General features: G+C 61.0%; 45 protein-coding genes and 1 riboswitch (1 of these 46 running past the window's edge). Of the genes, 10 read left to right on the plus strand and 35 right to left on the minus strand.

Annotated elements, in window-relative coordinates:
* The first annotated feature begins 314 nt into the window (after positions 1–314).
* The gene (locus tag ACODTO_RS11325; protein WP_489106435.1) at positions 315–2,075 is read left to right on the plus strand and encodes a molecular chaperone; all 1,761 of its coding nucleotides are present in this window, start codon (positions 315–317) and stop codon (positions 2,073–2,075) included.
* Positions 2,076–2,148: 73 nt separating this feature from the next.
* On the opposite strand, the gene serB is transcribed toward ACODTO_RS11325, so the two are convergent.
* Positions 2,149–3,363 (minus strand): phosphoserine phosphatase SerB, encoded by a 1,215-nt coding sequence (gene serB / locus ACODTO_RS11330; protein ID WP_041022088.1) that lies wholly within the window; start codon positions 3,361–3,363, stop codon positions 2,149–2,151.
* Positions 3,364–3,496: 133 nt separating this feature from the next.
* On the opposite strand from serB, the gene ACODTO_RS11335 reads away from it, so the two are divergent.
* Positions 3,497–5,011 (plus strand): AhpA/YtjB family protein, encoded by a 1,515-nt coding sequence (locus ACODTO_RS11335; RefSeq protein ID WP_041022087.1) that lies wholly within the window; start codon positions 3,497–3,499, stop codon positions 5,009–5,011.
* A gap of 253 nt (positions 5,012–5,264) precedes the next feature.
* Here ACODTO_RS11335 and ACODTO_RS11340 read toward each other — a convergent pair whose 3' ends face one another.
* The 9 genes from ACODTO_RS11340 to ACODTO_RS11380 all read right to left on the minus strand — a co-directional run bounded on the left by ACODTO_RS11340 (position 5,265) and on the right by ACODTO_RS11380 (position 15,777).
* Positions 5,265–5,975 carry a PqiC family protein gene (locus tag ACODTO_RS11340; RefSeq protein ID WP_139646786.1) on the minus strand — a complete coding sequence of 237 codons (711 nt, stop codon included), beginning with the start codon at positions 5,973–5,975 and terminating at the stop codon, positions 5,265–5,267.
* Positions 5,976–6,154: 179 nt separating this feature from the next.
* On the minus strand, positions 6,155–8,419 hold the full coding sequence (gene parC, locus ACODTO_RS11345; RefSeq protein WP_041022085.1) for a DNA topoisomerase IV subunit A: 2,265 nt from the start codon (positions 8,417–8,419) through the stop codon (positions 6,155–6,157).
* 84 nt (positions 8,420–8,503) lie between these two features.
* Complete coding sequence (locus tag ACODTO_RS11350) at positions 8,504–9,490, minus strand: esterase-like activity of phytase family protein (RefSeq protein WP_139646788.1); 987 nt, start codon at positions 9,488–9,490, stop codon at positions 8,504–8,506.
* Positions 9,490–11,394, minus strand: a complete 1,905-nt coding sequence (gene parE, locus ACODTO_RS11355) for a DNA topoisomerase IV subunit B (protein WP_139646790.1) — start codon at positions 11,392–11,394, stop codon at positions 9,490–9,492. Before parE ends, ACODTO_RS11350 begins: the two co-directional genes overlap by 1 nt.
* 42 nt (positions 11,395–11,436) lie before the next feature.
* A complete protein-coding gene (locus ACODTO_RS11360; protein ID WP_047700387.1) occupies positions 11,437–12,045 on the minus strand; it encodes a YqiA/YcfP family alpha/beta fold hydrolase in 609 nt (202 codons plus the stop codon).
* A gap of 501 nt (positions 12,046–12,546) precedes the next feature.
* Entirely contained in the window at positions 12,547–12,903 is a 357-nt protein-coding gene (locus tag ACODTO_RS11365; RefSeq protein WP_489106436.1) for a DUF6124 family protein, read from the minus strand.
* A gap of 886 nt (positions 12,904–13,789) precedes the next feature.
* Positions 13,790–14,605, minus strand: a complete 816-nt coding sequence (gene cpdA / locus ACODTO_RS11370; protein WP_139646792.1) for a 3',5'-cyclic-AMP phosphodiesterase — start codon at positions 14,603–14,605, stop codon at positions 13,790–13,792.
* 111 nt (positions 14,606–14,716) lie between these two features.
* The gene (locus ACODTO_RS11375) at positions 14,717–15,169 is read right to left on the minus strand and encodes a DUF1249 domain-containing protein (protein ID WP_024781420.1); all 453 of its coding nucleotides are present in this window, start codon (positions 15,167–15,169) and stop codon (positions 14,717–14,719) included.
* A complete protein-coding gene (locus tag ACODTO_RS11380; RefSeq protein WP_175384636.1) occupies positions 15,160–15,777 on the minus strand; it encodes an NUDIX domain-containing protein in 618 nt (205 codons plus the stop codon). Before ACODTO_RS11380 ends, ACODTO_RS11375 begins: the two co-directional genes overlap by 10 nt.
* A gap of 213 nt (positions 15,778–15,990) precedes the next feature.
* On the opposite strand from ACODTO_RS11380, the gene ACODTO_RS11385 reads away from it, so the two are divergent.
* Positions 15,991–16,737: a DUF3298 domain-containing protein gene (locus ACODTO_RS11385; protein WP_489106437.1), complete on the plus strand. Its 747-nt coding sequence runs from the start codon at positions 15,991–15,993 to the stop codon at positions 16,735–16,737.
* Here the strand turns inward: ACODTO_RS11385 and cytX are convergent.
* Positions 16,706–17,998: a putative hydroxymethylpyrimidine transporter CytX gene (gene cytX, locus ACODTO_RS11390; protein WP_489106438.1), complete on the minus strand. Its 1,293-nt coding sequence runs from the start codon at positions 17,996–17,998 to the stop codon at positions 16,706–16,708. The genes ACODTO_RS11385 and cytX overlap by 32 nt on opposite strands.
* A gap of 169 nt (positions 17,999–18,167) precedes the next feature.
* The gene (gene thiC, locus ACODTO_RS11395; protein WP_024781424.1) at positions 18,168–20,057 is read right to left on the minus strand and encodes a phosphomethylpyrimidine synthase ThiC; all 1,890 of its coding nucleotides are present in this window, start codon (positions 20,055–20,057) and stop codon (positions 18,168–18,170) included.
* Between the two features lie 161 nt (positions 20,058–20,218).
* Positions 20,219–20,324, minus strand: a riboswitch (TPP riboswitch).
* A gap of 154 nt (positions 20,325–20,478) precedes the next feature.
* Here thiC and ACODTO_RS11400 point away from each other — a divergent pair.
* Positions 20,479–21,918, plus strand: coding sequence for a TolC family outer membrane protein (locus ACODTO_RS11400; RefSeq protein WP_139646800.1), 1,440 nt, complete (start codon positions 20,479–20,481; stop codon positions 21,916–21,918).
* Positions 21,919–22,099: 181 nt separating this feature from the next.
* On the opposite strand, the gene waaA is transcribed toward ACODTO_RS11400, so the two are convergent.
* Positions 22,100–23,380 carry a lipid IV(A) 3-deoxy-D-manno-octulosonic acid transferase gene (gene waaA / locus ACODTO_RS11405; protein ID WP_464710244.1) on the minus strand — a complete coding sequence of 427 codons (1,281 nt, stop codon included), beginning with the start codon at positions 23,378–23,380 and terminating at the stop codon, positions 22,100–22,102.
* A 22-nt stretch (positions 23,381–23,402) separates the two neighbouring features.
* The gene (locus ACODTO_RS11410; RefSeq protein ID WP_139646804.1) at positions 23,403–24,293 is read right to left on the minus strand and encodes a LysR family transcriptional regulator; all 891 of its coding nucleotides are present in this window, start codon (positions 24,291–24,293) and stop codon (positions 23,403–23,405) included.
* A gap of 103 nt (positions 24,294–24,396) precedes the next feature.
* On the opposite strand from ACODTO_RS11410, the gene ACODTO_RS11415 reads away from it, so the two are divergent.
* The 4 genes from ACODTO_RS11415 (at position 24,397) to ACODTO_RS11430 (ending at position 27,989) form a co-directional block, all read left to right on the plus strand.
* Positions 24,397–24,729, plus strand: a complete 333-nt coding sequence (locus tag ACODTO_RS11415) for a DMT family transporter (RefSeq protein ID WP_139646806.1) — start codon at positions 24,397–24,399, stop codon at positions 24,727–24,729.
* 276 nt (positions 24,730–25,005) lie between these two features.
* Positions 25,006–26,181, plus strand: a complete 1,176-nt coding sequence (locus ACODTO_RS11420; RefSeq protein WP_489106439.1) for an NAD(P)/FAD-dependent oxidoreductase — start codon at positions 25,006–25,008, stop codon at positions 26,179–26,181.
* Positions 26,178–26,990: an aldo/keto reductase gene (locus ACODTO_RS11425; protein ID WP_139646810.1), complete on the plus strand. Its 813-nt coding sequence runs from the start codon at positions 26,178–26,180 to the stop codon at positions 26,988–26,990. The genes ACODTO_RS11420 and ACODTO_RS11425 overlap by 4 nt, the downstream gene beginning before the upstream one ends.
* A gap of 33 nt (positions 26,991–27,023) precedes the next feature.
* Entirely contained in the window at positions 27,024–27,989 is a 966-nt protein-coding gene (locus ACODTO_RS11430) for a metal ABC transporter ATPase (RefSeq protein WP_139646812.1), read from the plus strand.
* Positions 27,990–27,991: 2 nt separating this feature from the next.
* Here the strand turns inward: ACODTO_RS11430 and ACODTO_RS11435 are convergent, their stop codons facing one another.
* The 6 genes from ACODTO_RS11435 to msbA all read right to left on the minus strand — a co-directional run bounded on the left by ACODTO_RS11435 (position 27,992) and on the right by msbA (position 34,737).
* Positions 27,992–28,798, minus strand: a complete 807-nt coding sequence (locus tag ACODTO_RS11435) for a hypothetical protein (RefSeq protein ID WP_139646814.1) — start codon at positions 28,796–28,798, stop codon at positions 27,992–27,994.
* A 73-nt stretch (positions 28,799–28,871) separates the two neighbouring features.
* Entirely contained in the window at positions 28,872–29,573 is a 702-nt protein-coding gene (locus ACODTO_RS11440) for a hypothetical protein (RefSeq protein ID WP_139646816.1), read from the minus strand.
* Between the two features lie 5 nt (positions 29,574–29,578).
* Positions 29,579–30,553, minus strand: a complete 975-nt coding sequence (locus ACODTO_RS11445; RefSeq protein ID WP_139646818.1) for a glycosyltransferase — start codon at positions 30,551–30,553, stop codon at positions 29,579–29,581.
* A gap of 105 nt (positions 30,554–30,658) precedes the next feature.
* Positions 30,659–32,080, minus strand: a complete 1,422-nt coding sequence (gene hldE, locus ACODTO_RS11450; protein WP_139646820.1) for a bifunctional D-glycero-beta-D-manno-heptose-7-phosphate kinase/D-glycero-beta-D-manno-heptose 1-phosphate adenylyltransferase HldE — start codon at positions 32,078–32,080, stop codon at positions 30,659–30,661.
* A gap of 100 nt (positions 32,081–32,180) precedes the next feature.
* Positions 32,181–32,768 carry an adenylyl-sulfate kinase gene (cysC, locus tag ACODTO_RS11455; protein WP_139646821.1) on the minus strand — a complete coding sequence of 196 codons (588 nt, stop codon included), beginning with the start codon at positions 32,766–32,768 and terminating at the stop codon, positions 32,181–32,183.
* 166 nt (positions 32,769–32,934) lie between these two features.
* Positions 32,935–34,737, minus strand: a complete 1,803-nt coding sequence (gene msbA / locus ACODTO_RS11460) for a lipid A export permease/ATP-binding protein MsbA (RefSeq protein ID WP_139646822.1) — start codon at positions 34,735–34,737, stop codon at positions 32,935–32,937.
* A gap of 154 nt (positions 34,738–34,891) precedes the next feature.
* Between msbA and ACODTO_RS11465 the strand changes: the two genes are divergently transcribed.
* Positions 34,892–36,748: a bifunctional O-antigen ligase/aminoglycoside phosphotransferase family protein gene (locus tag ACODTO_RS11465; RefSeq protein ID WP_175384629.1), complete on the plus strand. Its 1,857-nt coding sequence runs from the start codon at positions 34,892–34,894 to the stop codon at positions 36,746–36,748.
* Between the two features lie 60 nt (positions 36,749–36,808).
* Here ACODTO_RS11465 and ACODTO_RS11470 read toward each other — a convergent pair whose 3' ends face one another.
* The 15 genes from ACODTO_RS11470 to glnE form a co-directional block, all read right to left on the minus strand.
* Positions 36,809–37,693: a glycosyltransferase gene (locus ACODTO_RS11470; protein WP_489106440.1), complete on the minus strand. Its 885-nt coding sequence runs from the start codon at positions 37,691–37,693 to the stop codon at positions 36,809–36,811.
* Complete coding sequence (locus ACODTO_RS11475; protein ID WP_139646924.1) at positions 37,690–38,844, minus strand: glycosyltransferase; 1,155 nt, start codon at positions 38,842–38,844, stop codon at positions 37,690–37,692. The genes ACODTO_RS11470 and ACODTO_RS11475 overlap by 4 nt, the downstream gene beginning before the upstream one ends.
* Positions 38,841–39,725: a DUF6625 family protein gene (locus ACODTO_RS11480; protein WP_489106441.1), complete on the minus strand. Its 885-nt coding sequence runs from the start codon at positions 39,723–39,725 to the stop codon at positions 38,841–38,843. Before ACODTO_RS11480 ends, ACODTO_RS11475 begins: the two co-directional genes overlap by 4 nt.
* Positions 39,726–39,771: 46 nt before the next feature.
* Positions 39,772–41,205 carry a PIG-L deacetylase family protein gene (locus tag ACODTO_RS11485; protein WP_489106442.1) on the minus strand — a complete coding sequence of 478 codons (1,434 nt, stop codon included), beginning with the start codon at positions 41,203–41,205 and terminating at the stop codon, positions 39,772–39,774.
* Positions 41,206–41,213: 8 nt separating this feature from the next.
* On the minus strand, positions 41,214–42,110 hold the full coding sequence (locus ACODTO_RS11490) for an antimicrobial resistance protein Mig-14 (protein ID WP_139646832.1): 897 nt from the start codon (positions 42,108–42,110) through the stop codon (positions 41,214–41,216).
* Positions 42,110–43,240: a glycosyltransferase gene (locus ACODTO_RS11495; protein WP_489106443.1), complete on the minus strand. Its 1,131-nt coding sequence runs from the start codon at positions 43,238–43,240 to the stop codon at positions 42,110–42,112. The genes ACODTO_RS11490 and ACODTO_RS11495 overlap by 1 nt, the downstream gene beginning before the upstream one ends.
* A complete protein-coding gene (locus ACODTO_RS11500) occupies positions 43,224–44,981 on the minus strand; it encodes a carbamoyltransferase family protein (RefSeq protein WP_489106444.1) in 1,758 nt (585 codons plus the stop codon). The genes ACODTO_RS11495 and ACODTO_RS11500 overlap by 17 nt, the downstream gene beginning before the upstream one ends.
* A 913-nt stretch (positions 44,982–45,894) precedes the next feature.
* Complete coding sequence (locus ACODTO_RS11505) at positions 45,895–47,337, minus strand: lipopolysaccharide kinase InaA family protein (RefSeq protein WP_489106445.1); 1,443 nt, start codon at positions 47,335–47,337, stop codon at positions 45,895–45,897.
* A complete protein-coding gene (locus tag ACODTO_RS11510; protein WP_489106446.1) occupies positions 47,337–48,089 on the minus strand; it encodes a lipopolysaccharide kinase InaA family protein in 753 nt (250 codons plus the stop codon). The genes ACODTO_RS11505 and ACODTO_RS11510 overlap by 1 nt, the downstream gene beginning before the upstream one ends.
* Entirely contained in the window at positions 48,086–48,820 is a 735-nt protein-coding gene (locus tag ACODTO_RS11515; protein WP_139646842.1) for a lipopolysaccharide kinase InaA family protein, read from the minus strand. The genes ACODTO_RS11510 and ACODTO_RS11515 overlap by 4 nt, the downstream gene beginning before the upstream one ends.
* Complete coding sequence (gene rfaP / locus ACODTO_RS11520; RefSeq protein WP_139646844.1) at positions 48,820–49,626, minus strand: lipopolysaccharide core heptose(I) kinase RfaP; 807 nt, start codon at positions 49,624–49,626, stop codon at positions 48,820–48,822. The genes ACODTO_RS11515 and rfaP overlap by 1 nt, the downstream gene beginning before the upstream one ends.
* Positions 49,626–50,747: a glycosyltransferase family 4 protein gene (locus ACODTO_RS11525; protein WP_175361804.1), complete on the minus strand. Its 1,122-nt coding sequence runs from the start codon at positions 50,745–50,747 to the stop codon at positions 49,626–49,628. The genes rfaP and ACODTO_RS11525 overlap by 1 nt, the downstream gene beginning before the upstream one ends.
* A complete protein-coding gene (gene waaC, locus ACODTO_RS11530) occupies positions 50,747–51,805 on the minus strand; it encodes a lipopolysaccharide heptosyltransferase I (RefSeq protein ID WP_489106447.1) in 1,059 nt (352 codons plus the stop codon). Before waaC ends, ACODTO_RS11525 begins: the two co-directional genes overlap by 1 nt.
* Before the next feature lies 1 nt (position 51,806).
* Positions 51,807–52,841 (minus strand): lipopolysaccharide heptosyltransferase II, encoded by a 1,035-nt coding sequence (waaF, locus tag ACODTO_RS11535; protein ID WP_175384624.1) that lies wholly within the window; start codon positions 52,839–52,841, stop codon positions 51,807–51,809.
* A 206-nt stretch (positions 52,842–53,047) separates the two neighbouring features.
* A complete protein-coding gene (gene glnE / locus ACODTO_RS11540; RefSeq protein WP_489106448.1) occupies positions 53,048–55,987 on the minus strand; it encodes a bifunctional [glutamate--ammonia ligase]-adenylyl-L-tyrosine phosphorylase/[glutamate--ammonia-ligase] adenylyltransferase in 2,940 nt (979 codons plus the stop codon).
* A 383-nt stretch (positions 55,988–56,370) separates the two neighbouring features.
* Between glnE and aceE the strand changes: the two genes are divergently transcribed.
* A protein-coding gene (gene aceE, locus ACODTO_RS11545; protein ID WP_047700433.1) for a pyruvate dehydrogenase (acetyl-transferring), homodimeric type crosses the window boundary here: on the plus strand, positions 56,371–57,671 show its start. The gene runs 1,345 nt beyond the window's last position; the window shows 1,301 of its 2,646 coding nt (coding positions 1–1,301); its start codon is at positions 56,371–56,373; the stop codon falls past the right edge of the window.

The raw sequence follows: 57,671 nt of genomic DNA on the forward strand, positions 1-57,671 counted from the left end.
TCAGCCTTGATCCCCTGTGGGAGCGGGCCTGCTCGTGATAGCGTCAGGTCAGTCACTTCCATACCGACTGATCCGCCATCATCGCGAGCAGGCTCGCTCCCACAATTGTTTCGTGGCGCTTGCGGGTCGTCTGTTCAGCCTTGATCCCCTGTGGGAGCGAGCCTGCTCGCGATAGCGTCAGGCCAGTCACCTCTGTAATAACTGATCCACCGCCCTCGCGAGTAAGCCCGCTCCTACAGATCGGGCACTTCTTTCGGCCACACCTGCTAGAGTTGGAAACATCCTTTTCATTTCCAGCCGGAGCCGTCCACGGCATGAATGAGACCAGCCCTCTCCCACTGTTGCGCGTTTCCACTCCGACGCAATCACGCCTGTCGTTCTGCGAGGCTACGCCACGGGATCTCAAGCGCTGGATTGCCAACTTGCCCAAGGCCAACATCGGCGAAACGGCTCGCCTGTTGTACCAGGCCATCGGCGAACTCAACCTGCTGCTCACCCCCAGCGAGAATCGCCTGCAACTGCTCGAACTGCTGCGACCCGAGGTGTATTACGTCTGCAAGCACCTGGAGCGGCACTTCCTGCAACAGGCCATCGTGCTCGATGAGCGCTCGCGCAAGATCGTCAACCTGTGCCAGGCGCTGCAAAGTCACCTGGCAATGGGCTACAAGCAGATCGTGGCGCGCATCGCACCGAAGTTCACCAAGGACCAGGCCCGCCTGCTGAGCACCGCACTGCAACGGGCGATACATGCCCTCAACGGTCCGCTGCTGCGCGCCACCGAGTTGTACAGCCCGGTGCCGGAAGGTCTATGGCTCGATCTGCACCAGTTGTACCGGATCGCCTGCCAGTACCGGTTGCAACACCAGAGTATCAGCGACGACTTGGTCAGCCAGGTCCAGCAACTGAGCGCCGAGCAAACCTACGTCGCGGCCCTGCTGCTGGGCGCAGCACGCAGCAACCAGCTGCGTCAGGGGCAGATCGCACGACTGGCCGAAGTGCTGGAAGCCTGGAGCCAGCGGATCAAGCTGGACCCGCCCAGCACCGCCGCCAGCCTGTTCGCCGTTGCGCCGGAGCTGGATGTCGGGCCGCGCTACCGTTCCAAGTTCAGGGCCGAGCAACAACCGGGCCTGCTGGGTGTCGACCTCGAACCGCTGGTGCGCGCGATCACCACTCATCTGGAGCGGCCTGCCGAGCACACCCTGCCGGTACCTGGCGGCATGAGCACCGATACTTTGCAGCATCTGCAAGCCGCCTGGGGTGAAGCCGTCGAACGCAGCTTCCAGCGCACCGAAGGCAATGGCACGTTGACCATTTGCGTAGGCATGAGTGCATTGCACTACTACCTAGGCGGCGAACGCTCCTTCAGCGAAATCCTGAAGGCCCCCGTCACCCGCAAGGCCCGCTTCGAAGCCTCGACCAGCAAGACCAACGATACCTGGAAGCAAGCCTTCGATGCCGCACCCACGGGGGACAGCGACATGCTGCCCTACGAAGAGATCGAATACCCGGTCAACCCGGCCGACGAAGAGGGTGGAGGGTCGGATAACCAGCATCACTTTCCCACCTACGAACTGCCAATCGTCAATCACAGCCCCGGCGGTTACTGCCTGGGCTGGCCGAAAGATGTACCGGAACAACTTCAGGCCGGGGAAATGATCGGCATTCGGGACACCAATGATCAAGCCTGGAGTGTCGCGGTGGTACGCTGGATCCGCCAGGTTCGCGGCGGCGCCATGCAGATGGGCATCGAGCTGGTCGCCCCCTATGCCCAGCCTTGCGGCGTGCAATTGCTCCGGGAGAAGAACGAATCCAGCCATTACCTGCGAGGGTTATTGTTGCCGGAGATCAGCGCCATCGAACTTCCCGCGACCATGATCGCCCCGCGCCTACCGTTCCAGGAAGGTCAGCAGGTCCTGATCAACACCAACGGCCGGGAACTCAGGGCGGGCCTGGACAGGCGGGTGACCAGCACCCACAGCTTCAACCAGTTTGCCTATCATCAGGAGGATGCCGGCCCCACCGGGGGTGGCGGTGATCAGGAAGGGGATTTCGATTCGTTGTGGAAGTCGCTTTAACAGACAACCAAGCAACCCTGTGGCGAGGGGATTTATCCCCTCACCACAAAAGAAAGAAGTCACAGGCCCTGGTTCAGAGCTGCCCGTCGCGATCCCTGAAACCGAGCAGGTACAACACCCCATCCAGCCCCAGGGTGGAGATCGCCTGCCTGGCCGATTGCTTGACCAGCGGCTTGGCCCGGAATGCCACGCCCAGGCCCGCTATCGCCAGCATCGGCAGGTCGTTGGCACCGTCACCCACGGCGATGGTCTGCTCCAGGCGCAGGCCTTCTTTTTCGGCCAGTTCCCGTAGCAAGTCCGCTTTGCGCTGGGCATCGACGATAGGTTCGACGGCCACGCCGGTGACCTTGCCGTCCACCACTTCCAGCTCGTTGGCGAACACGTAGTCGATGCCGAGCTTGGCCTGCAACTGCTTGGCGAAGTAGGTAAAGCCACCGGACAGGATCGCCGTCTTGTAGCCCAGGCGCTTGAGTTCGGCGAACAAAGTTTCGGCACCTTCCGTCAGACGCAGGGAGGCGCCGATGGCGTCCAGCACGCTGACGTCCAGGCCTTGCAGCAACGCCAGGCGCTCCTTGAAACTGGCGCGGAAATCCAGCTCGCCGGCCATGGCCCGCTCGGTGATGGCCGACACCTTGTCGCCCACGCCGGCAGCCTTGGCCAACTCATCAATGACTTCGGCTTCGATCAAGGTCGAATCCATGTCGAACACCGCCAGGCGCCGGTTACGCCGGAACAGCGAGTCTTCCTGGAATGCGATGTCGACGTTCAGTTCCTGGGCCACGCTCAGGAACTCGGCACGCAACGCCTGGGGATCAGCCGGCTCGCCGCGCACGGAAAACTCGATGCAACCCTTGCCCTTGTCCGCCGGGGTGTCCAGCGGCATGCGCCCGGACAAGCGGTCGATATGATCGATGTTCAGGCCGTATTGGGCGGTGATCGAACTGACGCGCTGCAACTGCTCGGCGGTGACCTTGCGGGTCAACAGGGTAACGATGTGACGCTTCTTGCCCTGGCCAGCCACCCAGTGCTGGTAGTCCGCTTCGGACACCGGCGTGAAACGGACCTGTTGATCAAGCTTGTAAGCGGTGAACAGGATGTCTTTGAGCACCGACTTGCTCTGTTCGGCGTCCGGGATTTCAACCAGGATGCCAAACGACAGCGTGTCGTGGATCACCGCCTGACCGATGTCGAGAATGTTCACACCACCCTGGGCCAGAACGCCGGTAATGGCCGCAGTCAGACCCGGACGGTCGCTGCCAGTGATGTTTATCAGGACGATTTCGCGCAAGGCGCACCCCCGCAGGTGGAAAAAAACCGCATTCTACCCACTTTCAGTGACCATCGGGCACCGCCAGTGCTTTGCCGGTCATGGGGCTGTCGCTATACTGCGCGTCAATTTCACGGACAAAGAGCCGAGCTCAGTGAACCGGCCCACGCCAGTCAAAACCGACAACTTCTTCCTGCTGATCTTCCGTGCACTGCGCCATCGTCGCGTGCCGATTGCATTGCGCATTGCCAGCCATAACGTGATCCTGGTCGCCCTGGCCCTGGTCATCTATGCCTGTGTAATGGGCCTGCAATTCAAGCAGGCGATGCACGAGCAGGCCGATGCCCTGGGGGAAAGCCTGACCACCCAGACCGCCACGTCCGCCACCGAGCTGCTGGTGTCCAACGACATCCTCAGCCTCAACGTGCTGCTCAACAACCTGACCAAGAACAAGCTGGTGGCCCACGCCGCCATCTACAGCGTGGACAACCGCATCCTCGCCGAGGCCGGCCAGCGTCCCAAGCCGGGCCTGCTGGGCGAGTCCGGCGGCATGTACCAGAGCAAGATCACCTTCCAGGACGTGACCGCCGGACAACTGCGCATCAGCCTGGACATGGACCAGTTCCAGCAACCGATGACCATCAGCCTGCAAAGCATGGGCATCCTCAGCGCGATACTGCTGGCACTGGCGCTGGCCTTGAGCCTGCGCCTGGGGCGGCACCTCTCCACGCCACTCCTGCAGCTACGGGTCTGGCTGCGAGACATCGACGAACACACCCCGGCCACCCAGCGCCAGGACGAAATCGGCGATCTGGCTCGGCAGCTGCACGCCAGCTTCGCGCCGGAACCTGCGCCCGTGCCGGAGCCCGAGGACATCGACTACGTCGACGATGAGGCCGAACCGGAGTTCGAGGTGCGCAACCTGCGCGATCCCGGTTTCGACGAAAGCCAGCCGATGCCGACGTCCAGGCCCGCGCCTCGCCATGTGGTACGGGCGGTTGAAGACGAAGAAGATGACGACGCCTTCGCCGACCTGCGGGACGAGTCGATTGCCGGGCAACCGCAACCGCTCGCCAGGCCTGCCGCCTCGAACCAGCCACAACACAGCGCCGTGCTGGCCGTGCAATTGGGCGCCCAGGACCAACTGCGTCGCCTGCCCCAGGCCCGCCTGAAGGAACTGCTCGAACGCTACCGCGATTGCCTCGACCAGGCCGCCTCGCTCTACCAGGGCGAGTTGCACACCCTGAACGACGGCAGCACCCTGATGCTGTTCCATACCGAAGACAGCGGCGACGATTATCTGACCAACGCCATTTGCTGCGGTGAACTGCTGCGGGCCCTGGGTCATCAATTACAGATCGAAGTCGCCGACAGCGGCATCACCCTGCAACTGCAATTGGGCCTGACCCTGGGCGACGGCCTGTTCGGCCTGAGCCAGATCGACCTGCTGCTGACCGAAACCGCCCAGGACGCCCTGGCCTTGTCGCAACACAGCCGCAACCTGCTGCTGGTGGAGCGCAAGATCAACGACGATGCCCTGATTCGCCAGCGCACCCGCATCCGCCCCATCGCCAGCCCCGAAGGCGCATGCTGCGTGGAGCGCTTGATGGAGCCGTACCCTTCGATGCTGGAGCGGCAGCTGGCGCGCATGCATGAGCGCCAGGCCTGAGTCCCGATCGCTGGAATGACTAAGCCCGCAGATGAGTGATTGTCTGCGGGCTTTTTTGTGGCCTTCGCTGGCCTCATCGCGAGCAGGCTCGCTCCCACAAGGACAGCGCTGAACCTGTGAGGGATATCTGTGGTTCTGGACCTGTGGGAGCGAGCCTGCTCGCGATGAGGCCAGCCCAGGCGCCAAAGTTCTATCCCGCAGAAACAACAAAGCCCGCATCAATGCGGGCTTTGTCTTGCATCCAGTCTGGTGATCAGAACCTGAACACTTCCATGTCGGTACGAATCGGCAAGGCCATCGGGATCTTTGGCGACTTCTCCGGTTCCACAGGCTTGGCCTGGGCAGGTGCCGACTTGCGCGGTGCGGCCTCGACCAGCGGAGGCTGGTTGGCCAATGGTTTGAGCGCGACAGACAGCTGCTCGGCCAAACGCTGCAGCAGAACGCCCTGAGCCTGGACCTGTGCAGCAGTACCGCCGGTATGTTGCTCCTGCAGATGAACGATGCGGTTCTCACGAACTTTGCCGCGACGGTCGATCAACCGCCATTGGGCATCGAGCACCGCCGGTTGCGCTTCGCCCGAATCCAGGCGGGTGATCGACAGCAGCACCTGGACATCCGGGGTGAAACCCTGGGTGGCCGGTGCCAATACCACGCGCTGGCTGTCCAGGTGCCCGGCCACTTGGCGCAGCAGCAACTGGTCGATGTCCGAGGAGAGGCTGCCGGCCCAGCGACCGTCAGTGGCAGCCTGCAGGCTACCGTCAGGTTGGCGTTGCAGCAGGGTTTCGCGTTGCAGGTAGTCGGCGATCGACACCGGGCCCAGCAATACAGCCATGCCTGTGCTTTGCGCAGGTTGGGCCGGGTTGCCACTGTCGAGCTGATACAGCGACACTGGTTGATGGACGCTGCAACCCGCCAGGCCAAGCAGGCCGGCGAGCCATAGAATAGGAAGGCGCAGAGCAGTCATCGTTCCATCCAGGTGGCGGCCACAAGGCTTACCACAGTGAAAAAGTACTCGGTCATTATGAAGAACGCTCGGCCACGCCGGCGCTTGAAAGGGCCTATCATCCGTGAATATGCGTTCCGACTCCAGCGCGAAAGCATCGATCTGCGGCTTTTAATCGCAGACCGAGCTGTCTAGCACGCTTAATTGAGGTTTTCGACGAGCAGTGCATCGACCCGCTGAAAACCCCTTGGAAGCTTGTTGCCCCGCCGACCACGTTCACCTTTGTAATGCTCAAGATCGTCTGCTTTGAGTGAGAGCGTACGCTTTCCAGCTTGCAGCACAAGCGTGGCACCCTCCGGCAACACTGCAATATCCGTGACATATTCCTCACGGCTGGCGACCCGTTCGCCGGAAATTCCGATGATCTTATTCCCTTTACCTTTACCTAATTGTGGCAGATCGCTGATTTTGAACACCAGCAGCCTCCCTTCGGTCGTCACCGAAGCCAGCCAGTTGTTATCGCGGTCGAAGACCGGGCGCGGCGCAATGACCTTGGCGTTGTTTGGCAGGCTCAACAGTGCCTTGCCCGCCTTGTTCTTGGCTTGCAGATCCTCACCCTTGACGACGAACCCGTAGCCGGCGTCCGACGCAATAACGTACAGCCCGTCATCATCAGGCATCAGCACGCACTCAAAAGTTGCACCCGGTGGTGGCGTCAGACGACCGGTCAGCGGTTCTCCCTGGCCGCGAGCCGATGGCAGGGTATGAGCCGCCACCGAATAACTGCGCCCGGTGGAGTCGATAAACACCGCAAACTGGTTCGAGCGCCCCGGTGCCAGAGCCTTGAAACCGTCCCCGGCCTTGTAGGAAAGCCCTGCTGCGTCGATGTCGTGACCCTTTGCAGAGCGCACCCAGCCTTTTTCCGACAGCACGACGGTCACTTTCTCGTTCGGCAGCAGATCGTGTTCGCTGAGTGCCTTGGCTTCGGCACGTTCCACGATTGGCGAACGACGGTCGTCGCCATAGGTTTCGGCGTCCTTGAGCAGCTCGGTGCGCACCAGCTTCTTGAGCTTGGCCTCGCTACCCAGCAAGGCGAGCAGCTTGGCCTGTTCCTTGAGCAATTCATCCTGCTCGGCACGCAATTTCATCTCTTCCAGCCGCGCCAATTGCCGCAGGCGGGTGTCGAGGATGTAGTCGGCCTGGATTTCACTCAAGGCAAAGCGCTCGATCAGGCTCGCCTTCGGATGCTCCTCGGTGCGGATGATGTGGATCACTTCGTCCAGGTTGAGGTAAGCAATCAGCAAACCGTCCAACAGGTGCAGGCGCCGCTCGACCTTGTCCAAGCGGAACTGCAGACGTCTGCGCACCGTTTTGACACGGAACTCCAGCCATTCCACCAGCAACGCCCGCAGGTTCTTCAACTGCGGCTTGCCGTCCAAGCCAATGATGTTGATGTTGACCCGGTAGCTAGACTCCAGATCGGTGCTGGCGAACAGGTGCTGCATCAAAGCGTCGTGGTCGACCCGGCTGTTGACTGGAATGATCACGATGCGGCATGGGTTCTCGTGGTCCGACTCGTCACGCAAGTCGGCCACTTGCGGCGCTTTCGACGGTTTTGCCTGCATCATCGCGGCAATCTGCTCCAGAACCTTGGCCCCGGAGACCTGGTGTGGCAGCGCGGTGACGATGATGTCGCCGTCTTCGATGTGATACACGGCGCGCATGCGCACCGAACCGCGGCCGCTCTCGTAGATTTTCAGCAAATCGGCGCGCGGGGTGATGATTTCCGCTTCGGTCGGATAGTCCGGGCCCTGGATGTGCTCGCAGAGCTGCTCCACCGTGGCTTTCGGCTCGTCCAGCAGACGCACGCACGCCGTGGCCACTTCCCGCAGGTTGTGGGGCGGTACGTCAGTGGCCATGCCCACGGCGATGCCGGTGGTACCATTGAGGAGGATATTCGGCAAACGTGCCGGCAAAACCAGAGGTTCATCGAGGGTGCCATCGAAGTTCGGCCCCCAGTCCGCCGTGCCCTGACCCAGCTCGCTGAGCAGCACCTCGGAATAACGCGACAGCCGCGCCTCGGTGTAACGCATGGCCGCGAACGACTTGGGATCGTCTGGCGCCCCCCAGTTACCCTGGCCATCCACCAAGGTGTAGCGGTAGCTGAACGGCTGGGCCATCAGCACCATGGCTTCGTAGCAGGCCGAATCGCCGTGGGGGTGGAACTTGCCGAGCACGTCACCGACGGTCCGCGCCGACTTCTTGTGCTTGGAATCGGCGTCCAGTCCCAACTCACTCATGGCATAGACGATCCGCCGCTGGACCGGCTTCAAGCCGTCGCCAATGTGCGGCAGGGCGCGGTCCATGATCACGTACATGGAGTAATTGAGGTAGGCATTTTCGGTGAAGTCAGCCAGCGATCGGCGCTCTACGCCGTCCAAGCTGTCTGCAAGAATGTCGCTCATGCGGGCCTCATCAGTTCGTTGTCTGGCGCAACGGCATGCTGCCATCGCGCTGGGTAGATTCAAATAGGTTCAGGGGTGGCCGGCTCATGGCGAGGCGCTCCAGCCACCATCGGGTGCAGCGAAGCGCCAGATAATCGGCCGTTCTTCGCCGTCGGCCCGCGGCCCGTCATTGTTGTCCAGGCCAACCCAGGCGCCCTTGGCGTCCACCACCAGGGCCTCGGCCAGCCCGTAGGCCTGGGAATAGCGACGATTGTCCTGCAAGGCCTCGGCGGCAAACGACCAACAGCGCTCGACTTCAGCGGTCTGGGGGTCGCGGCGGCAGATTTGAAAGGCGTTGCGCTCCAGGGTGAACAGCTTGCCGTCGAACAGGGACAGGTCGGCAAAATCCCGAGATACCGCCTTGGCATTGGGAAACTGCGCTGGCTGCATTTCCTGCCCGGCTTCGCTCAACAGCACACAATGACCGTCACAGTCCCACACCGTTTGCTGACGCTTGATCAACAGCACACCACGTCGCTCCCGTTCCGCCGCCAGCCACAGCCGGTCGCCGGCCGGGTTCACCGCCAGGCCTTCAAACAATGCATTGAAATGCAGCAACATACCGCTGGCACGGGCCTCGCGGATCATTGTCGGCGCAATCTTCAACCAGGACACTTCGCCCAGCGGCGGCACCTGCAGCACGGCGGCATGGGATTCGCTGACCACATAGCGATTGCCAGCGCTGTCGCAGCTGATGCCTTCGAAATCCAGCTCGCCACCGCGCAGGAACGACGCCGCCCAGGTACGCGACCTCAGCCCCCAGGGCAAACCGCTGTCCGGCGCCTGCGGCACGTCGATGATCAACGCCTGGGCAGGCCAGGCCCCATCACCGGAGGTGTCGAGGCGATAAATGCGGTCATCGTCGCGATCCGACACCGTCCACATCTCATCGCCGCAGAGGGCCAGCCCGGACAGATTGCCGCCGCGCATGCCGTCGACAGCGTGCTCGGACAGCAACTTCAATTCCGGTGCAGGCCCAGCGAACACGGCCCCCGCCCACAGCAACAGCGCCAGGGCGAAACCGTTGCGCATCAGGCCAACACCTCGGCCAGATCGCCCTTGGACTCGAGCCAGGACTTGCGATCGCCGGCACGTTTCTTCGCCAGCAGCATGTCCATCATTTCCGACGTCGCGGCGAAATCGTCCAGGGTCAGCTGTACCAGGCGACGGGTGTTCGGGTCCATGGTGGTTTCGCGCAGCTGCGGCGGGTTCATCTCGCCCAGACCCTTGAATCGGGTGACCTGTGGCTTGCCGCGCTTCTTCTCGGCCACCAACCGGTCAAGGATGCCGTCTCGCTCGGCCTCGTCCAAGGCGTAGTAGATTTCCTTGCCCAAATCGATGCGATACAGCGGCGGCATCGCGACGTAGACGTGACCGGCGTCCACCAGCGGACGGAAATGCTGGACGAACAAGGCGCACAGCAAGGTGGCGATGTGCAGGCCGTCGGAGTCGGCGTCAGCGAGGATGCAGATCTTGCCGTAACGCAACTGGCTCATGTCCTCCGCGCCCGGATCGACCCCGATGGCCACGGCGATGTTGTGCACTTCCTGGCTGGCCAGTACTTCGCTGCCGTCCACTTCCCAGGTGTTGAGGATCTTGCCCCGCAACGGCAGGATCGCCTGGAATTCCTTGTCTCGAGCCTGCTTGGCCGAGCCACCGGCAGAATCACCTTCCACCAGGAACAGCTCGGAACGCATAGGGTCCTGCCCCGCGCAATCGGCGAGCTTGCCCGGCAACGCCGGCCCCTGGGTGATGCGCTTGCGCTCGACCTTCTTGCTGGCCTTGAGACGACGGCCGGCGTTGCTGATCGCCAACTCCGCCAGGGCCAGACCGGTTTCCGGGTTGGCATTGAGCCACAGGCTGAACGCATCCTTGACCACACCGGACACAAACGCCGCCGCTTCACGGGACGACAAGCGCTCCTTGGTTTGCCCGGAGAACTGCGGCTCCTGCATCTTCATCGACAGCACGAAGGCAATGCGCTCCCACACGTCCTCCGGCGCCAGCTTCACTCCACGGGGCAGCAGGTTGCGGAATTCGCAGAACTCACGCATCGCATCGAGCAGGCCCTGGCGCAACCCGTTGACGTGGGTACCGCCCTGGGCCGTGGGAATCAGGTTGACGTAGCTTTCCTGGACGCTCTCGCCCCCCTCGGGCAACCACAACAGCGCCCAGTCGACCGCCTCTTTGTTGCCGGCCAGGCTGCCGCAGAACGGTTCGTCGGGCAGGCGCTCAAAACCACTGACCGCGTCCACCAGGTAAGAGCGCAGGCCATCTTCGTAATGCCACTCGACTTTCTCGCCGGTGGCCTTGTCCTCGAAGCTGACCGACAGCCCCGGGCACAACACGGCCTTGGCCTTGAGCACATGCTTGAGGCGGCTGACGGAAAATTTCGGTGAGTCGAAATACTTCGGATCCGGCGCGAAATACACGCTGGTGCCGGTGTTGCGCTTGCCGACGCTGCCGACCACTTCCAGCTCGGTGGCCTTATAGCCGTCGGCGAACGTCATCTGGTATTCGTTGCCGTCACGCTTGACCCGCACCCGAACCTGGGTCGACAAGGCGTTGACCACGGAAATACCCACCCCGTGCAGACCGCCGGAGAACTGGTAGTTCTTGTTGGAAAACTTACCGCCCGCGTGGAGCTTGGTGAGAATCAGCTCGACGCCCGACACCCCCTCTTCGGGGTGAATGTCCACCGGCATGCCACGGCCGTCATCGCTGACCTCCAGCGAATGGTCGGCGTGCAGGATGACCTGCACCGATTTGGCGTGCCCGGCCAAGGCTTCGTCGACACTGTTGTCGATGACTTCCTGGGCGAGGTGGTTCGGCCGACTGGTGTCGGTGTACATGCCGGGACGCTTGCGCACCGGGTCGAGGCCCGAGAGGACTTCGATGGCGTCTGCGTTATAGGAGCTAGCGCTGGGAGTGGCCATGGGGTCTCGTCGTCAGTGTTCGAATGAAAAAGGGGCGATGGCTCACAGCGAGGTGAAGTCGATCGCCTGGTACAAATCGGCGCCAATGCCGGCAAAACTCAACAGCGCCGGCAACTGTTGGGCAAACCCCTGGAAACTGTGGTCGCCGCCGGCCTGGATGCGCAAGGCACAGGCACGGTAGTACTGCTGGGCGTGGCGATAATCCAGCGTTTCGTCACCGGTTTGCAACCATACCTGATACCGCTGTGGATCCTGGGGCGCCGGCACTTCCAATGCAGCCAGGGCCGTGACGTGATCGTGGGTCAATTCCCAGGTTTCATCGGTGTATAAATTCTTTTGCGTGCCCAGGTAGCCGTCGAACATCCGATGGGGGCTGACCGCAGGGTTGATCAACAGCGCCTTGAGGCCGTGGCGCTCGGCCAAGTGAGTCGCATAGTAGCCGCCGAGCGAGCTGCCGACCAGCAGCGGCCGTCCCAGTTGTGCAATTGCCTGTTCCAATTGGGCCATGGCTTCGCGGGGGTGGTGGTGCAGGGCTGGCACCTGCAGCTGATCGCCCAGGCCCAGGCGGGTCATCACGTCGATGAGTTGACGGGCCTTGGTTGAGGCTGGGGCGCTGTTGAAGCCGTGGATGTAGAGGATCGAAGCCGACATGCCAACTCCCTGGGTTTGAGGGCAAAGGCCGGAGTTTACAGGGAGATTGGGGGACATGCGTTCCGTAGCGATGGATTTATCCCAGCTTTTTGTGGGAGCGAGCCTGCTCGCGATGGCGGCCTTATTGGGTACATATCCATTGCTGCGGTAACGGCCTTACTGGGTACATATCCATTGCTGCGGTAACGGCCTTACTGGGTACATATCCATTGCTGCGGTAACGGCCACTTAGGGTTCCGCCCTTACGGCGGGTTACTTTTGGCAAACGCCCCAAAAGTAACCAAAAAGTCTGTGCCCCACCACTCGGCACCTCGCCTACGCTCGGTGTGCCCTCACTCCGGCATTGCTCCGTGGGCCCGCCGCGAAGGGCCATCCATGGCCCAGCGCGGCTAACCCGGCATCCATGCCGGGTTACCCACTACACAATGCCTGCGTTCGGCCAGCGTGGTTAATGGGGCGTTCAAGATCAAAAGCAAAAGCAAAAGCTAAAGGTTGTCTGGCCTATCGGGGATCGACGACGTCCAGCGCTCGGTTTGCCAGCAATTCACTGAGTTCGACCATCTGCTGGACGCCGAAGGCTATATGCCGGTTGGAGCCTTCGAGGTTGAAGGCCAGGTCGCTGAGCATCGCATTGGCCGAGGCCAGGGTTTCGCTGAGGTTGGCCAGGAGGGTTTCGCTGTCCAGGTCTTCGACGACGGTGAATAGCTGGCCGGGGGATGGTTTCTTTTTGGCCTGGGGTTCTGGGGCGAGGTAGAAGTTGAGGGCGCGTTCGGCGGCTTCGTCGAGTTTTTTGGCGTCGAGGCCGGTGTGGGGTGCGGTGGGATCGGTTTTTGGGGGATTGGGGGTAACTTTGAACATGGTGAGGCTCCCTTATGTAGTGGAACCGCCATTTCCCGTTTCCAGGCGAGAGGGTGGCAGCTATGCGCGGGCTGGAAAACCGGAGTGCGGAGCAAACCCGGCAGACTCGAAAGTCTCCCGCGCACAGCCGCCATGAAGCAGAACTGCACACGCAAAAAAGCGATGCAGTATCTCATGTGGCGCGCTGTTGCATCCTCACTTATCGGGTTTCCAGGCCCGGTCGCTGAATTGCAGCGACCGAAAAAGGTTAGCGAGTCCCCTTCCCACCCGGCAACCGCCAGAGATCGTCGGAAAAATCTGCCTGGACGTCCGACCATTCCCACAGATTTAGGTCGGCAGTAAAGCAGCCATCGCGAGCAGGCTCGCTCCCACAGTGGGACGAGGTATGGCCCAAGAGACAGGTCGGCCTTCAGGACGCCTTCGCGGGCAAGCCCGCTCCCACAGGGGACCAAGGTCAGCCGCAAGAACAGGCCGGCCACAAGGCCGCCTCGCCGTTGCTTTTGCTTTTGCTTTTGCTTTTGCTTTTGCTTTTGATCTTTGGGCCCCGTTAACCACGACGGCCGAACGCAGGTATTGCGTAGTGGGCAACCCGGCATGGATGCCGGGTTAGCCGCGCTGGGCCATGGATGGCCCTTCGCGGCGGGCCCACGGAGCAATGCCGGAGTGAGGGAACACCTCGCCTTGGCGAGGTGCCGAGTGGTGGGGCCAAGCCTTTTTGGTTACTTTTGGCTGGGCCGGCATTCCGGGCGTTTGCCAAAAGTAACCCGCCGTAAGGGCGGAACCCTAAGTAGCCGTTACCGCAGCAACGGATATGTACCCAGCCCAGTAAGGCCGCCATCGCGAGCAGGCTCGCTCCCACAATTGGATCAGCGTACAGCCTCAGCCTTCAATACCCCTCAGCCCCATAATCAACCACAAACTCAAACCCAACCACCCGCTCAACCCCCGTCTCCAACCGCCCATCCGGCAGAAGCCGCAACCACCGATACCCCGGCGCCTGCTCACCCACCGCAAAATCCACAGACCCAGGCTCAAACTGAATACAGGTAGAAGGCGAAGCCAACAAACGCACCCCCTCACGCACCTGATCGACCTCCTGGTGCACATGCCCCCAAAGCACCCCCCGCACCTGCGGAAACCGATCCAACACCGCAAACAGCGCATCTGGATTGCGCAACCCAATGGGCGCCATCCACTCACACCCGATCGACACCGGATGATGATGCAGACACACCAGATGATGCCGCTCCGGCGCCTCGCTCAAAGCATTGGCCAACAGGATCAACTGCTCCGGCGCCAGGAACCCCGGCACCGAACCCGGCACCGCAGAGTCCAGCAGGGTGATGCGCCAATTCCCGATGTCGACCACAGGATCGAGCAGCATGCTCTGGACCGCTGCCTGGAGCATCACCTGCGGCTCATCATGGTTACCCGGAATCCAACGCGCCGGCGCATCGATCCGAGCGCTCATCTGGTGGAAGGCTTCATAGGATTGCAGCGTCCCGTCCTGGGACAAATCCCCGGTGGCAAGCATCAGGTCGATGTTCGGCTGCTGCTTCAGGACCAGGTCAATGACCGCCCGCAGGCTGTCGCGGGTGTTCATGCCCAGCAGCGAGCCGTCGGCCTCGGCGAACAGGTGGCTGTCGGACAGTTGGACCAGCAACACCGGATCGGCGGCGGTCAGGGTGGATACGCTCGGCAAATCGCTCGCTCCCAGGCGCGATCACGCCATTGGATGAAGTCGCAATTATGCTGGGGATGATCGAAAGGGGAAACCCGTGAACCGGAACCGGTTCACAGACAGCGCACCGTACTAGCGAACCACTTCGAACTCGTGACCCAGCGCCAGGCAATGACTCAGCCACTCGCCCAGGAACAGATTCAACTGGGCCTTTTCGTCCGGCTGGTGCATCGAGGCATTGGGGTAAGGATAGATGCCACGAAAGCGTCTAGCATGTTCGGCGCTCACCACTTCGGCCATGCGCGCATCGTGATAGACCTGAACCTCCAGCTGCGGCACCGGCAGCCAGGGCAGGCTGTGTTCCTGGCGCACTTGCAAGGTGGTGGTGTACGGACAGGTCTGCAGCACTTCGAGCGCCAGCACCCCGAGCATCTGGTCGCCGTGGGTCACGGCGATGCGGCGCGGTGCCGGGTCGTTGCGCATGTCCGGCAACAAGCGCATCAGGCGGGCGTAGTTGGCCTCGCAGGCGGCTTGCAGCCCGACCAGATCGACGCGATAGCGATCGCGCAGCTTGCTTAAGACCATAGCCCCCTCACTTCATCGCGATTCAAGGCCAGCCATTGCAAGGCAATGATGCTGGCTGCGTTGCAGATCCGCCCGTCGCGTACCGCCTGCAAGGCATCCTCGAAAGCCCAGGCTTTCACGCGAATGTCTTCGGCTTCCTCCACAAGCCCATGCAGGCCGCTGGCCCCCGTGCTGTCGCAACGCCCCAGGTAAAGATGTACGAATTCATCGCTGCCGCCCGGCGATGGAAAATATTTGGTCATCGGCCAAAGCGCGGCGAAGTCCAGCCCAGCTTCCTCCTGCGCTTCGCGATGAGCAACTTCTTCCGGTTGCTCGTCCTTGTCGATCAGGCCCGCCACCAGCTCCACCAGCCAAGGGTTGGGGGTCTTGCCCATGGCACCGACACGAAACTGCTCGATCAACACCACCTCATCGCGCTGCGGGTCGTAGGGCAAAACGCACACCGCGTCATGGCGCACGAACAATTCACGGCTGATTTCACGGCTCATGCCGCCGGCGAACAACTCATGGCGCAGCTGGACGCGATCGAGCTTGTAGAAACCCTGGTAGCAGCTGTCGCGTTTGACAATGTCCACGATGGTCGGTGTGGCGTTGGCGAAATCAGTCATGGCAGTCCTCGTCTGGAGCAATCGATTCGAGGTTCCTACCTCGGCTTCGCGCCATCCTAACGCGCCGGTACCCTTTGATGCAGCCCCTTTCCTCTCATCGGGATGGACGGCGGGAGGTGAAAGAATTCTAATGAGTTTAGTGGCGAACTGATTGCCCTGCTGACAGTCGAAGCGGGTAACTTTTTGCCTTTCCCTGTTTCATGAAGGACGCCCATGTCGCTTTTCAGAATTGCTTCGCTGGCCGCCATTGCCCTGACACTGGGTGCCTGCCAAAGCCTGTTCCAACCCAACTACCGCACGCCACTGGACTCCACCCGCGATGCCTCCGAGCAATTGCAACCAGGCTGCGCCAGCGCCGACTGCCCCTTGGTGAACATCGACACCGTGCACTTTCCTGCCGAGCCCGCCCTGGACGGTATCGTCGAAAAGCGCCTGCTGCAAATGACCCGCATCACACCCGACGCCCCGGTGGCGCCTACGCTGGCGGCGTATCGCGAGCAGTTCTTGCGCAGCGCCCCGCCGCGCACCAGCAGCTACTTGCAGGCCAAGGTACGTGAGCAACATGACGGCCTGGTGATCATCGAGCTGTCCAGCTACCTGGACACCGGCGGTGCCCATGGCACGCCAGGGCGCGGTTTCATCAATTATTCGCGCCAGCAGCACAAGGTACTGGCGCTGTCGGACATGCTGCTGCCGGGCCAGGAAGAAGCCTTCTGGAAAGCGGCTCAGGTGGCTCATAACAGCTGGCTGATCAGTACCAAGCTGGATCAGGAGCCGGAGTTCCTGAAGCAGTGGCATTTCCAGAAAACCCAAAACGTGGCGCTGACCTACGGCGGGGTGATCCTCAAGTACGAAACCAGCACCATTGCACCTTACGCCCTGGGCCACATCGAACTGAAGATCGCTTACCCGCGCCTCAATGGCATTCTCAAGCCCGAGCTGTTTCCCGGCCGTAGCTGAAAGCCCGGCCCAGCAACAGTTGCAGCAGCCCTGCCAGGACCAGTGACGGCAGGGTTGCGCCGATATCCGGGTAGAAATTGGCCAGCAAGTGGTAAGTGCTCACCCCGCCCAGCCAGGCCAATAGCGCCGGCCAGCGCAAGGAAGTGGATACCACCTGGCTGCGGCGTTTACGCAGGATGAAGTGGTCCACCAGCACCACGCCGAACAGCGGCGCGAACACCGAGCCGATCAGCAGCAGGAAATTCTGGTACTGCGCCAACGGCGCGAAACAGGCGACCAGGGTGCAGATGACGCCGATCGCCAACGCCAGATGCTCGACCTTCAACCCCGACAACATGCCGCTGGACACCGCTGCGGAATGGATGTCGGCGAATGCGTTTTCCGACTCGTCCAGCAGAATCAGCAGCAGGGGAATGCCCAATCCCGCGCCCGCCAGGGCCAGCAACAGCGCGTTGACTTCACCGCTCGGCGCGAACGCCAGGGTGTAGGCGACACCCAGGCTCATCAGCCAGAAGTTACCGATGAAGAACCCCAGCGCCGTGCCACCGAAGACATTCCTGGCGCGTTTGCCGAAGCGCGAATAGTCGGCAATCAGCGGCAGCCAGGACAACGGCATGGCAATCGCGATATCGAAGCCCACGGCCAAGGGCATCGAGCCGTCGCCGGCCTGGGCCCACAGCGCCGCCAGGTCGGCCTTGGCGAACAGGTTCCAGGTCAACCAGGTGCACGCCGCCAGCAGCAGCCAGATGCCCCACTTGCGCAACACTTTGCGCACGAAGGTCAGCGGCCCGCTCACCGCGAGCAAGGTGGCCAGGACGCCGAAGAACAAGGTCCACAGCAGCGGATTCGCCCCGAGGCTGCCTTCGCTGAAAGCCCGGGCGCCCAGCAGGCTGGCGGCGTCGCGCATGACGATGATCTCGAACGAGCCCCAGCCGATCAGCTGCAGCAGATTCAACACCGCCGGCACGCTCGCGCCCTTGCCGCCCAGGCTGAGCTTGAGGGCGGCCATGGCCGACAGGCCGGTGTCGCTGCCGATCACCCCGACGGCTGCCAGCAGCAGGACGCCCACCAGTGTGCCGAGGAAGATCGCCAGCAACGAACCGCTCAGGCCCAGGCCCGGCGCCAGCAAGGCCCCGACCTGCAAGACCATCAGGCCGATGCCGAGGGAGAACCACAGGGAGAAGAGATCGCGCGCGCCGAAGACACGTTTGTCCGTGGGGATGGCGATGTCGGGGGAGTAGGTGCTGGGTTGGATGTTCAAGGGGGTTGTCTCAGAGAGATATTTGTTGTTTTAGCGACCGCTATCGCGAGCAGGCTCGCTTCCACAAGGGGCCGGCGGCAGGCACAGGATTTGTGCACACCGCGATCCACTGTGGGAGCGAGCCTGCTCGCGATGGCGGCGGTGAAAACACCGCCGCCATCAGCTCGGATCACACTTTCTTGTAAAGCTGACTACCTTCCTGCTTGAACCGCTCAGCCTGCTCCGCCATCCCTTGGGCGACGTCCACATCCACCGCCTCGATGCGCTGGTTGGCCGCGTACTCGCGGACTTCCTGGGTAATCTTCATCGAGCAGAACTTCGGCCCGCACATCGAGCAGAAATGCGCGACCTTGGCCGAGTCCTTCGGCAGGGTTTCGTCGTGGTACGAGCGAGCGGTGTCCGGGTCCAGGCCGAGGTTGAACTGGTCTTCCCAGCGGAACTCGAAGCGCGCCTTGCTCAGGGCGTTATCGCGGATCTGCGCACCTGGATGGCCTTTGGCAAGGTCGGCCGCGTGGGCGGCGATCTTGTAGGTGATGATCCCGGTCTTCACGTCATCCTTGTTCGGCAACCCCAGGTGTTCTTTCGGGGTCACGTAGCAAAGCATGGCGCAGCCGAACCAGCCGATCATCGCCGCACCGATACCGGAGGTGATGTGGTCGTAGCCCGGCGCAATGTCGGTGGTCAGCGGACCGAGGGTGTAGAACGGCGCCTCGTCGCAGCACTCCAGCTGCTTGTCCATGTTCTCCTTGATCAGTTGCATCGGCACGTGGCCCGGGCCTTCGATCATGCATTGCACGTCGTGCTTCCAGGCGATCTTGGTCAGCTCGCCGAGGGTTTCCAGCTCACCGAACTGCGCTTCGTCGTTGGCGTCGGCAATCGAGCCCGGACGCAGGCCATCGCCCAGCGAGAAGCTGACGTCGTAGGCCTTCATGATTTCGCAGATGTCTTCGAAATGGGTGTAGAGGAAGTTTTCCTTGTGGTGCGCCAGGCACCACTTGGCCATGATCGAACCGCCACGGCTGACGATGCCGGTGACGCGCTTGGCGGTCATCGGTACATAGCGCAGCAGCACGCCAGCGTGGATGGTGAAGTAGTCGACGCCCTGCTCGGCCTGTTCGATCAGCGTGTCGCGGAACAACTCCCAGGTGAGGTCTTCGGCCACGCCGCCGACTTTTTCCAGGGCCTGGTAGATCGGCACGGTGCCGATGGGCACTGGCGAGTTGCGGATGATCCACTCGCGGGTTTCGTGGATGTGCTTGCCGGTGGACAGGTCCATCACCGTGTCCGAACCCCAACGAATGCCCCAGGTCAGCTTCGCCACTTCTTCTTCGATGGACGAACCCAGCGCGCTGTTGCCGATGTTGCCGTTGATCTTCACCAGGAAGTTACGGCCGATGATCATCGGTTCCAGTTCGGTGTGGTTGATGTTGGCCGGGATGATCGCGCGGCCCCGGGCGATTTCGTCACGGACGAATTCCGGCGTGATGATCTTCGGTACGCTGGCGCCGAAGCTGTGGCCGGCATGTTGCTGGTCCAGCAGGCCAGCGGCGCGGGCCACTTCCAGCTTCATGTTTTCGCGGATGGCGACGTATTCCATCTCGGCGGTGATGATGCCTTTGCGCGCGTAGTGCATCTGGCTGACGTTGGCACCGGGCTTGGCGCGACGTGGATTGTTCACGTGGGCGAAGCGCAGCTTGGTCAGCTCCGGGTCGGCCAGGCGCTCCTGGCCGAAGTTGGAGCTCAGGCCAGCCAGGCGCTCGGTGTCGCCACGGGCCTCGATCCAGGGCGAACGCACGTCGGCCAGGCCTTTGCGCACATCGATGATCACGTTCGGGTCAGTGTACGGGCCCGAGGTGTCATACACCGTCACCGGCGCGTTGATTTCGCCGCCGAAGTCGGTCGGCGTCACGTCGAGGCTGATTTCGCGCATCGGCACGCGGATATCCGGGCGGCTGCCCTGGACATAGATTTTTTGCGAGCGGGTAAAAGGCTGAACCGATTGCTGATCGACCTGGGCCGAATCACTGAGGTTGATCGCGTTTTTTGATTTTGTCGTCATCACGGGTTCTCCAGACACACATCCAGGCAGTGGATTTTTGTCGGAGCGAACCTGTAGCGAATGGACGCAATCCTGCACGACAGTGCGGACGCTGTGCTTGATGCACGAGTGTGTTCGAGGGTCGAACAACATCCCGGACGAAGCACAAGAGGACTCGCCGGGTGACGAGAAATCTTGTTCCCTACGCAGGCCTTAACCTGATCAGGTTCAACGGGATCCGAAATTATTCGATCTCAGCCTCATAGCAAGGCACCCCGACAAGAACCCGGCCAGTCTAGACACAACCACCGCAGAACGCCATCACCGCAGCAAAAGGCGTGATGAATGGCGCATATACAGGATTGTTGCCGTGCCCGTGCGCAACTACACTCGCTACGCCGCGCCTCTTGTGCGCAATCATTTGAGAAGTAGGGATCGCCTCATGCTGCGCAAACTCTCACTGGCCCTTGCCGTGTCTTGTGCGTCCAATGGAATGGCCTGGGCTGCCGAAGCGCCCTTATCCACCCGGACCGATCTGGTGAGCGTGTACCAGGAAGCGGTGGATAACAACGCCGACCTGGCCGCTGCCCGCGCCCAGTACGGTGCCCAGAAAGAAGTGGTGCCCCAGGCCCGTGCCGGGTTGTTGCCCAACCTGTCGGCCGGTGCCGACCTGAACAACACCCGTACCGAGCTCGACCAGCCGGCGCTGACCGCCACCCGCAGCGCCACGGTTTACCAGGCCACGTTGTCCCAGCCCATTTTCCGGGCCGACCGCTGGTTCCAGTTGCAGGCGGCAAAATCCGTCAACGAACAAGCGTCGCTGCAACTGTCGGCCACCGAGCAGAACATGATCCTGCAGAGCGCCGAGAGCTATTTCAACGTACTGCGCAGCCAGGACAACCTGGCCTCGACCAAGGCCGAGGAAGCGGCTTTCAAACGTCAACTCGACCAGTCCAACGAGCGCTTCGACGTAGGCCTGTCGGACAAGACCGACGTGCTGCAATCCCAGGCCAGCTACGACACTGCCCGCGCCAACCGGATCCTTGCCCAGCGCCAGGTCGAGGATGCGTTCGAAGCATTGATCACCCTGACCAACCGCCAGTACAACTCGATCCAGGGCATCGTCCACACGCTGCCGATCCTGCCGCCGGTGCCGAATGATGCCAAGGCCTGGGTCGACACCGCGGCCAAGCAGAACCTCAACCTGCTGGCCAGCAACTACGCCGTCGACGCCGCCGAAGACACCTTGCGTCAACGCAAGGCCGGTCATGCACCCACGCTCGACGCGATAGCCCAGTACAAGAAAGGCGACAACGACGGCCTCGGCTTTACCAACCCGAGCCCGACCGGCCAGCGTTACGGTGGCGATGCCGAGCAGCGCACCATCGGCCTGCAGTTGAGTATCCCGATCTACAGTGGCGGGCTGACCAGCTCCCAGGTGCGCGAGTCCTACTCGCAACTCACCCAGACCGAGCAGCAGCGCGAAGGCCTGCGCCGGCAGGTGGTGGAGAACACCCGCAACCTGCACCGCGCGGTGAATACCGACGTGGAACAGGTCCAGGCCCGGCGCCAGTCGATCATCTCCAACCAGAGCGCGGTAGAGGCCACGGAGATCGGTTATCAGGTGGGGACTCGCAACATCGTCGATGTGCTGGATGCCCAGCGCCAGCTGTACACCTCGGTGCGCAACTACAACAACGCCCGCTACGACTACATCCTCGACAACCTGCGCCTCAAGCAGGCCGCCGGCACCCTCAGCCCCGCCGACCTGCAGGACCTGTCACGCTACCTCAAGCCCGACTACAACCCGGACAGGGACTTCCTGCCGCCAGACCTGGCGCAGGCGGCGGAGCAGCAATTGCGTTCGCGGCCGGCGCAGTAAGCAACAGTAACCCTTGTGGCGAGGGGATTTATCCCCGCTGGGCTGCGCAGCAGCCCCAAAACCTGCCAGCGCGGTGTGTGAGGTAGTTTGAAGGGGGGGCGCTTCGCACCCCAGCGGGGCGGTGCGACGTTTCGCTAAATCCCCTCGCCACAGATAAATCTCCTCGCCACAAGAGCAATGATCACCGTTCGGAGATCAACCGCCCCAACCCCTCCAGCAACCGCTGCAACGCGCCCTGATTGGTGCGCATCACCTTCAACCCCGCCTCGGCCATGCGCTGCGCATCCCGGGGCAGTTCGAACAGGCGTTGTATCGCCCAGGCCAGGCTCTCGGCATCTTCGACTTCCTGCAACGCCCCGGCGCTGCGCAGTTGCGCGGCGATTTCGAGGAAGTTGAACAGGTGCGGCCCACTGAGCACCGGCTTCGACAGCGCCGCCGGCTCCAGCAGATTGTGGCCGCCGTTGGGCACCAGGCTGCCGCCCACGAACGCGCTATCGGCCAACGCGTAGAGGAACAGCAGCTCGCCCATGGTGTCGCCCAGCAACACCGAGACTTGCGCGGTAACGGGCTGCGCGCTGGAACGCCGGACCGTGGCAAAGCCTTCGCTTTCACACAACCGGTGCACCGTGTCGAAACGCTCGGGATGACGCGGCACCAGGATCAGCAACGCATCAGGGTAACTGTCGAGTAGCCGACGGTGCGCGGCCAGCACTACCTCGTCTTCGCCCTCATGGGTGCTCGCAGCGATCCAGACCGGGCGATCTGTCGCCTGCCATTGGCTGCGCAAGGCACTGGCGCGTTCGAGCAGTTGCGGGTCGATGGTCAGGTCGTACTTGATGGAACCGGTGACCTCGACGGTCTCGGCCCGGGCGCCCAACTGGCGGAAACGTTCGGCCTCGGCTTCGGTCTGGACGGCAAACAGGCTCATCTCGGCCAGCATCGGCCGGGTGAGTTTGGGGAAACGGGCATAGCCCCGGGCCGAACGCTCTGACAAACGCGCATTCGCCAAGGCCACGGGAATACCGCGCTTGGCGCATTGATGGATGTGGTTGGGCCACAGCTCGGTTTCCATGATCACCGCCAGCGTCGGTCGCACCCGATCAAGAAAACGCCTGGCAGCGCACGGCAAATCGTAGGGCAAATAACAATGTTGAATGCGCGGCTCATTGGCGAATAACGCCTGGATCCGCTCCGAGCCGGTGGGCGTCATGCAGGTCACCGTGATCGGCAACTGTGGATAACGTTGCAACAGGGCGCGAATCATCGGCGCGGCAGCGATGCTTTCGCCCACCGACACCGCATGGACCCAGATGCCTCCCTGGGTCATGACCGGCAGGCCCCAGGAAAACCGCTCGCCGATGCGCCGGGCATACGCCGGCGCCTTGCGCGCCCGCAACCACAGCCGAATCGCCACCAATGGCAGCCCCAGGTAAAACAATGCGCTATAGAGAGTTCTGTTCATGGCGGCGGAGTTTATCGGTTTTTCAGCCGATCGCCTGCAACTGCACGGCAAAACGTTCCGCCAGCCAGCGCGCAGCCGGGCCCAAGGGTTCGTCGCGACGCCAGACCAGCTCCACCACCAGGGCCGGCGGGGTCCATTCGCTGTTGAGTTCGACCATGTCGCCCAGGTACGCCGGATACTGCACCACATGCCGCGGCAGCCAGGCCCAGCCCAGGCCACTTCTCAGCCATTCGGCCAGGACGTAAAAGCTGTCGGCACGCCAGACCTGCGGGCTGGCCTGCTCGCTGCCGGGATAGACACTGGACTGGGTCGCCATCAGCAACTGCCGGTGCCGGGCCATTTCCCGACAGGACACGTAGTCGTGGTTGGCCAACGGATGCCCTTTGCTACACACCGTGACCATCTCGACGCTGCCCAACACTCGGCGCTCCAGCGCTTCGGGGATCTGGTCGTGGTAGAACAACAAGCCCAGGTCAGCGCGACGCTCCACCAGTTTGCGCGCCACATCGCCCTGGGCGGCACTGGCCAGTTGCACCTCAAGGGTGGGGAATTGCTCGGCCAACGCCGCCAGGCTGTCGATGACCGGTTGATAGGGCATGGCCTCGTCCTGGGCCAGGCGCAGCGACGCCTCCTGCCCGCGCATCAAGGCCAGGGCCCGGCCATTGAGGCGCTCACACTGGCGCAACACCTCCCGCGCTTCCTCCAGCAATGCCTCGCCGGCATCCGTGAGCTTCGGCTGACGGCCGCTGCTGCGCTCGAACAGGCTGACGCCTAAATCCGCCTCCAGCAAGGCAATCGCGCTGCTGACGGCCGATTGGGCCTTGCGTTGATCCCGGGCCACGGCGGAGAACGAACGCTGTTCGGCGACGCCCACGAACAGTCGCAATTGCTCAAGATTCCACTCAACGTTCATGACCCAACCTATCTCATTAACAGATAGGTAATGACTTTACCGCATCTAGCCGCGCACTAGAATGGCGACATCGAAAGACGCAACAGTCAAAGAGGTTACGCCCATGAACGCTTACTACTACCTCGCTATCGCCATCTGCGCCGAAGTGATTGCCACCGTTTCGATGAAAGCGGTGAAAGGCTTGAGCACACCCCTGCCCCTGATACTGGTGATCGCGGGCTACGGCATCGCTTTCTGGATGTTGACCCTGGTGGTGCGCAGCGTCCCGGTAGGCGTGGCGTATGCGGTCTGGGCCGGGATGGGCATCGTCATGGTCAGCGTCGCGGCGCTGTTCATCTACGGGCAGAAGCTCGACGTGCCGGCAATGCTGGGGATGGCGCTGATTGTGCTGGGGGTTGTGGTGATCCAGCTGTTCTCCAAGACTGCTGGTCACTAAGAAACACGAAACACCTCTGCATGAAATACGATTGTGGCGAGGGGATTTAGCGAAACGTCGCACCGCCCCGCTGGGGTGCGCAGCGCCCCCCTTCAAACTACCTGGCACACCGCGCTATCAGGTCTTGGGGCTGCTGCGCAGCCCAGCGGGGATGAATCCCCTCGCCACAGGGGATCTCCCTCGCCACAGTTTTGGCGGCTGCCCCTGAATGGGTGGCCAAACTCAGTTCATCGAGTCTGTATACTGCGCCTTCGTCTTGAACACTGAGGTCGCTGCATGCCATCCGTAATTTCCACCGACGTGCTGATTGTCGGCGCCGGAGTCGCCGGCCTCTGGCTGAATGCACGCCTGCGTCGCCTGGGCTATTCGACCGTGCTGGTGGAAAGTGCCAGCCTCGGCGGTGGGCAGAGCGTCAAATCCCAGGGCATCATCCATGGCGGCGCCAAATATGCGCTGCATGGTGCCCTGACCGGCGCCTCGGAAGCCATCGCTGACATGCCGCGCCGTTGGCGTGAAGCGCTCGGTGGCGACGGCGAGCTGGACCTGTCCGGCGTGCGCCTGCTGTCCGAAGCCCATTACCTGTGGTCTCCTGGCACCCTGGCCGGCAATCTCACCAGCTTTTTCGCCAGCAAGGCCGTGCGCGGGCGGGTCGATCAGGTCAAGGGTGAGCAACTGCCACCGGCCCTGCAGGACAAGCGTTTCAAAGGCAAGGTCTATCGCCTGGCCGAACTGGTGGTGGATGTCCCCAGCCTGATCGAACGCCTGGCGGAACTGGCCGGCGACAGCCTGCTCGCCGGCCAGCACATCGAACCGCTGCGCGAAGCCGGCGAACTGATGGGTCTGAAGGTGGACGGTCGCGAGATCCGTGCCCAGCGCATTGTCCTCAGTGCCGGGGCCGGTACCGCCGACCTGCTCGCTGCCTTGGGCCTGGACCAGCCGGCCATGCAGCGTCGGCCCTTGCACATGGTGCTGGTCAAGGGACCGAGCCTCAAGCCGCTGTATGCCCATTGCCTGGGGGGCGGGCCGAAGCCGCGCATCACCGTCACCACTCACCCGGCCGCCGATGGCCAATGGGTCTGGTACCTGGGCGGCGACATCGCCGAAGCCGATGGCGTGGCCCGCGAACCCGCCGCGCAGATCGCCACCGCGCAAAAGGAACTCGGACAGTTGCTGCCCTGGGTCGACCTCACCACCGCACAATGGGCCACCTTGCGGGTCGATCGCGCCGAACCCCTGCAATCGGGTCTGACCCGCCCGGACAACGCCTTCCTCGCCGAGCAGGATCGCCTGTTGGTAGGCTGGCCGACCAAGCTGGCCCTGGCCCCGGACTTTTCCGACCGGGTGATTGCCGCACTGCAACAAGGCGGTATCACCCCCAGCCACCCGGCCCCGCTACCGGACCTGCCGAAACCGCCCATGGGCGTGCCGGCGTGGGAGCAGTTGCTGCCATGAGCCAGCCGACCCTGCACGATTTCTATCGCTCCCTGGGCACCCACGGCCCGAAGGTTTCTCCCCTGGGCCTGGGCACCGTCAAGCTTGGTCGCGACCAGGGGGTCAAGTACCCCAGCGGTTTCCGCATTCCCGATGACGACGAAGCACGCATGCTACTCAAGCTGGCGCGTGACCTGGGCATCAACCTCATCGACACCGCGCCGGCTTATGGCCGCAGCGAAGAACGCCTTGGCCCGCTGTTGCGCGGTCAGCGCCAGGACTGGGTGATTGTCAGCAAGGTCGGCGAAGAGTTCAGTGACGGGCAGTCGCGCCACGACTTCAGTGCCGCCCACACCCGTTTCTCGGTGGAGCGCAGCCTCAAGCGCCTGGAGACCGACTATATCGACCTGGTACTGGTGCACTCCGACGGCAATGACCTGGCGATACTCAACGGCAGCGAGGTCTACCCGACCCTGGCGGCGCTCAAGCGCGAGGGCAAGATCGGTGGCTTCGGTTTCTCCGGCAAGACAGTCGAGGGTGGCCTGAAGGCCCTCGAGCAGGGCGATTGCGCCATGGTTACCTACAATCTGAACGAACGAAGCGAAACCGCTGTCATTGACTACGCTACCGAGCACGGCAAAGCCATCCTGGTGAAGAAAGCCCTCGCCAGTGGTCACGCCTGCCTGAGCCCAGGCGTGGACCCAGTCCAGGCCAGCTTCGAGCTGTTGTTTGAGCACCCAGGGATCGCCAGTGCTATTGTCGGCACCATCAATCCGCTGCACCTCGCCCATAACGTCGCGACCGTAGCCAAGGTCCTACGTAAAAACTGACGCCGCTTCACGCGGTTTTTAGCAGGAGCCGATATGCCGCGCACGCTCATCAGGAAGAACCCGAGCAACTTCAAGACCCTGCCGCTGTTCGTCGAAGCGACCCCCGAAGGCCTGACTTACCAGAGCGTCGGGATGCCGCTGAACTTCGCCCAGACCTTGCAACGCCGCCGCCCCGTGACGGTGGCCGATGCCGAACGTTTTTCCCTGGAGCTGGCGAACCTGGGGGTCTCGGTGCGCCTGACCCTGCAGTGGCAGAACCGCGACTATTGGGTGTTGGTGCGCCAGCGTCGGCAGGATCGCGGCGACGTGGTGCTCAAGCTGATCTCCGGTTATGTCCCGGCCCACGAACTGAACCTGCCGTTACTCACCGCCATCAGTGAAATTGCCGAAGAATGCCTGCTGGAAACCCCTGAAGGCTGGCTCGGCGGGCGATTCAACGACACTTGGCTGCCAGCGCCCTATGCCACGGCCTTGCACTATCGCGAGGCATTGCCGTTTCGGCTGACACCGCTGTCGGGCTCGGCCCGTCCGGTGCGCAGCGCCAATCTGCAGTTGATTGAGCGGCCAAGGGCTTATGTGCACCTGCCAACGGCGTCACTGCAACTGATCTACGATTTGCGCCTGGAAGTGCCCAAGGAAGCCAAGTCACTGAGTCTGTTTCACGTCGATGAACGCCTGGAGGGCGACCAACTGGTGGCGCGCCTGGACCGCAAGCGGCCGGACCTTTACCTGATGCCCCTTGAAGACGGCAAGCCAACGGGTGAGCTCTACACACTCAAACGCGATCAACTGGTTCCGGCCGGCACACGCGGCCTGCATCTGGCCGAAAGCTTCGCCAGCCAGGAAGGCTGGGTGGTTCGCGAAGAGCGCATCCGCTGGAAGGACTGGACCGCGCAGCAAGGTCTGACCTCCCCTCCTCCCCATCGCCAGGGTCTGACCAAACTACGCAAGAAGGCCCTGGGCCTCATGCGCATGGTTCGCGGGACGCTGCAAAAATAGCGTCACGCCGAACGTCGTTTATCGATATAGGTACGCCAGCGGGCAAGTAGATGGAAATAGCGATTTTCACGCTTGCCCATGCCCCGCTTGGGCGAGAACGATTCCTCGGCGAAGGCGCCGTCGATTCGCACTCGTGACGCGGTGGTTGGCAGGGTGCAAACCTTGACCCCTGACTGCTGCAGGGCATATTTGAGCAGTCGTTCGGAATGCAGCTTCCTGCCTGTTGCCTGGCAAAAATCGAAAATGTGCTCGATACGCTTGCCGTAGGCACGGTAGGCATCACGCCCACAGATCGAAAAACGATCATTCAAACCGCCCCACCATTGCCAATCGGGGATATAGGCATTCGCCCTGCGGGCAACAGAATGATCGAACACGTAAGCCGGAAGCGCCGTGTGGTAAAAATTGTCGGGACGTACGAACACGACAAAATCCGGATCGAACGACTCCATCATTTCCGTCACGGTGTGCAGGGAGTTGAGCTGATAGATCAGGTTCCTGAGCGAAGCGTACTCGTCTGCCCAGGTGTCGCCCAGGGCCTTGACCCGTTCGAAGTCCCAACGCTCCAGAACCCCCTCGGTGGAATGGAGCTGGCCGGTCATGGTGCTGAACGGCGCATAATTGTCGGTACTTAGCTCGCCCCGCTCGCCAGAACGCGGGTTGTGCACTTCATCGATTTTGTACAGGTGGTAGAAACACTGCACTTCGCTTCCCGCGGGGATCTGTCCCAGGACGTTCTCCCGGATGGAGGGAAAGCAAATCGCCGAGTTTCTCGGGATACCAAAAAATGCCACCGCAACTTTCAACACGCGTTCTGTCCCGACCATAAAGAAGAAAATGCCCGCAGCGGCGCATCAGCTGGTTCGACGTGACCCGCCGAACTCAGCGACGACGGAACCACCGATGCCACCAACGGCTACGTTGCAACGGCACGACCGTCACGTCAGCTTCCAGCAGCCATTGCCGCTCATAATCCCAGGCGTGTCCGCCCCAGAGTTTTCCTGCTTCGTTGGAGAAACCCAGGGTCATCAACTGATAGGTATAGCCTGCATGCCCACGCAACCAATCAAAGACCACTAGCGCATTGAAGCCTGTTGAAGGACCGACATAGCGCTTGCCGCCAGGCCTGTCGACCGGGTAGTTCCACAACGGAGGCAGCGGAATGCGCTCGCGATATAGGGTGACACCCGGCAGCGGCGACATGGGCGCCGTGCACCCCACCAACATCGTGAAGCAGCGCGCCACGGCCAGCTCGAATAATTGCTGCACTTCGGGCTTGTACGGCAGACCAAAGAAATACGCATCGGGGGCGTTGAAACCATGCACCAACACATTGACGCTCTGTCGGTTGAGCAGCGCCGAGTTCAGGCAGGTGTTGAACGTCACGACTACATCGTCACTACCGATACCGAGCGCCTGGAAGTCCGCCGCCGTGATCGCCGGATTGTTCGCCACCAGCAGCACTCGTGATGCTTTGCCCAGGCAATCCTTCAATGCCTGAGGGATCGCGTCGAATACCGACTGATCGCCACCAGGCAGCCGGTCAAGGGCCATCTCGCCGGATTGAGCAGCGCGCTTGTCCATGTCGTCTACCCCGGCACCCGCATACCATAGCGAAGCTTGACCCACCAGCGGATGAGCGCCGAGGGCGGCTGCCAAGGGCGCATCTCTCGCTGGATTTCTGCAGCCAGATCCTGCCCGACGCGAGCGAATGAATAGCGGCTTTCGGCGAAGGCCTGGCCCTTGCTGGCGATCCGCGCCGCCAGTTCCGGCTCACGCTGCAGCAACTCCAGCTTCTGCACCGCTTCGCCCTCGGAATGGTAGAACACCACGTTCTCCATGTCCTCGAAACCGAGCAACTTATCCTCTTCACCCTGGCTCCAGGCCAATAGCACACACCCGCAGGCCATGGCCTCGAAGTTCTTGATCATGAACTCCCCCATGCCCAGGTCGGCGCTGACGAAGATCTTGATGCGATTGAGGGTTTCCAGGTACTCGCGACCCGATGCGGTACGCGTCACGAGCATGCCAGTACGCCTGGCCAGAGACTCGAGCAAGGTTTTACGCTGGGCATATTCGGTGCTCTTGAGACTTCCGAGGAACCCGACGGGAATATCGCGAACGCTGCCCGTGTTGTGCAGCATCTGTTCGTCATAACCCTTGGATACGAACACCGCATCGATGTCCTCGGCCTGCATCCGGCGGGCAACTACAGCACCCGATACCAACGCACGACAACTTGGCAACCGACGATACAAACGTGAGTAGACGCTTCTGTATTTACTTTCGCGCATATAGTTCTGATAAGCATCATGCTCGAGGAAGATCAGACCCGGAATGCACTTCAATACGCTCAACTGCCGGACCAGACGCTTGACCCGCGAGAAAATCACTACCCGATCGAAGTCCTGGTAATTAACCGACGCCAGGAATGGGCCGAGATTCATCTGCTGCTGTTTACTCAAGCGATAGATGACGCAGTCGTCGCAATTCTCCCGTGCCACCTCATAGAGGCGATCAAGGATCACACGCTGTTCATCCATCACCAAGAGCATGACTTTCATACTAATCGACCACAAACAAAATAAGGTAGGGGGATGGACGGGGGCTATCGTCCAGAGTGGACAGACGCTCCGCTCGCGCCTTCCGGGGGTGAATCCAGGTTTAATTCAACGACCGCGAATCTTCTCGACGATGGCCGTAGTCGAACTGTTTTCTACCAACCCCAAGACCTTCACGGTACCGCCATAAGCCGCGACGATGTCAGCCCCCACGACCTGATCGATCCCGTAGTCACCGCCCTTTACCAGCACATCGGGCTTGACCTGGCGCAGCAGGCTTTCCGGTGTACCCTCGCTGAAGCTGATGACCCAGTCCACCGCACCAAGGCCGGCCAGGACTGCCATTCGCCGGTCCACACTATTGATCGGGCGGCCCGGCCCCTTTAGGCGGCTCACCGACGCATCGTCATTGACCGCTACGATCAGGCGATCGCCCTGGGCCCTGGCCTGTTCGAGGTAGGTCACGTGGCCGGCATGCAGGATGTCAAAGCAGCCGTTGGTGAAAACGATTTTTTCATTGTGGGCACGGGCGTCGTCAACCGCCAGCAACAGTTGCTCCAAGCCCAGCACACCGCGCTCGGAACCTTCCTCGCGTTGAATGGCGCGACGCAGCTCGGGGGCGCTGATGGCGGCCGTGCCAAGCTTGCCAACAACGATGCCCGCAGCCAGATTCGCCAGGGCCACCGCGTGGGGCAGTTCCTCACCGGCAGCGATGGCAGCAGCCAGGGTCGAGATCACGGTGTCACCAGCGCCCGTTACGTCGAATACTTCTCGAGCGCGGGCTGGCAGGTGCAACGCAGGATTACCAGGGCGCAGGAGGGTCATGCCATGCTCGCCCCGGGTCACCAGTAACGCGCCCAAGTCAAGTTCCTGCATAAGCTGCGCGCCCTTGCTCACCAGCTCGTGCTCATCGGCGCAACCGCCGACGATGGTTTCAAACTCGCTGAGGTTCGGGGTGATCAAACTGGCGCCACGATAGATGGAAAAGTCCTTTCCCTTGGGATCGGCCAGGACCGGAATGTTTCGGGCACGGGCCGCTTCGATCAACGCTCGGTGGTTTTTCAAGGCACCTTTACCGTAGTCCGACAACACCAGCACCTTGACGCCTTCAAGCAGGCTTTCAACATCAGCGACCAGCGCCAGGGGGTCGGTGGCAAAAGGCTCTTCGAAATCGATCCGCAGAAGTTGCTGGTGCCTGCTCATGACCCGCAGCTTGACGATGGTCGGTTGGTGCGCAACGCGTTGGAGTTTCGCCCTCACGCCCGCGCCCTTGAGACTGTTACTCAGGCTGTCGGCGGCCTCGTCGTCCCCGGTCACGCCCACGAGGGAGGCCGGGGCGCCGAGGGCGGCGATGTTCAGAGCAACGTTGGCGGCTCCGCCGGGACGATCCTCAATGTGCTCGACCTTCACCACCGGCACTGGCGCCTCAGGAGAGATCCGCGAGGTACCGCCATGCCAATAGCGGTCGAGCATGACATCGCCGACCACCAGTACAGGGGCTTGATCGAATCGCGGCATGGACAACTTCATGGAGCATCCCACATACAAAATGAACAGGGGCGCGATATTAGCACAGGGTTGAACGAAGACTTATCCGTGACTGCAATAGGATCCCGGTGCGCGTGCTCGATCAGCCCAGCAGCAAGGTCAATAGACGCTGACAAGCCTGAGCCAGCTCGACCTCATCGGTATTGATTTCGCAGTCAGGTTCAAGCGGAACTTCGTAAGGGCTGTCGATCCCGGTAAAATTCTTGATCCGCCCAGCACGGGCTTCGCGGTACAGCCCCTTGGGATCGCGCTCGGCACAAACCCCGAAAGGCGTGCTCACATAAACCTCCACAAAGGTGCCCTGGGAGAATAATTGTCGGGCCGCTTCCCGGTCTGCGCGAAAGGGAGAAATTGCGGCAACGATGACGATCAACCCCGCATCGACCATCAGGCGCGCCACCTCAGCGATGCGCCGGATATTTTCCTTACGGGACTCGGCATCCATGCCCAACCCTCGACACAGCCCCTGGCGCAAGTTATCGCCGTCCAGCAGCGACGTATGCAAGCCTCGCTGGTTGAGCTGCACTTCCAGGGCGTTGGCCAGGGTCGACTTGCCCGCCCCCGAGAGCCCGGTCAGCCAGATGCAACGTGGTCGCTGGGCTTTGATGAAGGCCCGATCCTGGGGCGTGACAGCTGACGCAAGGGAGCGTATCCGTGAATGTTGCTTCATACCTTTGACGCCTCATCCATAGCCGTGCATCTCATGGTCACGTGAGCGGACCCGCCGGATCACCGGATCAGTTGACGGCCCGCCCTAAGCATAGCTTCCCACAAGGCTGCGTACGGCCAGCCAGACGAGGTTCAAACGACCCCCTCTGTCAAAGCGAGCCTGCAGCTCAGGCAATATCCTGACCCGGAACATCCAGCCCCATGGCGTTCAAGCGTGCGTAATAGCCGTTCTGCGCCAGCAGCTCGCCGTGAGTCCCACGTTCGACGATGCGCCCCTGATCCATCACCAGGATCAGGTCGGCTTTTTCGATGGTCGACAACCGGTGGGCAATCACCAAGGTCGTCCGGCCCTTCATGACCTGATCCAGTGCGGACTGGATATGCCGCTCGGACTCGGTATCCAGGGCCGAAGTAGCCTCGTCGAGAATCAACAGCGGAGCATTTTTCAAGAGAGCCCTGGCGATAGCCAGACGTTGACGCTGACCACCGGAAAGCAGCACACCGTTTTCACCGACCTGGGTATCCAGGCCTTGAGGCAATTGCCTGATGAAGTCCATGGCATAAGCGTCTTGCGCTGCCCTCTCGATATCGACGCGCGGCGCACCGGCCAGGTCGCCATAGGCAATATTGTTGGCAACCGTGTCGCTGAACAGCGTTACGTGCTGGGTCACCTGAGCAATATGACGGCGTAGGTTCAACAATTTGTACTGCTCGATTTCAACGCCATCGAGCAGGATCTCACCGTCATTGTGGTGATAGAAGCGAGGGATCAGGTTGGCCAGGGTGGACTTGCCGCTGCCCGAGCGCCCCACAAGCGCAACCATTTGTCCTGGTTCCACCGAAAAGCTGATGTCATCGAGCACCTGCCTGTCGGTATCCGGGTAGGTGAAGCTCAAATGGCGCACATCGAGCCGCCCGCTAACGGCATCACGCTCTACGGTACCGGTGTCGGTTTCCGGCGTGACATCCAGTTGTTCGAAAATACTTTCCGCACCGGCGACGCCTTTCTGGATTGTGGAGCTGACTTCCGACAACTGGCGGATGGGCTTGGGTAGCAGACCAGCCAAGGTAATGTAGGCCACCATGTCGCCCGCCGAAGCATCGCCGCGCAGAAACAGGACCAAGAACATCAGCGCGGCCATCGCACTGTAGATCACCAGTTGCAGCAATGGCGTGTAGATAGCTCCGGTACGCGTCATTCGCAACTGTTTGTCGGTGTTGCCCTGGCTGGCCTCGAGGAAGCGCTTCTGCTCATAGACCTCACCTCCGAAACTGCGCACCACGCGATAGCTCTGGATGGTCTCGGAGGCGACATGTGTCACATCCCCCATCGCCGCCTGGATTTTTTTGCTCTGCTTGCGAAATTTCTTGCTCGCGGTGCGGACCATGACCGCAATCAGCGGCAAGATCGCCACCATCACCAGGGTGAGGCGCCAGTTCATGAACAACAGCGAGGCGAACAGGAAAACTACCGTCATGCCTTCACGGATAACGACCTTGATCGCATCTGTTGCCGCCCCGGTTACCATCGTCACGTTGAAAGTGATGCGGGAAATCAGATGACCCGAGTTATGTTTGTCGAAATAGCGATTGGGCAACGTGAGCAGGTTGTTGAATAGCTGCACCCGCAGATCATGCACCAGTCCCAGCGAAACCTTGGCCAGGAAATAGTTGCCCAGATACGAACCCAACCCCTGCCAGGCAGCAATCAAAATGATCAGCAGCGGCACCGCCTGTAATAACTGCAGGTCCCGCAGGTATGGCACCGTCGGAAACAGCACCGCGTTCGGATTGGACAGGCCATCGACGAAATACTTGAGAATATAGCCAAGCATGGGCTGGGTAGACGCGAAAATCAGGAACCCGACGATACTCAACCCGAACAAGCCGATGTAAGGCTTCACGTAGCCGAGCAGGCGGAAATAGACTTTCAAGCTTGAGGGGCTTGCTGGGGAACTGGAATCGGCCATATCACGCGAATGTCGATAAAAAGGTCGCTGACTTTAACACAGCTTCTTCGGTGTTCTGGCAAACCGGTAAGGCTGTTATTGTTACGCCGCTACGAAATACTCCATAGCCATCACCGTGAATGGTCCACTTGATTACGAAAATGAATTCCTGAGCATGCTATCCAAGCACTACGCCCCCGCCCATAGGGTTTTCGATTTCATCTGCCTGTGGATTCTTCCGCTTGGCTTCCTGCTGCTTTTGTGCGCCTTGTTCTTTGTGCCGGGGCGCAGCCAGCACCATAAATTATTCTATGGGTTGTTCAGCATACCTGCCCTGATAGCCTTGTGCCTCAGGCCAAGCATGCTAAAAGAACTGGCCCGTGAGCCGATTTTCGTCGCTCTGGTCGTTTTCGTCAGCTGGGCGCTGATCAGCTTGTCGTGGGGGCCCGAGATCGACAGTATCGGGCGCCCGATCAAAACAGTACTGCATACCCTGCTACTGTTTGCCGGGTGTCATCTACTGGTGCGCTATCGCGGCGACCTGCTTCACCCTCTGTTGTTCGGCGCAGCGACGATAGCCCTGGTCGCCTCGCTCTATAATTTGTACATGTTTGCCAGGATATATGAGCCGGGAATGCGCTTGATCGGCTCCGGCGCCCTCGACAATCCGCTGCTCAGCTCTCACCTGTACGGGTTCTTTTGCGTTTACTGGATCAGTCTGGGCATGCTCTGGAGAAATCGCCAGATACTCTGGCTTTCTGTGCCTGCCACCCTAGTCATGCTGGCAGCCGTCGCCGCTACTGGCTCAAGAACGCCCTTGGTCGCATTGACCGCAGCCATTATCTGGATAGGTATCCTGTGTTGGAATCGTCGCTCGATGGCGTTGTTCGGGCTTCTAGCTCTGGGCGCAATCATCGCAAGCGTATGGTTCAACAGTATGATTTTTGCCCGTGGAGACTCATTTCGCCTGGAAATCTGGCAGATAGCCCTACAAATGATCGCCCAGCATCCCTGGATTGGGCACGGTTACGGGGCGGACTTTGAGGTTGATCCAGGCTTGGGCTACATGCTCTCCGAACCCCATAACTTTGCCCTTGGCGTGTTGTACTACGTCGGAATCGTCGGGCTGGTACCATGGATTTTCTTCCAGGCCTGGGGATTATTGAGCAGTTGGCGTTACCGGAATCATCCCTTGTTTATCGTGGCCTCCACTTGGCTGGTATACGGCATGAGCGCAGCGCTCACAGAGGGCGGAGGCATCCTGTCCAGGCCGAAGGAGCATTGGTTCCTGCTGTGGATTCCACTGGCCCTGATCGCTGCCCTGAGTATCAATTACCGCGCCAGACGCCTGCTGGATACTCCTGTGGAAAGGTTGACTCCGCAAGCCTTGGAAACGCTCTCGGCGGGTGCTCAGGTGATTGAATCCGATGGGCTTGGCCCAAAGGTCCTGCGTTTGTCCGGGGGAGATTTCCTCAAACTGTTCCGAGCACGTCGTTGGTACACCTCGGGCGGCTTCAATCCTTATTCCGAACGCTTTATCGTCAACAGTCAGTTGTTGCGAAACCTGGGCATCCAGAGCCCGACGATACTCGCGCTGTACCATTTGAACGACGGCAGCAGTGCAGTGCACTACGTCCCCTTGCCAGGAATGACCGTTCGCCAAGCGATGAAAGACGCTGCGACGCCTGCGCAACGCCACTCCCTAGTCCAGGGCTTTGGAAGATTCCTCGCGCAATTGCATGAACGAGGCGTTTACTTCCGATCCCTGCATATGGGCAATGTACTGGTCCTGGAAAACGGCGAATTCGGCCTGATCGATATTGCCGACATGTACGTATATCCGTCTTCGCTCAGGCTCGCGCTTCGCCAGCGCAACTTGCGCCATATGCAGCGCTATACGGAGGATTACGGCTGGCTTTTTGAGCAACACCTTGATGCGCTGCTTGATGGTTACGCCATGATCGCCTCGAAGCCGGCGGTCGATGACCTGCAAAAACGCATTCTGTCGAGAGACAGACCGGCCCGGGCGTGATGATCCCGTCGTTCGACATTGAACGACGATATCAGCCATCTCGGACCCTTTGAGCGCGGTTCAGTGCTTTTCCAGCGGACAAAAAAACATGCGCCCCAGGCCACGCCAGGTTTTTTTGTTCCAAGCCCTGAAAGGAACCTGCCTCAGTAGCTCACGAGCGAACACGTGGTCGCGGTTCGACATTTTCAGGAACATGGAATTAAGGAACTTGTAGCGCACTTGGTCATAAAGCGGATGATCGCTGAACAAGGCGTAGGTACGCAGAATGCTATCGGTCATGAACCGATGATTCTTGTAGGAGTTGGTAGCGTGCTTGCGATAGCGCGCCATCAATACACTCAGGCCATCAATGTAATACCCGGCCCGGGTCACCTTCAGCTCAATCAACAGATCTTCAAGGCGAATTTCCGGATCGAACCCTCCAACCTTCTCCAGCGCCTCGCGACGTATCATTAGGGTCGGTGCCGGCGGATAAGGCTTGCGCTCCATGAACATATCTTCGAAATCGAGCCGTCGAAAAGGTACGTCGCGGTTCTGGCGGTTCTCAGGGTACAGATTCCCTTCGGCATCAATCAACTCGATGTTGCCTGCACAAATGCCGACTTCAGGCTTGCCATCCATGTAGGCCACTTGAGTGGCAATTCGCTCGGGCAGCATGATGTCGTCGGAACCAAATGGCACAATCAGGCTGCCTGTGGCGCGTGCAATCGCTCCGTTAAGCGTATTGGTCAACCCCTGGTTCTGCTGGACCCGGAAGTCGAAGCCATGGGCCGCCTGCAGACGCTGGATACGTTCAACGCTGTCATCGGTGGAGCCGTCATCAATCACCATCAACTCGATGTTCGGATAGGTCTGTCCCAGCACACTGAGAATGCATTCTTCAATGTAGCGACCATGGTTGTAGGACGCGATGATCACGGTGACGACAGGCTGTGCGGCACTCATGGCTGCTCCTTACAGGTCTCATTCAGGCCGGTCTCGATCAACTCAAGGTATTTCCGACGGAACACTTCAATATCGTGCTGTTCAACAAGGTAGCGATAAGCTCGCTCGCCACAGGCCTTGAGTTCGGCATCCGACAGTCCCAGATAGGTATCGAGCGCCGTTATCAGACTCGGCACATCACCAGGCTTTACCGCCAAGCCTCCGGCACCTTGAATCAATGGCAACATTGCAGGCACATCAGAAGCGATCACCGGTAGATGTCCGCTCATTCCTTCCAGCAGCGCCAGGCCCAGGCCCTCGGCCAGGGAGGGCATGGTCCAGATATCGAAGGCCCTGACATATTGAAGGGCGTTTTCCTTGAAACCGAGCAGATGCGCGCGATCAGCCAGGCCCAATTGCTTGATCTGCGCGGCCAGACGGGACTCTTCACGCCCGGCACCGATGATTGCCAGCTGCGTGGTGGGGTATTTGTCCTTGAGTGCGGCAAAAGCCTGCAGCAAGTAGGTATGTCCTTTGACGGGCACCAATCGCCCCAAGGCGCCAACCAGTCTCACCGAAGGGCCGATACCCAGCATCTCGCGAGCGCGCTCGCGTGAATGCTGCAAAGCTTCCGCCTGCTGGATATCGATGGCATTGGTGATGGCGTAAGTATTGGACTCGGTGAATCCACAATGACAATCCAGGAGATACTGCTTGACGGCCGGCGATACGCCGACGAACCGCCAGTGTTGGTCCACCTGTCGCTGCGTCTGGCGACGGCGATAGAACCGATCATACTCTCCGAACCCGTGGGCAATGCCGATACACAACGGGATTTTCAACCATCGATTGAGCTGCAGCATCATGTTGACGGGCTTGAAGCGGTTGCACACCACGACATCGAATTTTTCCGCGCGGCAGAACTGGTACAGCCGCCACATCGCACGAAGGCGTATGCCCTTGAGTGACTTGTCCGAAAACTCGAAATAAACCGATCGATCGGCCCGACTGACCGCCTCGCCAGGCCCTGGGCGACCGCGCAGAAAAGCCGCCGTTACCTCGTAGCGCTCACGCGGAAGGGCCTTGACGATCTGCTCCGCCAGATCGGCGAAATCATGCTGCTTTACGTTGTAGTCCGGCTGCAACTGCAGCACTTTCAAACGCGGGCTCATAGTGCTCCTTGATGGAAACCTGTGGCGTCGATCATCCAGGCCGACTCTGTCGCCAGCCTTCGCATCCAAACAGGATCTGGCTCGGGCAGCGCCGACCAGTCGTTACGTTTCCAGCAGACGAAATGAAAATAGGGGAACGCTCGGTCCTCATCCCGATCATTGGTCAGGCGACCATTGCGCCAGAACCAGCGAAGGGGAAAATCCTCAGTACCGTCGTGCCATTTTATGCACCCGCCCGGCGTGCTGAATGCCTCGGTGAACTCACTGCGTCGACGCCATGGATTGAACTTGCCGACCAAGGAAAACAGCGGTTCGGGAAAGTTCTTTCTCCACATGAAAATACGGCTGAATGCCCCTTCGTCCAAGGCATGGTGCTGATCATCCATGAAGCGATGTTGCCAACTCTTAATCAGCTTGAACGCCTCACGCATGCTCGCAACGTTGCGTATCAGACACAGATGCCCCGCAACGCGTCGCTCATGGGTTGAAAACAAGTCATGGGCCGCCAGGCGCTCGGCCGTAAAGTATTGCCGAAGGTCACCGTACACCAGGTCGATGTCGCCAAAGCCCCAGAAATCGTAACCTTCGAGGCGATCCGCATGGATATAGCCAAGGGCAGGCTTGATATCACACAGCTTATAAGCCTGCGTTGGCCTGAACTCGATATGTAGCCGCTCGGAAACCAACTGGCAGTACGCCTCGAATGTGATGGTCTCGACAGTCACATTAGAAGGGAGATGCTGCGGCACGCCACAATCACTGAATAACAGCCAGTCAATATCGGGGTTACGCCGACAACTTTCCAGAAACAAAGGCATCCAGAAAGGCCAACGCCCGAAATACGGAATGATAAAAAGAATACTCGGGCAAGAATTGATCACGACAAGCTCACATCCATCTGGGCGAGGACACTGGAGTCCACTTGGGTCATTTCGGCTTCATGTGTACTTCAGAGCGTTTCAAAAGCCAGAAAAGTTCGTGACGCCTGACCGTTTTACGAAAGAATTCATTCTCGCCATACACGGCGCCCTTGCGCCCCGCCAACAGCCGCTGGATGGCACGGCGCAGGCGACGCTTGAAGGGCGCTCGCGGCTGCAGATCATGCATCATGCCCAACGCCATGGCCTTGTCGCGGTGGCCGGCCACCGCCAACGGCAGGCTGACAGGATGCATCGGCCGGTCCGGGTCGAAACACGGCGGCAACGCAATGCCCGTACCGGCATCACCCATGGGCCAGCGGTCATTATCGTGCAGGTGATTGGCGTAACCCAACAATGTGCCGGGTTGCCACTCCAGGCCTTCGAGGGCTTGCAGGACGGCATGATGGGCGCAAAGATGGTCAGGGTGCGGATCCAGGGTCGGATGCGGCAACACAATGACTTCAGGACGCGCCATCAGCAGCAACGCGCGCAAGTCGGCCACCAGGTTGTTCCAGGTCGGTGCGCCATCGACATCGCCGGGCAGGGCAAAAGGATTGAACCGGCGGAACGGCCGTGTATCGCTCAGGTCTGCCTCACGAGACCCCTGAGGCTGGGTGGGCGCGGCTTGCATGGCCGCCAACTGGAGGCAGAAGTACCCCAATTGCATGCAATGGCCTTGCGGCACCCCAGCCCAGCGCGGTACGGCGATGCTGTCCCAAGCCCGCAGACGGCCCTTGAGCCGCGCCGCCTCGACGCGATCCAGCCCCATCTGCTGATAATGTTCAGCTTCGATTTCGCCTGCGGTCAGTGTCACGATCCACGCTTCGTCGGCTCGGCTGTACAACCCATAAGCCGCCAGTTCCGCATCGTCGGCATGAGGGGCGATGACCATCACCCGCTGTTGTTGCACCTCCGGCGAGCTGAAGGACCAGAGCGTCGGCTCGCCCAGCAAACGGCAGAAGCGCCCGCGCAGCCGCAGCTCGCCCCGGGATAGCGTCGCCCCCTGCTCGCTGAGGTTCAGGTAGCGCAGGCCGTTGACGCCGCGCTCGAAGGTTTGTCGATCCGGGAGGTCTCCACCCAACAGCTCGACGACCGGGTCGATGAAACGCCCCAACCACCGGCTCTTGACCTGCAACGCGAGAACCAGCGTCGCGCCATCGTCCAGGATTACCCCGTCATCGAGCCGCAGCCGACCGGCATCCAGATGCACCTTAGGTTGCTGGGTGAAAGGCGGGAAGCTGTATTGGTAGTCGTCCCTGGGCGAGTAGAACAAATGATCTGCGAACCAGGCTTCGTGGGCGACCCAGCCCACTACCGCCAGGACCAACGGCAACCACCAGGCTACCAGCACGCCGAGCAGGGCCAGCACCATCAGGGCGAGTAACAACCCTGCCCGCTTGTTGCGACGGTGGCGCTTGAGCAACTGCTGTTTGCGATTCATCGGTGGGCTCATACGGTAAAAACCGGCACAGGGTTGCACCAACGGTCCTTGTATTCCCGGTCCGCCCGGCCGAACGAAAAACGCAACGGCTTGCCAGCGGCACGGGCATGTTCCCAGGCGCTTTGGGTATTGAGAAAACTCAGCACGCTACCAGGGCTGAATTCGCGGGTTTGCGGGTCCACGCCGCCATTGATGTACTCGACGCTGATCCACTCCGGCGCTTCGACCCGATACACCAATTGAATAGCGATCGGGGCATCGTTGAGAAAGATCACCGAACCGATCAGCAGTTCGCGCAGCAGCTCGATCACCTCGCCCATGCGCTCGGCACCGGTCGCCGCAAAACCCCAACGGCGCAGGAACAGGTCGCAGTAGATCGACGCCAGTTCCGCGCTGGAAAACTCATCGACCGAGCGCACCACCCCACCGGCCTCTTCCAGCAAACGCAGCTCGCGACGCTGGTTGTAGCGAAACTTCTTGGACAGCTCTTCCGGCGTACGCGCCATGGCCAGCTGTTCCTGCTGAACCTTCAGGCCGCTGAAACGCCCTTCGTTGAGGGCCGACAGATAACGTCCGCGATGACGCAACGGCGCCTGTGCATCGGGCGCCGCCGGCAGGATCAGCTCGGCATTGCCCAGGTCGAACAAGCCTTTCTTGCCGCTGCGCTTGAGCACATCCTTGGACAGCGCCAAATCCCGGCCCCAGGTCGCAATGGCCGCCTTCAGCTCACCCTGATGTTCGTATGCCAGGTAACGCACGGGAATACCGGCGAGGGCCGCCAGGCGCTCGATCACCAGGGGATGGGTCGCCACACTGCCACCAAAGCGCTGCCAGGCCTGGGCATAAGCCGAAGCGTCTGTTGCCATCCAGCCGCGCTCACGCCAACCTTGGAATCGATTGAGCATCAAGCCCTCGGCGCCAGTTCGGTGACTTGGGGCAAACGCCAGAATGCCTCGCGCACCGCACGATCGGAGAAGCGTTCACGCAGGCGGTCAAGCATCAGCTCGGCGCATTGACGCCGCTGCAGATCATCCATGACCGCCAGGTGCTGCAGCCCCTGAGCCAGGTGCTCGGCGTCGCCCAGCGGAAACAGAATACCCACGCCTTCGACCACTTCCTTCGCCCCGCCACAGGCCGTGGCCAGCAACGGCACGCCGGCGGCCATTGCTTCGAGCAACACCATGCCGAACGGTTCGTGATCGGAACTCAGGACGAACACGTCGAAAGCCCGAAAGTAACGGCGCGCCTCAGGCACCAGGCCGAGAAACAGCACGCGGTCGGCGATCCCCAGTTCCAGCGCCAGCTCCCGCAGGTCCTGCTCCAGACGCCCCTGGCCGAGAATGGCCAGTTGACTGTGGTCGGGCAAATACGCCAGTGCCGCGGCAAACCCCCGCAACAACGTGGCCTGTCCCTTGTCCGGATGCAGTCGGCCGACGTTGCCGACGATCCAGGCGTTCGCGTCCAGCCCCAAGGTATGCCGCGCCTCGTCCCGGGACACCAGGCCAGCCTCAGCGGCTTCCAGGTCGATGCGGTTGTAGAGAGTCTGGATCCGGCTCACCGGCCAATTCGGCAGACAGTGGCGCATGTCGTCGCGCACCGCATCGGAGACCCCGAGCAAGCTCAGGCGCTTGCGGAAAACATAGGCGAACAGCCGGCGAGTACGCCGTCGGTAATCGCCGAAGGCATGGTGCACGCCAATCACCCGCAGCCCAGTGCCGAGCAGGGCGATGTAGATAGGCTTGAAACGGTGGGCAATACAGAAACTGAAATTGCGCGAAGCGGCGATCTTGCGCAGATCGCCAATGGCGCCCAGCTTCAGGCCTCTCACGGCACTGGAGCTGTACTCCATGAACAGCACCTCGTCCGAGGCGCAACCAGCAGCGACCTCGGCATCGGCGACCCCGGTGAGAAACACCGTGGTCACGCGATAGCCGGTACCCGAGAACAGGCTGGCGTATTGACGGGCACAGTCGAGGAACGGCCCGTCATAACCGTGGCAGAACTGCAGCACATGTCGCTCAGCCGAGCGTGTCATAAGCGTCTACGCCGTCTTTGATCACCAGAATGTCTTCCATGATCAGGTACTGCAGATCGGAGCCATAGAACATGTTCAGCGCGTCGGTCGGCGAACAGATCATCGGTTCGCCGCGGCGGTTGAGTGAGGTGTTCAGGGACACACCATTGCCTGTCAGGACTTCCAAAGCTTTCATCATGTCGTAGTAGCGCGGATTGTATTCGCGCTTGAGCACCTGGGCCCGGGAAGTACCGTCTTCGTGGACGACTTCCGGGACACGGCTTTTCCACTCTTCGGCCACTTCGAATGTGAAGGTCATGAAGGGGGCGGGATGATCGACCTTGATCATCTGGGGCGCCACGGTGTCGAGCATCGACGGGCAGAAAGGCCTCCAGCGCTCGCGGAACTTGATTTGTTCGTTGATGCGATCCGCAACGCCGCTGGCGCTCGGGCAACCGATGATCGAACGACCACCCAAGGCTCGTGGGCCAAACTCCATGCGCCCCTGGAACCAGGCCACCGGGTTACCGTCGACCATGATTTTGGCAATGCGCTCAGGGGTGTTGTCGATCTTGCGCCACGCCGGTTTGCTCGGATGACGGGCACAGGCGGCGATCACGTCTTCGTTGCTGTAGGCCGGGCCGAGGTAGACGTGTTCCATCTTCTCCACGGGCACGCCACGGGCATGGGACACATAAGCGGCCGCGCCCACGGCTGTACCGGCGTCGCCGGAAGCCGGTTGCACGAACAGCTCCTTGACGTCGTCACGGGCGATGATCTTCTGGTTCAGCTTGACGTTCAACGCGCAACCGCCAGCAAAAGCCAGCTTGCCGGTTTCCTTGAGCACGTCGCCCAGGTAGTGGTCGATCATCTGCAGCGCAAGTTTCTCGAACAGCGCCTGCATGCTGGCCGCGTAATGGATGTACGGCTCGTCGGCGATATCGCCTTCGCGCTTGGGGCCGAGCCATTCGATCAGCTTCGGCGAGAAGTAGAAGCCCTTGCCCTTCTCTTTATAGCGGCGCAGGCCGATCACGTTGGCGTAGTCGGTGTTGATCACCAACTGGCCGTTCTCGAACGAGGCCAGGCGCGAGAAATCGTACTTGCTGGCATCGCCGTAGGGCGCCATGCCCATGACCTTGAATTCGCCGTCGAGCATTTCAAAGCCAAGGAATTCAGTGATCGCACCGTACAGGCCGCCCAGTGAGTCGGGGTCGAAAAATTCCTTGATCTTGTGGATCTTGCCGTTTTCGCCGTAGCCGAAGAAGGTCGTGGCGTACTCGCCCTTGCCGTCGATGCCCAGGATCGCGGTTTTTTCCTGGAAGCCCGAGCAGTGATAGGCGCTGGAAGCGTGGGCCAGGTGGTGCTCGACCGGCTCGATCTTGATCTTCTTGGGATCGAAGCCCAGTTGCTCCAGGCACCAGACGATCTTGCGGCGATAGCGCTTGTAGCGACGGTTGCCCATCAGGATCGCGTCGAGAGCACGGTCCGGGGCATACCAGTAGCGCTTGGCGTAGTGCCAGCGCGCTTCGCCGAACAGGCTGATCGGCGCGAACGGGATCGCTACCACATCGACATCGGATGGCTTGATGCCAGCTTGCTCCAGGCAGAACTTCGCCGACTCATAGGGCATGCGGTTCTTTGCATGCTTATCGCGTACGAAGCGCTCTTCCTCGGCCGCCGCGATCAGCTTTCCGTCTATGTACAGCGCTGCGGAAGGATCATGGCTGAGGGCGCCGGACAGGCCAAGAATCGTCAATGCCACAGGGTCTAGCCTCTTATATCTGCATACGGGCGAAAAGCGCCGCGAAAAATTGATGTGCCACTCGCCGGGGCGCTAGGCAGCTAAAGGGCGGGATTATAGCGTAAAAGCGTCGGTAAGCCGCTAGCGGCGAAGACAGACCGGTAAGTATTTGAATACCACCGGCCGTGTGCCCTGCAACGGGTTGCTGACGATTTTAGGTGCCAGTCCGTTAGCCCGCAAAAACAGGATGTGAGCATGTTCGGCAAGGCCCCGTCCATCACACGCATTAAAAAATGACCCGACCATTCAGGTTACCTGGATGTACAACAGATAAGATCGCCCACTGATTCATTTCGTTCAAGGCGCCCCCCTTCATATACCCCAACCAGCGCTCCAATAGTTAAAAATATTTTAACTCTTATATCCATGTCGAGACTTGAAAAGCCGTCCGTCGCCACTGTCGACATTGACAGTAGCAAGTTTGAAAACCGGACAAACCCAACACAACAGGACAACCTTACTGATACCAAGCCCCCCAATCATGACCACCGATGCGATCAGTTATTGGCGGGACGGCTACCGAATCTCATGCCTGTGAGCCTGACCACGGGAGCAGCTATTTAGAGTGGGACCTGAATTGATGGATCAGTTGCTTTACGATAGATCTTTAAGAAGACCAGAAGTAGCCCATGTTTTCCAGCCACTCCCTCGTCAATGCGTTCAAAAACGGCATTCGATCAATGCCTGATATCTTTGCCGCCTATTTCATCCTTGGCTGCTGCGAGCGTTTCGCAGCAACCATTCTTCGATTATGAATCGCACATGCCCCACAGGTAACACTTTGAAGCAAAAAAGCAGCGCCCTGAAAATTCAAAAAACAACTCCAAGTTGATGTCAGCCCAGGCAAAGACATATCTTCACAGCCCAACTTCACTCATTCTCGTATCTTTGGTAGTCGACCATTTATCACCCGATACAACGCACTGCCCTCAGGCCAGTTGCGCATGAATCGCGCCCGATCCCGGGCATAGGCAGGGGCGAAGCTCGCGAGGGTGCGGTGCTGGCACATGGAATCCAGGTCGATCAGTGCCCAGCGATCATGCTGCCAGAACAGGTTGTGTCCCTTGAAGTCGCCATGGCTGATGCGTTCGCGGATCAGGTCGGCGAACAATCGGTCCAGCGCCAGCAACTCGGATTCCGGTGCATCACCGCTTTCCACGTAAGGAGCAAAACGCTCGATGATGTCCGGCCCCGACAGATGCTCGGTCACCAGGTAGGCACCACGACGCAGCCACAGGAAACGCTTTTCCAGCAATGCCAGGGGTTTGGGGGTGGCGATGCCGAGAAATGCCAGGCGATGGCCCTCGCGCCAGGAGTGCCAGGCACGGCTCGGACGCCAGAAGCGCTTGAGCCAATGGGCGAAGTTTTTGATGTTGTAGCGCTTGATGACCAGGGTACGACCGTCGACCTCGACTTTGCCGACACTCGCCGCCCCCCCGGTCTTGTACAAGTGGCCCTGATCCAGCAAGGCATCCGCCCGCTCCAGCACTGGCATCATGGCCGCCTCTTCGTCGCGCCGGATCGCTCGCAGACCGAACGCCCCACGCTGCACGCTGAACAGACTGCATTCGCGTCCGACCTTTTCCATGAAGTCGTTCAGCCGCCAGGCCTGCACCTTGTCGATCTGCTTTTGCAGCGCTTCCATGGGCAGCGCGTGTTCGGCGTTGCTCAGCAGATAATGCACCAGCAACTCTTCGGTGAACGGCTCGATGGACTTGGGTAACTGGGCGAAAAACACCCCAAGATTTTCCAGCACTTTCTGTCGCGACAAGGGTTGCCCCGGCGTCTCGGCACGGATGCCGGCACCGTCGATCAGATAAAGTTTACCGTCGTGGCGCAGCAGGTTGTCCAAGTGCAGGTCTTCCTGCCACAAGCCTTTGCCATGCAGTTGTGCAATGGCCCCCAAGGCCTCGGCCAGTACCGCCGCTTGCTCGTCGGCCAGCAGAGGCAGGTGCTCGACCTGTTTCCAGGCATCCCCCAGGCTTTCAGCGCCTTCGAGGAACTCGAACAGCAACCAACCGCCCTCGCCGTCCTTCAGGCCGTCGGCCAACAACAGCGGCGTCGTCAAGCCCTGTTCGGCCAACAGGCGCACGCCTTGCAGTTCGCGCTGGAAATGCCGGGCCGCTTTGCTACCGACCAGCAGTTTGGCCAGCACCGGCCGGCCGCGCCAGACGCCAGCGCCAACATAACGCTGCCCCGGCAACACCCGTAACAGTGACAGCAGCTGCAATTGAGCCGGACCGGCGGCATCGGCCAGCTCCAGGCTCATGGGCAGGCCGGGACTGCGACCGGCGCTTTTCAATTCGGACAAATGCATCAACGGGCTTCCTTGTGGCTGCGCCGAGCGGTCAGGCGGTCCAGCCAGCGATCGACCAGGGCGGCGTCCGGCGGCTGGTCCAGGTAGGTAGCCAGTAACTGGCGGACTTCGCCTTCATTCCAGACTGAGGCGCGACGCAGCAAAGGCTCAAGATCCTTGACCCTGTCGCGCTGACCGAACAGCAGCGGGCGGGTCTTTTCCAGGTCGATCAACTGCGCCTGATAGCCGTCGGCAGTCGCTTGCAGAAAGATGTGCTTGGGATAAAAGCAACCATGGACCTGATGCATGCCATGCAGCCGCCGCGCCAACAGACCGCAGGCTTTCAGGATGGTCGAACGTTGCGCTATCGTCAGCGCCGGCCAGTCCTGCAACAGCGAATCCAGGTCATCCCAGCCATCCAGGGCCCGCGTCAACAGGATCGCCCGCACTTCGCCGTCGATCTTGCGCTGGCCATAGAACACCGCTTGCAGGGCCGGAATCCCCAACTGGCGATAACGGCTGATGTTGCGAAACTCCCGGGAAAAACTCGGCTCACCGAAGGGGTGGGACAAGGTCCGCGTCAGGTAATTGCTCTGGCGCTTGAGATAATAGCCCCGCCCTTCCAACTCTAGCCGGAACACGCTGCTCCAGCCGTCTCCCGACGTGTTGGGTTCGTCCACTGCGTCCAGTTGCCGCGCCCACAGGGCCTCGAAACTGTCCAGACCGTGACGCTCCAGCAATGGCCGGTCTTCACCGGCCAGGAAATCAGTCATTCACGCCCCTCGAAAAATCTCACCACGTGACGGATGCGTTTCTTGTCGCACGTATCAAGTCGGTCGCGTTGGCGATATTGCAGGTAGAAACGCAGGCGCTGGGTGGCCGACAAGTGATACTTGGCGACTTTGTCCAGGCACGCCAGGTCCTTGGTGACGCGGTACTTGAGCCAGAAGCCACGCCAGAAATCACCGTTCGGACAGTCGATCAGGAACAGCCGCGACTGGTCGTTGATCAGCAGATTGCGCCACTTCAGATCGTTATGGGTGAAACGATGCTCGTGCATGGTCCTCGTGTAGCCAGCCAGTTGCCGGCTCACCCCATCGACCCAGGCGCGATCGGCCAGTCGCGGGTCGTGACGGTCTGCCAGGGCCGAGAGGTCTTCGGTGTGGGGCAGTTCGCGGGTGATCATCGCCCCCCGGGCATAGGCCGCACCGTGACGCTCCAGACCCCAGGCCACGATCTCGGCCGTGGGGATGCCCCACTTGGCGAAGCGCTTGAGGTTCTGCCACTCGGACTTGACCCGCGGCTTGCCCAAGTAACGGCGCAGGCCCTTGCCGGCCCCGACGTAGCGCTTGACGTAATAGTTCACGCCATTGCGCTGCACGCGGATCACCTCCGACAGCGGGTCACGGGTCAAGCGCTCCCCTTGCAGGGCAAACACCGCGTCGAGGCTGCCGAAATCCTCCGCCAGCTCGGCGTAGGCCGGTTCCAGTTTCCATCCCGACATCAGAGCGCATCCCCGTACCGCTGTTTGCGGGCATAGAGCTTGTTGGCCTTGGCGTCGAGCCAGCTCAACAGTGCAGCCTCTTGCGCAAGGATCCGGCGCAGCGGCTGCTGAAAGTAGCCCTTCAAAAAGCGCAGCTTGTCGCGACGGGTCAGGCCAATGTCCAGCGCCGAGAAATACAGCGCAGCCAGGTCCTTGTTGCGCCAGCGGGTGGTGATGGCCGGACGGGTCTGGGCGCGGTGCAGGTCGATCACCGAGAGCTTGAAGTCCTGAGGGGTCACCGGTTTGTCGGTGTGCAGCAGAAAATGGCAGATGTAGCAGTCGCGATGGTTGACCCCGGCACGGTGCATCATGCCGGTCATGCGCGCCACTTCGGCGATCAGGGCCCGCTTGAGCGCCGGTTGCGGCGGATGCTTGACCCAGTCGATGCTGAAGTCTTCGAGACTGATGGTCGGCGCCAGCTCTTCGGTGACGATGAAGGAGTGCTGGTCCGCCGGATTCTGGCCCTTTTCGCCATACGCAACGGCAGTCATGGTCGGCACGCCGACTTCCTGCAGGCGCTGGATGGCTTTCCACTCCTGCCCCGCACCGAGGACCGGCAGCTTGGCGGTGACCAGGTTCTTGACGATCTCGCCCCAACCGATGCCACGGTGGATCTTCACGAAAAAGCCGCGACCGTCCACCTCGGTGCGCAAGGTGCGCCGGGCTTCCAGTTCACGATAGACCTCGCCCTTGAGCGCCTCGACTTCGACGAACGCATCGCGCCCGGCCCAAAGGCTCTTGAACGGTTCGGCCAGCATCAATTTCATTACGGGTGCTCCGCCAATATCACATCGGCCGCGTGCTGCGGCATGCTGTAGAGGTCGGCCGTTTCAGCGAACGCCAGACCATTGCGGCTCCAGGCCGCCCGCGCATCGGCATCACTCAGCATCCGCTCCAGGTATTCGGTGAGCTGCGCCTGTTCGAACGGTTCGTCCAGCACCAGCCCACTGTCGGCCTCGGCGATGTAATGGGCGTACCCGCACACCGCGCTGACCAGTACCGGCAACCCGGCCACCAGCGCTTCGAGCAGCACGGTGCCGGTATTCTCGTTGTACGCCGGATGGATCAACAGGTCGGCCCCCAGGAGGAAACGCGGGATATCGCTACGCCCCTTGAGGAATCGCACATTGTCACCGAGCCCCAACGCGGCGCTCTGCAATTGGAATACTTTGGGGTCGTCCTGGCCGATTACAAACAGCCGGGTACGTTTTTTCAGCTCGGCAGGCAGCGCGGCGAGCGCCTTGAGGCTGCGATCCACGCCCTTGGTCTTGAACCCGGACCCGATCTGCACCAATAGAAGATCGTCATCGGCCAGCTCGAACTCGGCACGGAACTCGGCACGAATCGCGTCGGCATCGGCGGGTCGGCGGCGGTCCTGGGCAATGCCCGGCGGTAACAGGTGAAAGCGCTCCAGCGGCGTGCCGTAATGCTTGATGAACAGCGGCTGCTGGACTTCGGAAATCATCAGCACGTCTGTCTTGGCGTCCCTGGCGAACACCGCTCGCTCGTACTCGGCAAAATGCCGGTAGCGCCCCCAGCGTCGATACAAGGAATTGCGCAGGGTCTGCGCCTTGTCTTCAAAACAGCCGTCGGCGGCGTAATACACGTCCAGGCCGGGCATCTTGTTGAAGCCGATCAAACGGTCTACCGGGCGCTTGGCCAGGTCCGCTTCCATCCATGCACTGAGTTTCTCGTTGCGACGGTGATTGAACAGCGCCTTGACCGGCGCCACCAGCACTTCAAAACCCGGCGGGACGTCACCTTCCCAAATCAGCGTGTAGACACGGATCTGATGACCACGCCGCTGGCATTCCAAGGCGATGCGCATGAAGTCACGCTGCAGGCCGCCGAAGGGAAAGTATTTATAAAGGACAAAAGCCAATTGCATCAGCGCGGCTCCTCAGCCAATAACGTGCTCAGGTGGCTGGCAACACGCTCGGGGTTCAGTCGCGTAAAGCACAAGGGCTGCTCGCGTTTCAGGTCAAACCGACGGGCATCTTCGGCGGTCGGCGGATAAGTGCATTGTTTCTGCATGCAGGGCGCACAGGGGAAATCGCTGGCGAGATGGATCTGGCCCTTGCCATAGGCGCCGGTCAACACCGGGTTGGTGGGACCGAGCAGCGAGATAGTCGGCACGTCCAAGGCGGCAGCCAGGTGACCGAGGCCAGTATCAACCGCCACACAAGCCTGGGCCCCGGCCAGTACCTTGCCCATCCCGCCCAGGTTCAGTTTCGGCAACACCAGGGCATTGCGCAGCCCTTTGGCGATACGTTCGGCCCGGGCTTTTTCCAGCGGACTGCCCCACGGCAACTTCACCACCACGCCGAACTGGCCCATGCGCTCGGTGAGCTGGCGCCAATACAACTCCGGCCAGTATTTGGATTCCCAAGTCGTGCCATGCAGGAATACCACATAAGGATAGGCGCGCGGCAGCTCCACCAGACGATCGACATTCAAGCCGTAGTTGCCCAGGGTCTGGGGTAAGTCATAGCCCAGCGCCACGGCGAACAATTGTCGCACGCGCTCAACCGCATGCTGACCGCGCGCCACCGCCAGGCGACGGGAATAGAAACGCGCCGCCAGGGGCTCACGGGCCGAATTTTTATCCAGGCCGGCCACCGGAGCCTTGACGTAGCGGGTCAGCCAGGCACTTTTCAGCAGGCCCTGGGCATCAATCACCAGGTCATACCGTTCGGCGCGCATGCTCTGCTTGAAGCGTCGCCACTCGCCGCTCTTGATGGTTTGCCAGAGGTTCTTGCGCCAACGACGGATCGCCACCGGGATGACCTTGCCCACGGCCGGGTGCCAGGTCGGAATCTCGGCGAAACCTTCTTCCACCACCCAATCGAAACGGATACCGGGAATCGCCCGCGCCGCGTCGGTCAACGCCGGCAGCGTGTGGACCACATCGCCCAGCGAAGAGGTCTTGATCAGCAATACCCGCAACTTACTGGACCTCCACGGGGGTGCCCTGCAAACGTGCCAGGGCATCGTTCACCGACGGCGGCATGAGCTGACGCAGGCAATTGTAATGACCGAAGCGGCAGGTACGGTCGAAGCACGGGCTGCACTCGATGCCCAGGCGCACGACTTCGACCTTGTCGGCCAGTGGCGGCGTAAAGCCCGGCGAGGTGGAGCCGTAAACGGCAACCAACGGGCGGTTCAGGGCAGCGGCTACATGCATCAGCCCGGAATCGTTGGACACCACCGAATCGGCGCAGGACAACAGGTCGATGGCCTCCGCCAGAGACGTGTCACCGCTGAGGTTTACCGACTCTTCCCGCAGGCCCGGAATCAGCCGCGAGCGGATGTCTTCGCCCACCGAGTGATCGTTTTTCGAACCGAACAGCCAGACTTGCCAACCTTCGCGGATCTTCGCTTCGGCCACCTGGGCGTAATGATCCGCCGGCCAACGCTTGGATTCGCCGAACTCGGCACCGGGGCACAGCGCCAACACCGGGCGGTCCAGGCTCAGGCCGAACTTGGCCAGCGCCGCTTCGCGGGTCACCGGGTCGATCTGCAAGTCGGGGCGCGGGTAGGGCTTGGACAACTCGGTACCCGGCGCGTAGGCCAGGGCCATGAAACGCTCGATCATCAACGGATAGCGGTCTTTGTCCAGCGTACGCACATCGTTGAGCAGGCCATAGCGGAACTCGCCGCGCCAGCCGGTACGCTTGGGGATGCCGGCGAAGAACGGCACCAATGCGGACTTCAACGAGTTGGGCAACAGGATCGCCTGGTCATACTGACCGGCCAGGGACTTACCGATGCGCCTGCGGGTCGCCAGCTCCAGCACACCGTGACCGAGCGGAAAGCTCAAGGCCTTGCGTACTTGCGGCATGCGTTCCAGGATCGGTCGGCTCCACTCGGGGGCCAGGACGTCGATCTCGCATTGCGGGTGGAGCTGCTTCAGACACTGGAACAGTGTCTGCGCCATCACCATGTCACCGACCCAACTGGGCCCAACGATCAGAATATTCATGTGTTTTCCAAAAACGATACGGGGAGGCCTACGCCTCCCCGCCTCGAGAATCACTGTGGCCCAGGTCGTTGCCTTCTGCCTTCAATCTACAACACATCACAAATCCATTGTGGGAGCGAGCCTGATCGCGATGAGGCCGGCACCGTCAACATCAATGCCGCCTGACACTCCGCCTTCGCGAGCAGGCTCGCTCCCACATTCAATACTCAGCTCAATCCCAGCTCACGCCAGATCCGCAATACCTGTCGGCGCTCATCCACAAACTGGTCGCCGGTAATTACCCCGGCCTCTTTCTGCAAGGCCTGGCGGTGGGCGGCGGAGCGGTAGGCTTTATAGGCCTCGCGCAGCAGGGTGGCATCTTCGGGCGGCATCAGGCCAACCTCTTGCAACCCCTCCAGGATACGGATGTTATCGGTGTAGCGCGCCAGCGATGGGTGCTCCTCGGACCACGCCAGGGCGGCGTATTGCACCATAAATTCAATATCGACGATACCTCCGGCATCCTGCTTGAGATCGAAGGGCGCCGTGGCCTCGAAAGCGTTTGGTGCGGTTCCGGCGGCCGTGGCCTTGCTACCCAGGTTATCGCGCATCTTGGCCCGCATCTCGCTGACCTCCTGGCGCAACGTCGGCAGGTCGCGTTTGCGCCCCAGCACCTGGGCCCGGACTTTCTCGAAGGCCTGGCCCACATCCTGGCTGCCCACCAATACCCGGGCCCGCACCAGTGCCTGGTGCTCCCAGGTCCAGGCTTCATTCTCCTGATATCGGGCAAATGCCCCAAGGGAACTGACCAGCAACCCCGACGCCCCGGACGGCCGCAGGCGCATGTCCACTTCATATAGCTGACCGGAGTTGGTCTGGGCCGTCAGCAAATGGATGATCCGCTGACCCAGCCGGGTGAAGAACTGCGCACCGTCGATGGGCTTGGCCCCGTCGGTTTCCGCCTGGGGGTCGCCGTCGTGGATGAACACCAGGTCCAGATCGGAACCATGCCCCAATTCCAGACCGCCGACTTTCCCATAACCGACAATAATGAAGCCGGGATCGCACAGGCTGCCGTCCGTGCGCGACGGTACGCCATGCTTGGCCGCCGTCTGGCGCCAGGCCAGGGCCAGGACTTGTTCGAGAATCGCCTCGGCCAGCCAGGTCAGGTAATCGCTGACCTTCATCAACGGCAGGCTGCCGGCGATTTCCGACGCAGCCACCCGCAACCGGTGCGCCAGTTTGAAATGCCGCAGGGCCTCCATCTGTTGCTCCAGGTCATCCTCGGGAATCCGCGTCAGGCGCTCGCGCAACTCCGCCGCCAATTCCGGCGCCAACGGCGGCTTGAACAGACGACCTTCATTGAGCAACTCATCCAGCAGCAAGGGGAAACGGGTGATCTGCTCGGCGATCCACGGGCTCGCCGCGCACAGCGTCAGCAAGCGCCGCAGGGCGCCGGGGTTTTCCGTCAACAGCACCAGATAGGCCGAACGACGGGCCACTGCCTCCACCAATGGCAATACCCGTTCAAGCACCAGGTCTGGATCGGCATGTTCCACCGCCTGGGCCAGCAGGCGCGGAATGAATGCATCCAGACGTTCACGCCCCAGGCGCTGCATGGCGCGCAATTGCGGACTGGTGCGCAGGACGGCCAGGGCCTTCAGCGCCTTGGGCGCATCGACGAAACCACCCTCCTCCAACTGGCGGCACGCGGCCTCTTCGTCCTGGCTGTCTTCCCATAACGGCAACCACTCACCGCCCACCACCACTTCGCTTTCGCTGCCCTCTTCTTCATCCGGATCAGCGATGACCTGACCAAAATGCCAGGCCACGCGCCCACGCCAATACATCAATTGCTCGTGGAACGCCGGCCAGTCGGCAAAGCCCAGCATGAATGCAATGCGCGCCTGATCCTGGGGGCTGTCCGGCAACATTTGGGTCTGGCGGTCGGCGATGGCCTGGATCGCATGCTCGGTGTACCGCAGGAATTCATAGCCCTGACGCAGCTCGTCGATCACTTTGGCAGGCAGATAACCTTGGCCTTCCAGGGTGCCCAGCACTTTCAGCAACGGGCGCTGTTGCAGGCTCAGGTCGCGCCCGCCGTGGATCAACTGGAACGCCTGGGCGATGAACTCCACTTCACGGATACCGCCCGACCCCAGCTTGATGTTGTCGGCCATGCCTTTGCGCCGCACTTCCTGCTGGATCAGTTGCTTCATGGTGCGCAGCGCTTCGATGGCGGAAAAATCCAGGTAACGGCGATAAACGAACGGACGCAGCATGTCGAGCAACTGCGCACCCGCCACCTGGTCGCCCGCCACCACCCGCGCCTTGATCATCGCGTAGCGTTCCCAGTCGCGCCCCTGATCCTGGTAATACTGCTCCAGGGCGTTGAAGCTCAGCACCAGCGCACCGGCCGAGCCGTAGGGGCGCAAACGCATGTCGACGCGGAACACGAAACCGTCGACGGTTATCAGGTCCAGGGCCTTGATCAGGCGCTGACCAACGCGGATGAAGAATTCCTGGTTATCCAACGGCCGCTTCACGCCAACGGTTTCACCGCCCTCGGGATAGGCGAAGATCAGGTCGATGTCCGACGACAGGTTCAACTCCACCGCGCCCAGCTTGCCCATGCCCAGGATGACCATGTGCTGCGGGGCGCCGCTGCGCCGGCCGGTGGGCGTGCCGAATTGCTGGCAGAGACGCTGGTACAGCCATCGGTAGGCTTGGTCGATGCAGGCATCGGCCATGTCCGAAAGATCGCGGCAAGTCTGGACGAGGTCGGCCTTGCGGTTCAGGTCGCGCCAGATGATCCGCACCTGCTGGCGGGTACGCTGGCGGCGCAGGACGCGCCCCAGTTCATCCTCACTTTCGGCGGCCTGCACCGCCGCACCGATCTGCGCGCACATTTCGCCGGCGGCCAGGCTGCGGTCCAGTTCGCCACCGCGCACCAGTTCCAGTAGCATCGACGGTTCACGGAGGCTCTGCTCGATGACAAAATCACTGGCGGCCGCGACGCGATGGAACTCCTCCCAGCGTTCAGGCGTCCAGGTGGACAGCTCGAGATCGTCGCCCACCAAGGCAACTGCCGCACGGAACGACTGCTCGGCACGGCTGACCAATGACTGGAGAATTGCCGGGATTTCGGCAAGCAGAGGCAGGCTCATGGTCTATCCTTGATCGGCGCAGGAAAGGCTGGATGTAGTGTTTTTTCAAAAGCCACTACCTGATTGACTGTCGAACAAAGATGATAAATAGCTGAAAATCTGATTTTATTGGCAGTCGCCATCAAGTTTTTACCTGTTCGAGTTAGCAAAAGACCAACAGTAACGATTATTCTCACAACGAAACGAGGGGCCAAAAGCCTTTCATGTGTAGTTTTACTACTCGTCTATACATCCGAGAGGCTGAAACAGCCGACGATTTGTAGTAAAACTACACGCCGCCGAAACAACCTTCGGCAATCCAAGAATTTTATACCGTCTGCCCACAAGGCCAGTCGCAAACTCAGGCAACCGATTCTGGTAGCCTTTCCGCCCTGGAGCAAGCCATGCAAGACCTCGATCCCGTCGAAACCCAGGAATGGCTGGACGCCCTGGAATCGGTTCTCGACAAAGAAGGCGAAGACCGTGCTCATTATCTGATGACCCGTATGGGCGAACTCGCAACCCGCAGCGGTTCGCAACTGCCCTACGCCATCACCACGCCGTACCGCAACACGATCCCCGTTACCCACGAAGCACGCATGCCTGGCGACCTGTTCATGGAACGCCGCATTCGCTCGCTGGTACGCTGGAACGCGTTGGCCATGGTCATGCGCACCAACCTGAAAGATTCTGACCTGGGCGGTCACATCTCCAGCTTCGCTTCCAGCGCGACGCTGTATGACATCGGCTTCAACTACTTCTTCCAGGCCCCGACCGACGAACACGGCGGCGACCTGATCTACTTCCAGGGTCACGCATCGCCAGGCGTCTACGCCCGTGCGTTCATGGAAGGTCGTATCTCCGAAGATCAGATGAACAACTTCCGCCAGGAAGTGGACGGCAACGGCCTGTCTTCGTACCCGCACCCTTGGCTGATGCCTGACTTCTGGCAGTTCCCGACCGTTTCGATGGGTCTGGGCCCGATCCAGGCGATCTACCAGGCGCGCTTCATGAAGTACCTGGAAGCCCGCGGCTTCATCCAGCCAGGCAAACAGAAAGTCTGGTGTTTCATGGGCGACGGCGAGTGCGACGAGCCGGAATCCCTGGGGGCGATCTCCCTGGCCGGCCGCGAGAAGCTGGACAACCTGATCTTCGTCATCAACTGCAACCTGCAGCGCCTCGACGGCCCGGTTCGCGGCAACGGCAAGATCATCCAGGAACTCGAAGGCGTGTTCCGTGGCGCCCAGTGGAACGTCAACAAGGTCATCTGGGGCCGTTTCTGGGACCCACTGCTGGCCAAGGACGTCGACGGTATCCTGCAACGTCGCATGGACGAAGTCATCGACGGTGAATACCAGAACTACAAGGCCAAGGACGGCGCGTTCGTCCGCGAGCACTTCTTCAATACCCCTGAACTCAAGGCCATGGTTGCCGATCTGTCCGACGACGAGATCTGGAAACTCAACCGTGGCGGCCACGACCCGTACAAGGTCTACGCAGCGTACCACCAGGCGGTCAACCACAAGGAACAGCCCACCGTCATCCTGGCCAAGACCATCAAGGGTTATGGCACCGGTGCCGGCGAAGCGAAGAACACCGCGCACAACACCAAGAAAGTCGATGTCGACAGCCTGAAGCTGTTCCGCGATCGCTTCGACATTCCGGTGAAGGACAGCGAGCTGGAAAACCTGCCGTTCTTCAAACC

The organism is Pseudomonas sp. FG13 (genome assembly GCF_057809755.1).

Coding starts and splice junctions, on each gene's coding strand:
- ACODTO_RS11325 (WP_489106435.1), top strand. CDS start 315: ATGAATGAGACCAGCCCTCTCCCACTGTTGCGCGTTTCCACTCCGACG.
- ACODTO_RS11340 (WP_139646786.1), bottom strand. CDS start 5,975: ATGACTGCTCTGCGCCTTCCTATTCTATGGCTCGCCGGCCTGCTTGGC.
- parC (WP_041022085.1), bottom strand. CDS start 8,419: ATGAGCGACATTCTTGCAGACAGCTTGGACGGCGTAGAGCGCCGATCG.
- ACODTO_RS11350 (WP_139646788.1), bottom strand. CDS start 9,490: ATGCGCAACGGTTTCGCCCTGGCGCTGTTGCTGTGGGCGGGGGCCGTG.
- parE (WP_139646790.1), bottom strand. CDS start 11,394: ATGGCCACTCCCAGCGCTAGCTCCTATAACGCAGACGCCATCGAAGTC.
- ACODTO_RS11360 (WP_047700387.1), bottom strand. CDS start 12,045: ATGTCGGCTTCGATCCTCTACATCCACGGCTTCAACAGCGCCCCAGCC.
- ACODTO_RS11365 (WP_489106436.1), bottom strand. CDS start 12,903: ATGTTCAAAGTTACCCCCAATCCCCCAAAAACCGATCCCACCGCACCC.
- ACODTO_RS11375 (WP_024781420.1), bottom strand. CDS start 15,169: ATGGTCTTAAGCAAGCTGCGCGATCGCTATCGCGTCGATCTGGTCGGG.
- ACODTO_RS11380 (WP_175384636.1), bottom strand. CDS start 15,777: ATGACTGATTTCGCCAACGCCACACCGACCATCGTGGACATTGTCAAA.
- ACODTO_RS11385 (WP_489106437.1), top strand. CDS start 15,991: ATGTCGCTTTTCAGAATTGCTTCGCTGGCCGCCATTGCCCTGACACTG.
- thiC (WP_024781424.1), bottom strand. CDS start 20,057: ATGACGACAAAATCAAAAAACGCGATCAACCTCAGTGATTCGGCCCAG.
- ACODTO_RS11400 (WP_139646800.1), top strand. CDS start 20,479: ATGCTGCGCAAACTCTCACTGGCCCTTGCCGTGTCTTGTGCGTCCAAT.
- waaA (WP_464710244.1), bottom strand. CDS start 23,380: ATGAACAGAACTCTCTATAGCGCATTGTTTTACCTGGGGCTGCCATTG.
- ACODTO_RS11410 (WP_139646804.1), bottom strand. CDS start 24,293: ATGAACGTTGAGTGGAATCTTGAGCAATTGCGACTGTTCGTGGGCGTC.
- ACODTO_RS11415 (WP_139646806.1), top strand. CDS start 24,397: ATGAACGCTTACTACTACCTCGCTATCGCCATCTGCGCCGAAGTGATT.
- ACODTO_RS11420 (WP_489106439.1), top strand. CDS start 25,006: ATGCCATCCGTAATTTCCACCGACGTGCTGATTGTCGGCGCCGGAGTC.
- ACODTO_RS11425 (WP_139646810.1), top strand. CDS start 26,178: ATGAGCCAGCCGACCCTGCACGATTTCTATCGCTCCCTGGGCACCCAC.
- ACODTO_RS11430 (WP_139646812.1), top strand. CDS start 27,024: ATGCCGCGCACGCTCATCAGGAAGAACCCGAGCAACTTCAAGACCCTG.
- ACODTO_RS11440 (WP_139646816.1), bottom strand. CDS start 29,573: ATGGACAAGCGCGCTGCTCAATCCGGCGAGATGGCCCTTGACCGGCTG.
- ACODTO_RS11445 (WP_139646818.1), bottom strand. CDS start 30,553: ATGAAAGTCATGCTCTTGGTGATGGATGAACAGCGTGTGATCCTTGAT.
- hldE (WP_139646820.1), bottom strand. CDS start 32,080: ATGAAGTTGTCCATGCCGCGATTCGATCAAGCCCCTGTACTGGTGGTC.
- cysC (WP_139646821.1), bottom strand. CDS start 32,768: ATGAAGCAACATTCACGGATACGCTCCCTTGCGTCAGCTGTCACGCCC.
- msbA (WP_139646822.1), bottom strand. CDS start 34,737: ATGGCCGATTCCAGTTCCCCAGCAAGCCCCTCAAGCTTGAAAGTCTAT.
- ACODTO_RS11465 (WP_175384629.1), top strand. CDS start 34,892: ATGCTATCCAAGCACTACGCCCCCGCCCATAGGGTTTTCGATTTCATC.
- ACODTO_RS11470 (WP_489106440.1), bottom strand. CDS start 37,693: ATGAGTGCCGCACAGCCTGTCGTCACCGTGATCATCGCGTCCTACAAC.
- ACODTO_RS11475 (WP_139646924.1), bottom strand. CDS start 38,844: ATGAGCCCGCGTTTGAAAGTGCTGCAGTTGCAGCCGGACTACAACGTA.
- ACODTO_RS11485 (WP_489106442.1), bottom strand. CDS start 41,205: ATGAATCGCAAACAGCAGTTGCTCAAGCGCCACCGTCGCAACAAGCGG.
- ACODTO_RS11490 (WP_139646832.1), bottom strand. CDS start 42,110: ATGCTCAATCGATTCCAAGGTTGGCGTGAGCGCGGCTGGATGGCAACA.
- ACODTO_RS11495 (WP_489106443.1), bottom strand. CDS start 43,240: ATGACACGCTCGGCTGAGCGACATGTGCTGCAGTTCTGCCACGGTTAT.
- ACODTO_RS11505 (WP_489106445.1), bottom strand. CDS start 47,337: ATGCATTTGTCCGAATTGAAAAGCGCCGGTCGCAGTCCCGGCCTGCCC.
- ACODTO_RS11510 (WP_489106446.1), bottom strand. CDS start 48,089: ATGACTGATTTCCTGGCCGGTGAAGACCGGCCATTGCTGGAGCGTCAC.
- ACODTO_RS11515 (WP_139646842.1), bottom strand. CDS start 48,820: ATGTCGGGATGGAAACTGGAACCGGCCTACGCCGAGCTGGCGGAGGAT.
- rfaP (WP_139646844.1), bottom strand. CDS start 49,626: ATGAAATTGATGCTGGCCGAACCGTTCAAGAGCCTTTGGGCCGGGCGC.
- ACODTO_RS11525 (WP_175361804.1), bottom strand. CDS start 50,747: ATGCAATTGGCTTTTGTCCTTTATAAATACTTTCCCTTCGGCGGCCTG.
- waaF (WP_175384624.1), bottom strand. CDS start 52,841: ATGAATATTCTGATCGTTGGGCCCAGTTGGGTCGGTGACATGGTGATG.
- glnE (WP_489106448.1), bottom strand. CDS start 55,987: ATGAGCCTGCCTCTGCTTGCCGAAATCCCGGCAATTCTCCAGTCATTG.